Here is a 57,671-nt window from a genome sequence, read left to right as displayed (position 1 = left end):
GCAGGAGGACATGAATAACTTGATTCCTTTTATCAATCAATCCAAGGACATACAGTTTATTGTTGCTCCTCATGATATAGATATAGAAATCATTGAGAATTGGCAAAAGGCCATTACCTTGCCTTCGGTAAAGTACTCAGAGTTCAAAAACCAGAAGCAGCCACAAGCTTGGAAGGTTCTGGTCATAGACAATATCGGGATGTTGTCTTCCTTGTATCAATTTGCCCACTGGGCATATATAGGTGGGGCAATGGGTAAGGGGCTACACAATATTCTAGAACCTTTGGCTTTTGGAATTCCCGTATTGCACGGGCCATTGAAAAAAGTTTCCAAATTTCCGGAAGCCGGTATAAGCCGGCAATACGGCTGTGGCTTTCCTGTGAAAGATGAGTCAGAAATCATATCCGTAATAGCCAAACTTAGTCAAGAGGCAGATTATGAAAAAGCTTGCATGGCTGCCAAAGAACTGGTAGGCGATAACTTAGGAAGTGCTGATAATACAATGGCAATCATTAAGAAGGAAAGATGAAAGGAAGGGTGATCAAAACGACAGGGTCCTGGTATGAGGTTAAGGTGGGTGAAAAACTGATCAAAGCCCGGCTTAGGGGGAAGTTCAAGCAGGATAACCTCAAATTGACCAACCCCATAGCGGTGGGGGATTATGTGATGCTGGAGAATGAAAAAAACCAGTCAACGGCTGTGATTTCCGATATTCTTCCCAGGGACAATTATATCATTCGGAAATCTACCAGGAAGCAGCATTTTTCCCATATTTTGGCGTCCAATATTGACCAGGCTTATCTAATGGTAACGGTGAGGTCACCTCGTACTTCACTTGGTTTTATTGATCGGTTTTTGGTCAGTGCGGAGAGTTTTAGGATCCCAAGCACCATTCTTATCAATAAGGTAGAAACCTTGACCAAACAAAAAGACCTGGATTTCAAACAGGAATTGCACGATATTTATGCGCCATTAGGTTACCCTGTTGTGGAATTGTCTGCCTTGCATGATGAGGACTTGATGCAGAAATTTAAACCCGGTCTAGAGGGGAAAACTACTTTATTGGCTGGCCATTCCGGTGTTGGAAAGTCTACCTTGCTCAATAGGCTTATCCCCAACGCAACACAGGCCACTCAGGAGGTGTCTAAGTTTTCTTCCAAGGGAGTGCATACCACCACCTTTGCAGAAATGTTTCCTTTTGGTGAAGATGGTTATTTTATCGATACCCCCGGTATCAAAGAATTTGGTATTTTGGACATTGAAGATCATGAGTTGTCCCATTACTTTGTGGAGCTAAGAAAATACTTGGGACAATGCAAATACAACAATTGCAAGCATATTAATGAACCGGGATGTAAAGTTCTGGAAGTGTTAGAACAAGGCTATATTCACCCTTATCGCTATGAGAACTATCTCAAAATAATGAGTGAGGAGGATAGTCATAGATAAAGGTAAATCAACAGTATTTATCAGGATTTTGGCAAAGCAAAGTTCACTCATTGCTTTGAAAGCAGAGGCAATTCGGTTACTTTCATTTAAATTTTGACAAAAGAAATGACGCAAAAAGCAAAAATATTGGTGTTGAACCACCACCAAATTCAACAAAAGATCACACGCATAGCTTTTGAGATATATGAAAGGAATGCGGGGGAAAAACAATTGACCATAGCAGGACTTACCGGGATGGGTTATGTTTTCGCAGAATTAATGGTGAAGAAATTAAAGGAAATCGCACCATTTGATCTTCAGTTGATTAAAATAGAACTTGACAAGGCCAACCCTATACTAGAAGAGGTTATTCTTTCAGCACATGAACCTCTGAATGGGAAGTCCATTATCCTAGTAGACGATGTATTGAATACAGGTAAAACCCTGGCCTTTGCCATGGTTCCTTTTCTTGAACAAGAAGTAAAAAAAATGGAAGTTTTGGTTTTGGTCAATAGAAGCCACAAGCTTTTCCCGGTTGCTCCGGATTATACCGGCTATGAATTGGCCACCACCTTGAGTGAGCACATTACTGTCAACTTAGACCCAGAAGATTCCACCGTTCATTTACACTAATATGTCTGTACATCAATCAACCCATTTGAAACGAATTACTACGCATATACTTCAGGAAATGAAGAAGCGTAAAGAAAAAATTTCCATGCTTACTGCTTATGATTTCTCCATGGCGGGCATAGTAGATGCGGCAGGAATTGACATGATATTGGTGGGCGACTCTGCCTCCAATGTAATGGCAGGACACGAAACCACCTTGCCGATCACTCTAGACCAGATGATCTATCATGCCACCTCTGTGGTAAGAGCTGTGGAACGGGCACTGGTTGTAGTAGATATTCCTTTTGGCTCTTATCAGGGCAATAGTTCAGAGGCACTGAGGTCTGCCATCCGGATCATGAAAGAATCAGGTGCCCATGCCGTAAAGGTAGAGGGGGGAGAAGAAATCAAAGAGTCTGTCATCCGTATATTGAGTGCCGGCGTACCTGTGATGGGCCACTTGGGCTTAACGCCGCAGTCCATTTATAAGTTTGGAACCTACACCGTCAGGGCCAAAGCAAAAGATGAAGCCAAAAAACTTTTAGCCGATGCGAAGGTCCTGGAGGAATGCGGTTGTTTCGCCCTTGTATTGGAGAAGATACCTGCTTCCCTAGCCAAAGAAGTGGCTTCAGCGGTAAGTATTCCTGTAATCGGCATAGGTGCAGGTCCGGATGTGGATGGGCAAGTATTGGTGCTTCATGACATGTTGGGGATAACCCAAGAGTTTCAACCTAGGTTTTTGAGGCAATATGCAGACATCAGAAATACCATGCTAAAAGCAGTAGGGGATTATATTAAGGACGTTAAATCCGAGGACTTTCCCAATCAGGGAGAAAGTTATTAAGCCAATATTTGTGATGAAAGAAGGAGGATTGAAGGCCTTTGGTTTTTAAGCTGCTAAGTTTACCATTGGTACCTGATTTTCTCACCTTATGTATGCTATCCTCCTTAGGGTTATTATTTTCCCTTATCTCGATCTGTGGTCTTAGGATAAAGATATTTTTCGTAATTTAGCCCACAATTTTAAATGTAATTCATTTTTAATAATACAATTAGAAAACAGATATAAACATGAGTGACAAAACCCCCAAAATTCTTTATACCCTTACCGATGAGGCACCGGCGTTAGCCACCTATTCCTTATTGCCAATCATCAAGGCATTTACCGATTCGGCCGGGGTGTCTGTGGAAACAAGAGACATTTCTCTTTCAGGTAGGATTCTTGCTAATTTTCCTGAGTTTTTAAAAGAAGAACAAAGAGTGAAGGATGCGCTTTCCGAATTGGGAGAGATCGCCAAAACCCCGGAAGCTAACATTGTAAAACTACCTAATATTAGTGCATCTATTCCGCAGTTGAAAACTGCAATCAAAGAGTTGCAGGAACAGGGTTTTGCCTTGCCGGATTATCCTGATGATCCTAAAAATGAACAAGAAATAAACATCAAAGCCAAATACGATAAAATTAAAGGTTCTGCTGTAAACCCGGTCTTAAGGGAAGGTAACTCTGATAGAAGAGCACCACAGGCTGTCAAGCAGTTTGCCAGAAAGAATCCTCACAGCATGGGAAAATGGAGCAAAGACTCCAAGTCTCATGTTTCAAGCATGCCTGAAGGAGATTTTTATGGTAGCGAAAAGTCCTTAACCATACCTTCAGAAACCAGTATCAACATCGTATTGCATGGAGAAGATGGTACAGAGACTTCCTTAAAAGAAGGTTTGGCTTTACAAAAAGGTGAGATCATTGATGCCGCTGTTTTAAGCGTTTCTGCTTTAAGAAAATTCCTTAAAGAGCAAATTGCCGAAGCAAAAGAGCAAGGCGTACTGTTTTCATTGCATATGAAGGCTACCATGATGAAGGTTTCTGACCCAATCATTTTTGGGCATGCCGTGACTGTTTTCTTTGCTCCGGTATTTGAAAAACATGCAGCAGTCCTTAAAGAAGCAGGAGTAGATCCAAAAAATGGTTTTGGAGATCTTATAGCTGCTTTGGATAAATTGCCTGAAGCTACTCGCAAATCGATTGAAGCTGATATTGATGCTTGTTATACAGAGAGTCCTGACTTGGCCATGGTAAATTCTGACAAAGGAATCACCAACCTACACGTTCCAAGTGATGTAATTATTGATGCTTCCATGCCTGCCATGATCAGAAGCAGTGGACAAATGTGGAATAAAAACAATGAATTACAAGATACCAAAGCTGTAATTCCGGACAGGTCTTATGCGGGAGTTTATCAAGAAACCATTGATTTTTGTAAGAAAAACGGTGCTTTTGATCCAACCACCATGGGCTCTGTTCCCAATGTAGGGCTGATGGCTCAAAAAGCCGAAGAGTACGGTTCTCATGATAAAACATTCGAAATTCCATCTGCAGGTACGGTAAAAGTAACGGATGCTTCCGGTAATGTAATTTTGGAAAATACAGTAGAAAAAGGAGATATCTGGAGAATGTGTCAGGTAAAAGATGCACCTATTCAGGATTGGGTTAAGCTGGCTGTTAACAGGGCTAAAGCCACAGGTGTTCCTGCCGTTTTCTGGCTAGATAAAAACAGGTCTCATGATGCTGCCCTTATTGCTAAGGTTGAAACCTACCTAAAAGACCACGACACCAGTGGCTTGGAAATCTATATCAAATCTCCTAAAGAAGCGACCCGTTATTCTTTGGAACGTATTAAAGACGGCAAAGATACCATTTCTGTTACCGGTAATGTATTGAGGGATTACTTGACAGATTTATTTCCAATTTTGGAATTGGGAACTAGTGCTAAAATGCTTTCAGTGGTACCTTTGATGAATGGTGGAGGTTTATTTGAAACCGGTGCCGGTGGATCTGCTCCTAAGCATGTTCAGCAATTCGTAGAAGAAGGTCACCTTAGGTGGGATTCTCTGGGAGAATTTTTAGCCTTAGCTGTTTCCCTTGATCATTTGGGTGAAACTTTTAATAATGAGAGGGCTAAGGTATTAGGAAAAACCTTAGATGAAGCAACAGCGAAGTTTTTGGAAAACGGAAAGTCTCCTTCCAGAAAAGTGAATGAGCTTGACAACAGAGGAAGTCATTTTTACCTGGCGACTTATTGGGCTGAGGCCTTGGCAAATCAAGATGAGGATGAAGCATTGAAAACTATCTTCACTCCGGTGGCCAAAACCATGAGTGAAAATGAGCAGAAAGTGGTGGATGAACTAAATGGTGCGCAAGGAAGTCCTGTGGATATTGGAGGTTATTATAAGCCTGACGAGGACAAAACGTCTACTGCCATGCGTCCAAGCAAAACCTTAAATGATATATTGAAAACTATTGTGGCCTAGTTGGACCTAAGTTTTCAACCCGAATTAGGCAACAGAGCTTCTGTTAGCTATCTCGGGTTAAAATAAGCTTAATATAAAAAAGCCGGAAGAAATTATCTTCCGGCTTTTTGTATTTTCAGACCGGCATAAAAGCCGGGAGTTTAGAATGGCAGAACCATTTCAACTCTAATTATAGTCTTTTGATTTTGATATTTCTGAACCAAACATCATCTCCATGATCTTGGAGGACAATTTTACCTTCTTTATACTTGGCAAAGCCTTCCCATTGAGAGAATTTGCTTTCTGCAACCATGGCTTTCCATTGGTCGTCCCAAAGTGTAGTCTCCACTGTTTTTACTCCATTGAGAAAAAACTGCAAGGTATTGTCATTGATTATGATCTCCGTCTTATTCCATTCACCTACCGGTTTGGCAGCTTCTTCGGAGGACTCAATCATGTCATAAAGATCTCCGGCTCTGTGGGTGATGATTTGGCCATCTTTATGTCCATCATTGTCAAGTACCTGGTACTCCGGTCCGGTATGGTAAGGTCTGTCATATTCACCATTGTCCTGGACATGAAACATGATGCCACTATTTCCATTTTCTGAGATCTTCCACTCGATTTGCAAGTGAAAATTACCGAAGGTTTCCTTGGTAACAAGATCTCCTGCAGAAGCACCTTCGTCTTTTTTATCAGAATTAAAGTAAAGTACACCATCGGCAGCCTCCCAAGCTTCGCCCGGTTGATCTTTCCCATAGGCAGTCCAACCTGTTAGACTATTTCCATCAAATAAACTTATCCACTCTTCTTCAGTCACGATGATTTCTTCAATGTTTTCTTCTGTAGTCTCTTTTTCACTTTTAGCAGGGCCACAGGCCACTACGGCAAGGGAAAGAGCTGCTATAGACAAAGTTGTTTTTATCATTTCAAATTATTTCTTTAACAATAATACGAATTTTGCAAGATCCTTAGCATCTTCTTCTGAAAGGGTAGGGTGCGCCGGCATAGGAATTTCCCCCCAAGTGCCTACACTACCCGCGATAACTCTTCCTGCCAAAAGCTCTACGTTTTCGTCAGTAGATTCATATTTGGCAGCAACATCAGCGTAAGATGGACCTACAATTTTTCTTTCAAGCATATGGCAAGAAGGACAGTCATTTTGCCCCATCAATTCAGAACCTTTGATGAAAATTGGATCATCTTTGTACTTCTCTTCAAGACTGATTTCCTCTACAGGAGGCGGAGGAGGTGCGGTAGTGCCTTCGCTGGATGCAGACTCTGAACCTCCGGAGCCTCCACATGCAGAAACGGCTACCATTGCACTGGCAATGAATGCCATACTTAAATTTAAATTAAACTTCATGGTTTGTAATAGTTAGATTAATTAATTCCCAATAATTTTTTGTTTAAACCTTCATCCATTCCGGTAGATGCGAAATCGTCAAAGGTTTTTTCGGTTACTCTTATTATTTTTTCACTTATAAATTTAGCTCCTTCAATTGCTCCATTTTCCGGATGCTTAATGGCACATTCCCATTCTAGGACTGCCCACCCATCAAAGTCATATTGAGAGAGTTTGCTAAATATCGCGTTAAAATCAACTTGCCCATCACCAAGTGAACGGAACCTTCCTGCCCTTTCTATCCAGCTGGAATAGCCTCCATATACTCCTTGTCTTCCTGTAGGATTAAATTCTGCATCCTTGACGTGAAACATTTTGATTCTATCCTTATAAATGTCGATAAAATCTACATAATTCAGGCATTGCAATACAAAATGACTTGGGTCATAAAGAATATTGGCCCTCTTGTGATGATTTACTTTTTCTAGGAATAAATCAAAAGTGACCCCATCATGCAAGTCTTCCCCTGGGTGTAGTTCATAACAAACATCCACGCCATATTTGTCAAACTCATCCAAAATAGGTAGCCATCGTTTTGCCAATTCTTCAAAACCGGTATCTACCAAACCGGCAGGACGCTGAGGCCAGGGGTAAACAGTATGCCACATCAAAGCTCCGCTAAAAGTACCGTGAGTAGTCAAGCCGAAATTTTTACTTGCTTTGGCAGCCATCATCAATTGGTTGGTTGCCCATTCCTGTTTGCCCTTCAGGTCACCGGCCAGTTCAGCAGGAGCAAAAGCATCAAAAAGTTCATTGTATGCCGGGCTTACTGCCACCAATTGGCCCTGCAAATGGGTGGAAAAGTCAGAAATTTCTACACCGGCCTCTTTTACAGTATTTTTTATTTGTGCTACATAGTCCAAGTCCTCAGCTGCTTTTTGAAGGTCAATGAGCCTGGCATCCCATGTAGGAATTTGTACGGCTTTGTATCCTATACTTGCAGCCCAGGCACAAATGTCTTTTAAATTATTGAATGGGGCTTTATCATCTACAAACTGAGCCAAAAATAAGGCTGGTCCTTTAATGGTTTTCATATAGTTTTTGGTTATTTAAAGTTCAAATTTAGTCCATTTTTCATTAGAATTACTACTTTTCACGACATGCTCAACAAATGCCATTCCGCGCAATCCATCTTCAGCCCCCGGATAGTCTTCCCATTCCTTTTTAGGCGTCTCACCATTTTTTCTGGCGTAAAGACACCTGGCAAAGTTTCTGTATAAATTGGCAAAAGCCTCAAGGTATCCTTCAGGATGGCCTCCCGGAGTTCTTACGTTTTCCAAAGCCGAAGAAGAAAGGTAAGGAATATTGCCTCCTGCTCGGTAAATTTGGTCAGGTGCTTCAGGCTGTCTTACAATTAAGGAATTGGCAGTGTCCTGCTCCCATTCCAGCCCGGCTTTTTCACCATAAACCCGGATCTTGATGTTGTTTTCAGCCCCCGGAGCGATTTGAGTAGCCATCAAAACGCCTGAGGCCCCACCCTCAAACTTCAATAAAACGGCTCCATCATCATCAAGAGTCCTGCCTTCAACTACACAATTGAGGTCAGCACACAGTTTGGTCAGTTTTAATCCACTGACGTATTCTGCCAGGTTAAATGCATGGGTGCCTATATCTCCCATACAATTGGCAATACCACTCTTGCTAGGGTCTGTTCTCCAAATGGCTTGCTTATAATCTGTATTTTCAAGTTTATTCCAAAGCCAGCCTTGAGGATATTCTACGTATACCTTTCTCACTTTACCAATAACACCTGTAGCAATCAAATGTTTTGCTTCCTTGACCATTGGGTAGCCCGTGTAGGTATGGGTTAGGCAAAACAATAAGCCTGTTTGTTCGATTATTTTGTTGAGTTCTTTCGCTTCTTCATAGCTAAAGGTCATGGGTTTATCCAAAACCACATGAAAACCATTTTCCAGGGCTTTTTTGGTAGGATCAAAATGTACATGGTTGGGCGTAACTATCGCTACAAAATCAATTCTTTCAGATTCAGGGAGTAGCAATTCTTTTTCAAACATCTCATCATATGAGCCATATACCCTTTCAGAAGGGAGAAAAAGTTCTTTGCCGGTTTCTGCAGATTTTTCCGGATTACTACTAAATGCGCCAGCGGCCAATTCAATGATTCCGTCCATTGCTGCTGAAATCCTGTGGACAGCACCTATAAAGGATCCAGGTCCACCGCCAATCATCCCCATTTTAAGTTTTCTGTTACTCATTCTTGTGGTCTTTGGTTTTTTTATTGATTAATATCCCCTTTTACCCTTTAATTTTTTAATGCATTAAAATGAATCTACAAATATTGTAAATTGATTAAAATATTTTTTAGGAAAATGAGAAATAGTATGCTTGCTTTCTGAAGTGATAAATTTACGTTAAATTGGCTTAAATTTTAAATAATTCTATAGAATGTTTGATAACCGTCCCTGACTAAATCCCATCAAACTTACCACTAACAGACCAATAAATATGACATTAAATAACAGGTTTAAGCTTTCCCTCATGATGTTTCTAGAGTTTTTCGTTTGGGGATCCTGGTACGTAACTTTAGGAACATTTTTAGGCAATAACCTTCAGGCCAATGGTGGCCAGTTGGCTGCAGCATTTTCTACCCAATCAATTGGAGCGATTGTTGCGCCATTTATTATAGGATTAATAGCAGATAGGTTTTTTAATGCGGAAAAGATATTAGGGATTTCCCACCTAATCGGAGCAGTTTTGATGTACATGATGTATGTTTCAGAAAGTTTTGTCGCCTTTTATCCCTATGTGCTAATTTACATGATCATATACATGCCCACATTGGCTTTGGTCAATTCGGTTTCCTTCAATCAGATGAAGGATCCTGCCAAAGAGTTTAGCACGATTCGCGTTTGGGGTACAGTAGGCTGGATTGCTTCCGGTTTAATGATAAGTTTTTTCTTTACCTGGGATAGTTCAGCTTCTATAGGTGAAGGAATGCTCAGCAATACCTTTTTAATGTCTTCTATCTCTTCCGTTGTCTTAGGGCTATTTGCCTTTAGCCTTCCCAAAACTCCTCCGGTCGCTGCCAATAAGGATGAAAAACAATCAATATCAGAAATACTTGGTTTAGATGCGCTTAAATTATTGAAAGACAAGGATTTTTCTATTTTCTTTCTTTCCTCCATTCTTATTTGTATCCCTCTGGCTTTTTACTATCAGAATGCCAATCCATTCTTATCCGAAGTGGGTTTAACTAACCCTACCGGTAAAATGACCATAGGGCAAGTTTCGGAAGTGCTTTTTCTTTTGTTGATGCCATTCTTTTTTAAGAAATTTGGTTTAAAGACCACCTTGATTGTGGGTATGCTTGCTTGGGTAGTCAGGTATGTAATGTTTGCTTTTGGTGATGCCGGTGAGGGCACCTATTTGTTACTAATTGGCATAGCATTACATGGGATTTGTTACGATTTCTTCTTCGTTTCCGGACAGATTTATACCGATTCAAAAGCCGGACCGAAATATAAAAGTTCTGCCCAAGGCTTGATTACATTGGCCACCTACGGCATAGGTATGTTGATAGGTTTTTGGATTGCAGGAATAGTTTCAGATTTCTATTTGCTAGAGAATGGGGATCATGTTTGGAAAAATATTTGGTTGATTCCTTCAGGTATAGCCCTGGTGGTTACCATAATCTTTCTTGTCTTTTTTACGGATAACGATTTCATTAAAGCCTCTGCTGAAAGGAATAGCTTGAAGAATGGCGATGAGGTAGAAAAATAAGTAGGCTCATGAAGGAAAAAATAGGAACTAATTTAGAGCATTTATAAATAGTAACTGTTGTATATAGGTAAATGGGAAAATCATACCATTTCTTTATAAATATCAATAGTATTGCAATACCTAAAATAAACAATTGAAGCATATGGCTAATCAAAGTTATGACGCTATTGTCGTTGGATCAGGGATCAGCGGCGGATGGGCGGCAAAGGAACTAACAGAGAAGGGATTAAAAGTACTTCTACTGGAAAGAGGTCCGAACGTAGTGCACGTAAAAGATTATAAAAACGCTACCAAGGCACCTTGGGAGGTGCCTCACAGAGGTAGGCGGACAATTGAGATGTTGGAGAACCACCCTAACCTTAGAAGGGACTATGTCCTGAATGAGTTAAACCTTGACTGGTGGGCGCATGAGGATGATTCTCCATATGTAGAAAAGAAGCCATTTACATGGTTTAGAGGTTATCAAGTAGGAGGTCGCTCCTTGTTATGGGGGAGACAAAGTTACCGATGGGCAGACACGGATTTTGAGGCTAATGCCAAGCAAGGAATTGCTGTAGATTGGCCCATCAGGTATAAGGACCTGGCCCCTTGGTACAGTTATGTAGAGAAATTTGCCGGTATCTCCGGAAATAAAGATGGACTGGATATTCTTCCTGATGGTGAATTTATGCCTGCCATGCCATTGAACTGTGTAGAACAGACCGTGGCAGACCGGATCAAAGATCATTTTAAGGGAGCAAGGGTAATGACCAATGCAAGAACAGCCAATATTAGTCAGCCGCTTCCGGGCAGACCGGGCTGTCAATACAGAAACAAATGTTCTCTAGGTTGCCCTTATGGTGGTTATTTTAGTACCCAGTCTTCTACACTTCCTGCTGCGGTGGCTACAGGAAACCTTACCTTGAGACCTTGGTCTATCGTTACCAAAGTGCTGTATGACAAAGACAACAAGCGCGCCACAGGTGTAGAAGTTCTTGATGGAGAAACCAATAAAACCTACGAATTCAATTCAAAAATTGTATTTCTTTGTGCTTCAGCTTTCAATTCCTCAGCTATCTTAATGCGTTCTGCTACTGATATATGGCCGGAAGGATTGGGAAGTAGCTCGGGAGAGCTTGGACACAATGTAATGGATCACCATTTCAGATTAGGAGCAAGAGGTGTGGTCGAAGGCTTTGATGACAAGTATTATTTTGGAAGAAGGCCTGGAGGGTTTTATGTCCCAAGATACAGAAACTTAGGAAACGAAAGCAGGGATTATGTGAGGGGCTTTGGATACCAAGGAGGAGCAAGTAGACAAGGATGGAGCAGAACAGTTGCTGAATTGGATTTTGGCGCCCCTTTAAAAGCGGAGCTTACCGAGCCGGGAGATTGGACCATAGGCATGACAGCATTTGGTGAGATCCTTCCTTATCACAGCAACACCATTAAGCTTAGCAAGACGGTTACCGATAAGTGGGGAATACCTGTATTGGAGATGGATGCTGAAATCCATGAAAATGAGAAAAAAATGAGGGTTGACATGAAAAACGATGCTGCAGAAATGCTAGAAGCAGCAGGGGTAAAAAATGTTACTACCTATGATACCGGATATACTTTTGGACAAGGTATACACGAGATGGGTACAGCAAGGATGGGAAGAGATCCTAAAACTTCTGTTTTAAATGGCAATAACCAGGTGTGGGATGCCAAAAATGTTTTTGTAACGGACGGTGCAGCCATGGTTTCTGCAGCAGCGCAAAACCCTTCATTGACATACATGGCCATGACCGCAAGAGCAGCTAGTTTTGCTGTGGAAGAATTGAAAAAAGGTAACCTGTAAACCCAAATTGAAGCGTTATGAATTTTATGAATAGAAGAGAAGCACTAAAAAGCGTGGTACTAATGATGGGAGGTACCATGGTTGGAGCCAATGTGATATTGACAGGCTGTGCTCCCGATAAACAAATTGAAGGACTGGACTTTTCCGAAGAGGAATTGGCTTATATGGATGAAATTGGAGAAGCCATTATTCCTACTACCGATACTCCGGGTGCCAAGGCTGCAGGGATAGGTTCATTTATGGCCATGATGGTGAAATCTACCTATACTGAAGAACAACAGAAATCCTTTATCAATGGTCTTAATAAACTAAAGCATGATTTTAAAACCAGCACGGAGAAGGATTTTATGGATGCCTCGGTAGAAGAAAGAACTGACTTTCTTAATCAGGTGAATAAAAGAGCCATGAACCCCGATGCTGAGGATAATAAGGAGGACAAGTATATCCTTATGATCAAAGACCTGACACTATTGGGTTATTTTACTTCAGAGATTGGAGCAACTCAAGCCCTAAGGTTTGTGGAGACACCCGGTAGGTATGAACCTTGTATTGACTATAAAAAAGGAGACAGAGCTTGGGCTATTTGATAGCCATTAAGTGATAAAATTGTAAATCCCGCCTACCTAGGCGGGATTTTTTTATGCATAAAATTTTGGAATGCTATATGATATTGTGTATTATACAAGGATAAACCAGGTGTAAAACATGATATATTTAATATTGAATATTATAATTTCTTTAAACCTCATGTCCATCTACAATTCTAGTGATAGGTATGACAAAAAAGAGATGCTTACTGTAACTGAAGTTTCACAGGATTCAAACGGAGAATTTGAAAAATTTGCGACTAATAAGATCATTCCCAGTGAAATACGGGAACTGACTTTAGAAGCCTTGTCTTATTTTCCGGACCTAATCAATACCAAAATTGATTTTCAGTTCAAGAAAAAAATCAGTGGATCGGTAATGCAGGCCCAGCCGAAAGTCGGTTCCTTGTTTAAGCATTCCAAAGGTAACCGCTCCTATAAAATAAAAATATCCAGGTATCTTTTTTTGGAAGACAACCCTATACCAATCGAAGATCTGCCAAAAGATGTATTTTTAGGTTGGATTGGACATGAGTTGGGTCATATTCAAGATTATTTGAATAGGAGTTCATTGAACCTTCTAGGCTTTGGCATGAAATATTACCTTTCTAATGCCTTTATTACCAAAGCAGAAATAGCCGCTGATAGTTATGCGGTAGCACATGGTCTTGGTGAGAAAATTATTGCCACCAAAAACTTTGTATTAAACCATGACCAAATTCCTTTGGCTTATAAACAAAAAATTGAAGCACTTTACCTATCTCCTGGAGAAATTCTAAGTATGGTAGATCCTGATATGGATGAAGAAATAGAAGAAAAGGATCAATCTCTTGATTCCTTATAGCCAACTCTTTCAAAAAAAAGCCAAATTAAGGAGTACTACGCTTTCAGTTGCATTTAACAAGTTATCATAGTAGACGCCTTGGGCAAAGTGAAGCTTTCAATTTAACTATTTAGTGCATAGCTGAGATAGGCGTTCTATTAGGTGCTAAATATCCCAACAGCCTGATTATGTTAAAAACTTAGCTCCGTTCAAGCCTTTTTTTAAATTGTCATTAGATTTTTGAAATGTCCGCTTTGCGAACATAGGCCGTATTGTTTCCCCACTCAATTTCATACCACATGTCTTTACTGGATGAAATGGTGACGCGATGTCCTGCTTCCACTCTTCTGATCAAGTTTCCCGCCGAAGAAGGGCTGTCCATGATAAGCACCGGTCCACCTGTAATAATGCCTGTATCAGGTTTGTGCAAAAAATTGTTGGAGGCAAAGGTGATGATCAAAAACAGCATTGCAGGGTAATAGAAAACCGTTCGTTTGGAAGGAAAAACAAATACTAGGATTAAAAATACCAACATTAATAAAGCAGCAGTTCCGGTAATGATGGTCTTATAATCCAATAATAGCCGAAGAAATCTGTCTTGATCAGAAATTTGATAACCCTCCAGAGATGCTTGTCCGGTCAAAGATTTGATTTTATCAATGACTTCAGGGTTTGGGTTATAATCATAATACTTGGAAAGGTAAAGAGATGCTTTCCCATAATCCCCCAAACCTTCAGAAATAAAGCCCATCTTTATTAGCATGGCCGGAGAGTAGGCATTTTCTTGATAAAGAATGTTTTCATAGACTATTAAAGCCTCTTTGTATTTTTTTTCTGAAAATAAGCTATCGGCAGTCGAAAGACTTGTTTTTCCCTCGACCTGACTATCAGCCTGATGCGGGTAAACCAGTGATAAAGCTGATAAAAAAACAAGAAAGATCCATCTAAGATTTGGCATTTTCAATATAGTCCTTTAAATTTGCAGTCCAATTACGGGAAACTAAGGCGAAAAACCAAGGAATCTTTTGATATTAAACCTTGAAAAAGGGAGTCAAATAATTGGAATAATGATTCTGTAGCTCAGCTGGTAGAGCATAACACTTTTAATGTTAGGGTCCTGGGTTCGAACCCCAGCGGGATCACATCAAAACAAAAAAACCTGTTCAATCGAACAGGTTTTTTTTGTTTTGTACCACTTTTCTATCCGCACATAACATGCTTTTTTATTATTGGTATAATTGAAATAGTTAAGAATTTCCTTATCTAAACTCTTCCGTGAAAATATTCTTTTGTATTTCTGTATCAAGAATTGCAGGATATATTCCAAAAATATGGGAATTGGATTAAATTTCGTTTAAATTTATTTTTACACTTAATAATTGACCCAAGGAATACAATGTCGATTAGATGGATACATTTATTACTGGTAATGATGGCATGCTCCTGTAAGCCCAATTTGCCGGAACCTATAGCTCAGGAAATGGATAAACTTCCGGAGCAAGTGGATTTTAATATCCATGTGAAACCAATCCTTTCTGACAATTGCTTTTCATGCCATGGTCCCGATGAGGCTGCCAGAGAAGCGGGAATGAGGCTTGACCTTCCTGAGGCTGCTTATGCGGCCACAAAGGAAAGTGGTAAAATTCCCATTAGCCCCGGGAAGTTGAAGCAAAGTGAAGTTTTTCATCGGATCATTTCAGAAGACCCCAATTTCCAAATGCCTACCCCTGAGTCTCACCTGACGCTAACCAACAGGCAAAAAGCAATTCTAATAAAATGGATCCAATCCGGTGCAGAATACCGCCCCCATTGGGCATTCATAACGCCGGAATTACCGGAAATTCCATTACCTAAAATCCAAAATTGGTCCAACCAACCCATTGACCTTTTCATAGGCAGGCAACTTTTTGAACATGGTTTTGAACCCAGTCCCCCTGCCACCAAAGAATTAATCTTGAGAAGATTAAGCTTGGATGTAACCGGGCTGCCCCCAAGTTTGGAAGAATTGGATGCCTTTTTGGCTGACAGTTCGGAAAATGCCTATGAAAAGCAAGTTGATCGATTGCTAAGCTCAGCCCATTATGGAGAGCAAATGGCCTTGTATTGGATGGATCTTGCCAGGTTTGCCGATACCCATGGGTATACCGTAGATAGGTTTAGAGACATGTCGCCGTGGCGCGATTGGGTGATAGCTGCTTACAATCAGAACATGCCCTATGATCAGTTTATCACTGAGCAATTGGCCGGTGATCAACTGCCAAATGCCACAAAAAATCAAAAGTTGGCCACTGCCTTTAATCGCATCCATCCTCAAAACATGGAAGGAGGGATTGTTCAGGAAGAGTTTAGGGTAGAATATGTTGCAGACAGGACCAATACGCTGGGCAAAGCTTTTATGGCTCTAAGTCTTGAATGTGCGAGGTGTCATGACCATAAGTTTGACCCCATTAGCCAGAAAGAATACTTCCAACTTAGCAGTTTCTTCAATCAAGTAGATGAAGCAGGACAGATTTCCTGGGACAATGCAATGCCTGTACCCACCATGCTTTGGACAGATGAAGAAAAAGACAACCTGCTAAAGATGTTGAAGGCCGATATAAACCAAGCAGAAAAGACCTTGTCCGCCATAAAAATTGAAGAGCAGGCCAATTTTGAAGCTTGGATCAATAATGAATCCTACAAAAATACCCGCTTTTTCAATCCATCTCAATCCTTAATTTCACATTTTGATTTTGACAAAACTCCCTTGCAGGACAAAATTAATCCCAGGGTTCAGGGAATTATGGAAAGCACCGGAGAAAAAAGTAAACAGCCCGAATTGGTTGAAGGTTACCAAGGCAAGGCTGCTTACTTAAATGGCGATTCTTGGTTGAAGATGGGAGGGGTAGGTAGTTTTTCTAAGGATCAGCCTTTCAGTGTAGGCATATGGGTGAACATTCCGTCGGGCTTGGAAAATGGAGTTATTTTCCATACCGGAAATGGAGCTGTATTGTTCAATAGGCGTGGTTATCACTTGTATTTGAAGGACAATAAATTGGAAATGATTCTTGCCCATACTGCCCCATACAATGTCATTAGTAACCTGACAATTGGGGACGTTCCTAGAGACCAATGGATTCATTTGTTGATGGGCTATGATGGCTCTTCCAAAGCGGAGGGAATAAAAACCTACGCCAATGGAAAATTGATGCCTGCTAAAATGACCAGAGACAACTTGTACAAAGACATACTTTTCGCAGGTAATAATCAACCCGGGATTCAGGTAGGGGCTGTATGGAGAGGAAGAGGGCTAAAAGGTGCGGCTGTGGATGAGCTCCAAATATTCAACAAAGAATTGACAGCTTTGGAAATTCTTGAATGGTTACAACCGGAAGAATTTGCTCAGCTGATCAACAAAAAAGCCAGCGAATTAAGTACAGCAGACAAGAAAGCCCTGGAGGATTTCTATTGGCACAATGTATCAAAAAGGTACCAAAAACAATTGAAGGAACTAGAAAAAGCCCGAAGCGAACATACTGCTGAGGTGGAGCCTATACAAGAAGTAATGGTAATGGATGACATGAATCCCCCGAGACCCACTTATATTTTGGAGCGGGGAGAATATGCGGCCCATGGTGAGGAAGTGGAAGCCGGCACACCGGAGTCCATTCTGCCCATGCCGGAAGATTATCCAAAAAACCGGCTAGGCTTGGCCAAGTGGTTGGTAGATCCAAAACATCCGCTGACTGCAAGGGTTGCAGTAAACCGCCTTTGGCAGCAATTTTTTGGTAAAGGTCTGGTCGCTACTTCTTCAGATTTTGGGAACCAAGGAGAAATGCCCAGTCATCCGGAGTTATTGGATTGGCTGACAGTAACCTTCAGAAGCTCCGGTTGGGATGTGAAAAAACTTCAGAAAATGATATTGATGTCTGCCACTTATAGACAGTCTTCTTTGGCCGGAAAAGATTTACAGGAAAAGGACCCTGACAACACATGGCTGGCGCGGGGCCCTTCCGGAAGGATGGCAGGTGAAATGATCAGAGACAATGCGCTTTTTGCCAGCAGTATGCTAGGAAAAAAGATTGGAGGCCCAAGTGTCAAACCTTATCAACCTGAAGGACTATGGTCTGTAAATGGTGGTCAATATGTAGAAGACACCGGCGAAAACCTGTTCAGGAGAAGTTTATATACCTTATGGAAACGTTCCGTGCCTAATCCCACCATGCATATATTTGATGCACCGGAAAGATCAGAAACGACCATTAAAAGACAGGAAACCAATACGCCCCTTCAAGCCTTGGTGCTAATGAATGATCCCATTTATGTGGAAATAGCAAAAGTGATGGGCATGCAGATAGCTTCAGAACAGGATACCGGCAAGGCCATTCAAAATGCTTTTCGAAAGCTCACGGGTAGGTTTCCTAAAGATGCAGAACTGGCAGTTTTATTAAATTTAAAGGAAGCAGAACTAGAAAAGTTTAAAAAATCTCCTGAGAAAATGGACGGATGGCTCAATACCGGAGCTTATCCTGTGCAAAAAAGCCCGGACCAATATGAGTGGGCGGCCAATACCGTGGTAGCAAGTGCCATACTCAACGCTGACGCTACCATTACTAAAAGATAATTCATTATGTGCAACCACCATAATAAACATCAATTTCAGGCTTATCCGGAGCTTCATGAGCTGGAGAAAAAGATAGACCGCAGGCATTTTCTTACCAAAACAGCCATGGGAATGGGAGGATTGGCTTTGGCTTCCCTATTTTCCAGTGATGGACTTATGGCCAAAGGAACGGATACCATGCTCGGCTCAGGCTTGCCCGGCCTTCCGCATCATGCGCCCAAAGCAAAACGAATTATTTATCTTTTTCAAAGTGGAGGACCCTCACAGTTGGATCTTTTTGATTATAAGCCGGGCCTAAGTGATAGGCATGGGCAAGACCTTCCGGAATCCATCCGTGGAGGCCAGCGCCTCACCGGTATGAGTGCCAATCAAAGTATTTTTCCGGTAGCCCAATCCAGCTTTAAGTTTAAGCAGTATGGAAAGAGTCGGACCTGGGTGAGTGAACTGATGCCCCATATGGCCGAAGTGGTCGATGAGCTTTGTTTCATTAAATCCATGATCACCGAACAGATTAACCATGACCCTGCCATTACATTTATGCAAACCGGCCATCAGTTGCCCGGAAGGCCCTCCATGGGCGCTTGGTTATCCTATGGTCTTGGTTCTGAAAATCAAAACTTACCGGGTTTTGTAGTCCTTGTATCCAAAGACGCAGTGAGGGATCAGCCCTTGTATGCAAGGCTTTGGGGCAATGGGTTTTTGCCTTCTCAACATCAAGGGGTTCAATTCAGATCGGGAAAAGATCCGGTACTTTTCTTGGGCAATCCGGAAAATTATGATGGGAATGACCGTAAAGAAATGCTGGATTACTTAAAAACCTTAAATGGACTCCAGTACGATACCTATGGAGACCCAGAGATCAATGCCAGAATTGCTCAGTATGAAATGGCTTTCCGTATGCAGTCCTCAGTTCCTGAGGTATCAGATATGTCTGATGAACCTGATTGGGTATTTGATTTGTACGGTGAGTCAAGTAGAGACCCCGGCACCTATGCGGCCAATTGTCTTTTGGCTAGGAAGCTAATAGAAAAGGATGTAAAATTTGTACAGCTTTACCATCAGGGATGGGACCAGCATGGCAACTTACCCAATGGAATAAAAAATCAATGTGCAAAAACGGATCAGGCAAGTGCAGCACTTATCAAAGATCTTAAACAAAGAGGGCTTCTGGAAGATACCTTGGTCGTTTGGGGTGGAGAGTTTGGTAGAACCGTATACAGTCAAGGGACATTGACGGCCGATAATTATGGGAGAGACCACCACCCTCGCTGTTTTACCATGTGGATGGCCGGTGCAGGGGTTAAACCAGGCTTTACTTATGGTGAAACGGATGATTTTGGATACAATGTCACCAAAGACCCTGTACATGTGCATGATTTTCATGCCAGCTTGATGCACCTTTTTGGTGTCGATCATGAAAAATTGATTTTTAAGCATCAAGGAAGAAGGTACCGGCTTACGGATGTTGCCGGGAATGTGGTTAATGGACTTTTCTCTTGATTTTTTTAACGAATAAAGGTTGAAATTAAATTATCTGTTTACCTCATCTTCAACTTTAGTTATTTAAGAACTATTGATGGATGGCATCAAATCTTTTCTGTAAATCCTGAAGGTCTGATTCCTCTTCAATGGAAATTTTGGCCAAATTCAGGATCATTTTTGCGTGTTTATTTATTATTTGTTTCTGTTTTTTGTCTGGCGTAAAATCAGAAAGGGTGGCCATGGCTGCCATCAAATGGATAATTACAGGTGGATTTCCTTTGGCATATTGTCGGATGGCGTTGAAGGCAGCACCCATCATTCCTTCAAAGGTCAGTGCATTGGCATAAATCCTCAACCTATTGTTCTTTCCAAGTCGATAAGGGGAGGGAAATTTTACTGTGGTAAGGTAAGCAATGGTATTGCTTAAATTATCTATACAAGCAATGGCGGTATAAGGATCATTTACGCCCGGAGAGAGGGCTCTGGCAGCTATTTCCACCATTTGATGAATGGCATGTTCTGCATCCTGTTCAGAAGTTCGGGTTCTTCCGGTTAGGAAGTTGTTTTGGATTGGTTTTATCTCCTCATCCGATAGCTTACTATAGGAATAAAGCTTTCCTATTTCCTTTCCGGGAAAAACGTAATCCCCTGGCCGAAAGTGAAGTTCTAAGTAGAGGTCCTTTTCCATGACCTCTTCCATCAGGCGCTCCCCATCCACATACTGCAAATAGCCTTCTTTATTGCTTTTTAAGGGAAGGTTATAGGAGTAGTTGGATCTAATTTTTTCCAGATCAAAATTGGAGTCGGCAGCTTGTCCTATTTCTTCCGGAAATAGCGTTTTTAAGTTTTGAGAAAGGTTTTTGGAGATTTTACCAATGATATTATCTGCCTGTATGCTATTGGCCACATGGTGGATAAAAACAATCAATAAAACAATATTTGCCAGGGTCATCACCAAGGCAAAAAAGACCGAAATAATCGGTATAAACTCCAATTCTTCCGTATCCTTAACCGTATTTAATACAATCAAACAGTAAATAAATAAAGAAACGTATGTCCCTAAAACTGTTTGGTTGATTCGGTCATACATGAAATTTTTGATCAACCTGGGACCAAATTGATTACTTGCCAGTGTAAGGGCCACCAAGGTTATTGAAAATACAGTGCCTGCTACCCCAATCATGGCGCCGGCAATGGTGCTAAGAATATTTTTGGCCGCATCCGGGCTGCCGGGAAATAAATACTTCCATGAGCCCTTTGGCTCAATTGCCTGTATGCTGTCCAAATAAACAAGCCAAAAGGGAAGAGCTATGCCTAAAATTATAATCCATACAGGCACAAACCAAAATGTTGACTTGAGCTTAGACCACCAGAAAAGCAATTTCTTCATAATTAACCATGTAAGTGACTAAACCCAAGTTACCAAATAAGCCTCAATATCCTACAAAAATAGATTGTATGGGGGCCACAGAACAATTAATTTCCCGGTAATGTAGATTTAGCTCATCCTTACAAGGCTTGAAATTAGACTCCTGTGCTAAATATCCGCTTTAATTCTTAAAAATAAAGTGGACAAGACCTCCTCGTTTTTTATTTCTTAACGGTAAAAGCAGCCACCATTCCTGAGGTAATGATCCCCATAATTGGTGCACCCAATATACTTTGAATCATATAACTTCTAAAATTAAAGTAATCATTGGCCTCTTGTGGGGTCATTTTACCTGAATCTACTGCATAGGCAATGACATTTTCGAAATAGTCAGGCGTGATGATAGAGAGGGTAATCCATTGGGTAAGTGGGGTGAGGATAGTGACTACCAGTGTTATCAACAAACCTGTTTTGACTCCCTGCCAATAGGTCATTCTGCCTGCATAGTAAACCTTTCTTTTTTCCAATAAGCCTAATACATAGATGATAATTGCCGGGATGGCAATAAAATTGGTATATGTCGCATGGTGGGCAATGTAGGTATCATGCAAGCCTACAGAGCGTTCGATAAACATCCAAATCAAGCCCATAAAGGCAAAGATTAAACCCCACTTGATTTCAATGAGATACTTTTTCATTGTTTATTTTTTACATTGAATACAACCCAAAGGTATTTCCTTCGGTATCCATAGCTATTGCACAATAGCCATGTTCACCAATTTGAAATTTAGGCTGAATTACTTGACCACCTGCGGCTTCTATCCTGCCTTGCTCCACTGCACAGTCTTCACACGAAAAATAGATCAGTGTACCTCCGGTTCCGGGCCTCATCTCACTTGATTTTACCAATGCACCGGATGCATTGATTCCTCCATCTACATAGGGGAAGCCCACCATTCTTAAGTCTCCGGCTCCTTCTGGTACAGTCATGTCTTCCAAGGTTTGGTCTAATACTTGACTATAAAATTTCTTTGCCCGATCCATATCCTCGACATAGATTTCAAACCAGTTTACGGGATTTACTTTTGAGTTCATAGTTTGTTTATTTGTTTAAAGATTGTTATCTAAATTACTTTCTTTGGTTCGAAGACATTGACTTTTTTTCATGAATTCTAAATTTTAGAGACTATAAAAGCGGCCATTAGCTTCCACTGAGCATGTTAAATAAATGATAAGCGCTTTTAAGCTACCGGTGGTCGGAGAGCTCTTACCAATGCACATATATTTTACCCATACTTTTACCTGATTCCAGAGAAGCATGGGCCTCAGCTAAATTTTCTATAGCATATTTTCCACCTACTATTGGTGCTATTTTTTTATTTTCATACAGCTCGATAAGTTCTTTTAAGCATGTGCCGATTACTTCCACCTTATGGTCTGCAAAACGCAACATATTAACCCCGATAACTGCTTGTGCCTTCATCATCATGAAAAGAGGGCTTATAAAACCGGTTTTTAATAAAAAAGAAAGGTCATTGATCAGGTAATCCTTTTGGCCACTTCTGGCGGCACCACCAAAACAAAAGAGTTTGCCTCCATAAGTCAGTAGTTTTAAATCTTTTTTAAAACTTTTTCCGGCTACGGCATTGAATACATGATCTACGGCTCTATCGCCAAAATTTTTGATAATCCAATCCATATAATCTGTCTCCTTATAATTGATGGGATAATCTACCTTTAAAGTTCTCAGGTACTCCATTTTTTCCTTAGAACTGCATAAACCAATTACTTTTACCCCCTTTAATTGACACAGCTGGGTAAGCGCGGTACCTACTCCTCCCGCACAAGCATGAACCAAGGCAATTTCCCCTTTTCGCACTTGTTGGAAGTAATGGCTCATATAGTATGCCGTGCAATACTGTGTGGCCAGTGCACAGGCTTCTCCACCTGAAATTTCATCCGAAATCACCCCTAAAGCTTTGTAGTCTGCCAGGGCCTCGGATGCATATCCACCAAAGCGAGTAAATGCCACCACTCGCTTTCCTTGCAATGGTACAGGTACTAGGGCACCAACTCTTTTCACCTTACCTACAACTTCATACCCGGGTACAAAAGGTAGGTTAGGTGCTTCTTTGTACAAACCGTTTCTCGCCATCACATCAGCATAGTTCAAACCAAAGCCTTCGACCTCAATTTGTACCTCATGTTCCTGAGGTATAGGAGAAGGGGCTTCTTGAATTTGGAATGCCTTGTTTGCAGGTCCGTATTCAATAATTGTTGCCTGTCTCATTTCACTTAGAAAACTTGTTAACATCAATATACAATGTTTTCTTGAATTGAAGGAAATTGTAGGAAGTAGAAATAGTCCTTCACTATTAAGAAAGGATTATGATGGGTTGCAAATTTTTCTATTGGACAATAGAGAAAAAACTGTTGATAAATAAACTTTATTGAATATTTTTAACCTTTACAAAAACCACTAACAAATGAAAAATAATTTTAACCGTAGAAAATTTTTACAATATACAGGCATGGCAGGATCTGCCGCCTTATTGTCGGGGAAAGCATTTTCCAACCCATATAGACCCGGAAAAGAAGATGAAATTGGCCTTTCTAAATGGGAGCTGGAAACCCCATCCTTGTGCCTGGATTTGGACATTATGGAAGAAAACCTCAAAAAGGTGCATAAGCATCTCGAGGGTACAGGTATTGGCGTAAGGCCACATACCAAAACACACAAATGTCCTGCCCTTGCAAAACTTCAAATGGAAGCCGGAGCGGTGGGTGTTTGTACAGCCAAATTGGCAGAATCGCAGGTAATGCTGAAAAATGGTATTTCACAGGTACTGATGACAGGGGTGAACATCAGTACTGGCAAAATCAGGAAGGCCATGGAATTGCGTAAAGCGCATAAAGGATTTATTCAGGCTGTAGACAATAAGCAAAATGCCCGGGATTTACAGGATGCTGCGAAGGAGGCTGGAGTTATCGCTGATGTGGTGGTTGACCTGGATGTAATTCGGAGATCAGGGGTACCCACCGGTTTGCCGGCGCTTGAGTTGGCCCAATTGGTTGACCAATTACCTAATTTAACTTTTAAGGGGATTTTGGCTTATGATGGTGGGGCACAGCATGTAAAGGGGTTCAAAAAGAGGAAAGAAAGAACCATTCAAACTTTTGGTCCTGTATCAGAAACCTATGCCATGATGAAAAAATCCGGTTTGAATATGGAAATTTTTAGCGGTGCAGGAACAGGCACATACAATATGATGGGGGAGGTCTCTGGTTTTACCGATGTTCAGGTAGGCAGTTATTTGTTTATGGATACACAATACATGGCCATTGGGAGTGAGCGCAATGAAAGTTTGTACGATGATTTTGACCCGGCACTTACAGTCCTGGCCACTGTGATCAATACCAATCATCCCAACAGGCTAATAACTGATTCCGGGGCCAAAGCTTTAACCATTAATAAGCCCAGCGGCATAGTGGTTGGTGAAACGGGTTTTAATTATAATGCCGGTTCGGATGAATACGGAACGGTAACCTTCGAAAGCTCCAATAAAACGTATAAAACCGGAGATATTTTGGATGTTATTGTCCCTCACTGTGATCCTGTTGTGAATTTATACGATCGTATTTATGGTATACGCAAAGGGAAGGTAGCAAGCATTTTACCTATTTTAGGAAGGGGTCAATCTCGGTAATTTGTTAGAAGGACTTTTGCCTTATAGTATAGAGTCGTTTAATTAAGGGCTGGCTTGTATTTAACCCAATAGGCAAAAGTACAAGTCACGCCACAATAACGATTGAAAATTTTCTATGGGTCAAAGCCTACCATTTAGCCATTGCTCAGCTTTTGGCTTTGAGGTTCTACCTCTTTTGGCTTACTTACATCTTCCACTTTGCCTTTTGGTTTTGAGGTTAACATGCCCAACATCATGGCAAGCGAGGTAAATATGATTACCTGTATGATCAGTGAGTCATTGATTATAGGAATGGACATGGTTAGCGGTACACTCAAATACAATAGAATAGTTACCAAACCTCTTGGAGAAATAAACATCAAAGGCAAAAGGTTAATTTTAAATATTTTTAAAATTAATGCCCTCAACAAGAAAATACCTGCAGTGATAGAGACAGACCATATTAAGGTTTCGGTATTGATTAGTTCATTGGTTTCAATCAAGAATCCAAACACAAGAAAGAATAAAGTACGAATCAAGAAGGTAAGCTCCATGGTGAGCTCTTTAAACTTTTTAATTTCTTTTTTGAAACTTTTTGTGTGCAGTTTTTTCACGAAAACGCTTTGCTTGAGCTGGTTGAGGTTGCCTATAAACAAGCCAAAAAGAAGTATAAATATTAATGCGGGTAAATGGTAAAGCTCCGAGACCGCAAAGATCAATACAATCATTAAAATAATTGGAGCAAATTTTACCGGATGTTTGATACGGCTTAGCAAAAAAGCCAGCATAATTGTAGCAAAAAAAGTAACGATTAAAATCATGACTATCTCCCCAAAAAATAGACCTAGGGTTTTGGCATTCATGATTTTTTTTTCGAGTAAAAAATTAAAAAGGAGTACCCCAAAAATATCAGAAACACTGCTTTCATACGTTACAAATTCGCGGTTTACCGCTCTTAAGTTTTGTACGGAAGGTATGGCAATGGCGCTACTTATAATAGCAAATGGAATAGCGTTAAGTAATGCAGTTTTAAACGCTACATCAGAGAAATACTGTATGGCATAAGCCAAGCCAAGACTGATAACGATAACAGGAATAATAGCAACTAAAACTGTTTTTCCTACAAAAGACAGCTTTGATGTATCAAAATCCAGCTCTAAGGCCCCTTCCAATACGATTAGCACCAAACCGATGGTGCCAAGAAAAGGCAGTACGGTTGTTAGATCCGGAATATCCAAATCTAAGAAGCCAGCGGCTTGGTTGGCTGCCCAGCCCATAGCAAATAACAAAATCACTGGCGGGATTTTTGTTCTTGCTGAGGTGATATCAAAAAAATATGCAAAGAGCATTAAAGCACAAAGCACAATAATTATGGGTAGGGTCATAGATAGGTGGTTTAGGTTTAGGGGGTTTTTACCTGTTAAATTTATTCAAACCCCTCTATTCCTCATTCATTTAATGCATGTTAAGCATAAATTTACGATAAAGTCTGTCAAGTTAAAAGTTTAGCTTTTATTAAAGCTTAATTTTTTATTAATTACAAGTGGTTCTTTAAAAACAATAAATTACCTTCCTAACCGACTTATGAAACTTATATTCGCAGTATTCTTTTCTGTTTGCGTACTATTTCAATATCCGGTTTTTGCCCAAAATTCCTTGCCCATAGGCACTCATCCACCAGCTTTGACATTTGACCATTTTCCCAACAGGAGCTTTGCCTTCGTGTGGAGAAATTGGAACCTGGTGAGCCCCGAGAAAATGGCAGAAACCATACGCTGTAAGCCGGCGGACATTCTTAAGCTTGCGGAGCTTATGGGCTTAGGAAACCAAAAGTTGCTACCCGAGAAATTCCAAGATCAAATTTATATAAGCCTTTTGCGAAGAAATTGGCATTTATTGCCTTATGACCAATTGCTTACCTTGATGGACATGGATCAGGAAAGACTTGAATTTGCACTGAAAGAAGATGACTTTCTATTCCATAAATTTGGGAACCTCAAACCGGCATGTCCGGAGCTTAGATTTACAAATCCTACAGCTGAGGAGGTAAAAAAAGCAATGGCCATTAAAGAACTTATCCAACCGATCATTGAAAAAAATAATACAATAGAATCAGAAGAGCTTTTTGAATTTATTGAGGCACTCAAAACCTTTGATGAGGAAGAAGTTTTTATTGACACGGACTCTTTGCAAAAGGATCAGTTACGTTTTATTTATTCCTATTTTGGAATTTTTGGTGACCCTTTGATGGACGAAGAAAATGATCCCTTTCCCAATGGTCTATTGCAAAAACTAGCCCAAAAGGGTGTTAATGGAGTGTGGATGCATGTAGTACTCAGCCAACTTGCGCCTCAGGGGGAGATGTTCCCGGAATTTGGAGAAGACAGTGAAATTCGCTTAAAGAATTTGCAAAAAATAGCTCGGAGGGCCAAAAAATTCGGTATAGATATTTATCTCTATATGAACGAACCTCGGGCACAGCCCCTGGCATTTTTTGATCACCGTCCCGAAATGGCCGGAATAAAAAAAGATGGTTTTGCTACCATGTGTACAAGTGACGAGCAAGTAAGAAATTGGATGGAAAAATCGCTTACCCATGTTTTTACCCAAGTTCCGGAATTGGGAGGTGTTTTTACTATCACTGCTTCAGAAAACCTTACCAACTGTGCTTCGCATGGAGGGAAGGACCAGTGTCCTCGATGCAGTAAGCGACCTTATGAAGACATTATAGCAGAAGTTAACCGTACCATTGCCAATGGGGTACATGCTGCCAATCCTGAAGCAAAAGTTATTGCTTGGGACTGGGGATGGAATGGACATGGCATGGCAAGAGAAGTGATCGATAAATTGCCCGAAGATGTATGGTTGATGTCTGTAAGTGAATGGGCCAAGCCTATTGAAAGAGGAGGGATAACCAATACCGTAGGAGAATATTCCATATCTGCTGTAGGGCCGGGACCTAGGGCCAAATCACATTGGAGTGGGGCAAAAAAGAATTTGCTAAAAACAGTTGCCAAAGTACAATTTAACAATACCTGGGAGTTGTCTGCCATCCCATGGATACCTGTCATGGATTTGGTGGCTGAACATGCAGCAAATTTGGCACAAATGGATATAGATGGTGTCATGTTAAGCTGGACTTTAGGATCCTATCCATCGCCCAACCTAGAAGTAGCGAAAAAATTCTCCGATAATCCGGATGCAACAGAGGAAGAAGTGCTAAACGCACTGGCTCTTGAAAGATACGGAAGAACCGCTGTACCCTATGTCCGAAATGCCTGGACTACCTTCAGTACAGCTTTTAAAGAATATCCCTATGATATTCGAGTGGTTTATTCTGCTCCTCAACAATATGGACCATCCAATTTACTGTTCCTGAAACCCACAGGTTACCGGGCAACAATGGTTGGTTTTCCTTATGATGATTTGAAAGGCTGGTCCGGGCCCTATCCCCCTGAAATCCTGATCTCCCAATTTGAAAAAATGGCCCATCAATGGAAAAGAGGGCTTCAATTTCTGGAAGGAGCCATTGAAGTTACAGAAGAGGAGGCATCAAAAAAACTATTGGAAGAAGACCTTAACCTGGCCAAAGCTGCCTATCTTCATTTTCAATCGGTTGGCCAACAAGGTCGCTTTATTATGGCGAGAGACATTTGGCTTGAAAGCCAAAAAACCGACACAGTACTAAGAGATCAGGTGGTAGAAATTTTGGAGCAAGAAAAACAAACGGCGATAGCCTTGCTTGAAGTGGCAAGTAAAGATTCCAGAATAGGATTTGAGGCCTCCAACCAGTATTATTATGTACCCCAAGATTTATTGGAGAAAGTAATTAACTGTCAATTTTTGATCGACGAACTTGATAAATAAGCTATTTGAAAAACCCATTTAGCATTAACGGTATTTATCAACAATGGCAGTGAAGTTACCAACTACTATTTCAGATTTGACCACCTTGATTTTTTACTTTGCTTTCAACGTAGACTTGCCCTGAGGAGCCCTGAGTGATTTGCAATTCACTCAGGGTCTGTTCTGGATATCGAAGTGGATCAGGCGAAAAAATGAACGGAGAAAATAAGTTCTATAATCCACCTAAACCCGAAGGTTCTATTAAAAAGTTGAATGTATCAAGTTGAAATTATTCAATGACAAGATCCTTATTTCTGGGATACTTGACCTCATATTTCAAATCCAGCGTCTTGGAAGCTGAGGGAGCCAATTCGAAATCCCATTTGATTTCACCGGTTTTAGTATCATGTTTCCCCCCGGAAAGACTTTGTACCGTTACTTCTATTTCTTCCAAGGTAGCAACTGGCACCTGATCTAAAACAACCATTGAAATAGGCAGGCTCTTATTGTTTTTGATGGTGGTTTTCCACATCCTACTTGCTGTTTTTTTGTTTCCTAAGAAAGATTTTTCTGTAAAATCCATTTCTTTTTCTCTCTTTACAGTCACCATTTTGTCTCTTCCAAGAGAGATTTCCAGGGTATCGGAAGCGTAGCGTATATCAAGCAGGCTTTTACCTACAAAGGTTTGTTCAAAAAAGACATTGGCTTCTCCTTCCAATAGTTGGTATTGTTCCCAGTTGCTTATACCGGCAATCAGGTAAGCCGTATGATTGACTTTGGGAACAGCAAAGTATTGATAAGAAGCGGGCAATTCATAAGTGACCATGTCTACAGTATAATTTTTACTGTCAGATTTTATGGAATAGGGGGTGTTAATTTCAAAGGAAACGGCCGTTTGGTTTTCAACTTGTGCCATTGGAATGGGTTGACTTTGCAAGGCTTGAGCTTCATCAGTGTCAAATTTTACCTCTTGCCTTTCAGCCATACCTTTCATCCGTTTACTAATTCCATAAGCAGTAACGGCTACCTCATTCAGTGCAACCTGATCCTCTCTCATTACTACATTCATTACATCTGCGGTAATTGGCAGGGTTTGCGGAACATACCCAATAAAGGAATAAGTTAACTGGCTGGCCCGGTTAGGCAAGGTGATGCTGTAATTACCCCCAAAATCTGAAGTGGTACCAATGGTGGTTCCGGTGACCACAATGGTCACACCGGGAAGCCCCATACCTTCAGCGTCCACCACCTTTCCAGTCACAGATCCTGTTGCTTGCGAATAACGTGGTGGGACTGTGTTGTAATTGAGTAGATAAGGACGTAATTCCGGAGCTACGCCTGAAACACTTGGTTCTGCAGAAGAAAAGGTAAGTTTCACATTCTCCCAATCTACTTTGGTGTCCTGTCTGAGATTGGCCTTATAATGTAAGCTTACCGGACTATTAATATCTTTCGCTCGGATGTCATAAGAAGGAAACCATCCTGCATTTTCCACGAGGTAGGACAAATCGAAAGAAAAGCTACCGGGCACTTTAGCATCTACCCTCACCAAAACTTCTCCTGTAGGAAATTCTTTCTCCCCGGACAAGGAATTGATTTGATTCTGAAGGTTGTTTTTCTCTTCAAGTAATTTCTTAATCGTACTGTTCCTTTCTATGGTTTGCAGTTTAAGGGCAGTGAGTTGATTGCCATAATATTCAGCAGCTTGTTTAAGCGTGGCTACATTAAGGGTTTCATTTTTACCTCCTATGAGTCGATTGGTCTGGAGAAAGGTGATTTCCTCTTGGGCGATGGACATATAGGTGTTTTCCAGTTCAATTTTTTCATTGACCTGTTCAAGGGCTTTTTCCAGTTTAAGGAGGGAGGCAGATTTTTCTGATTGATTCAGAAAGTTTTGTTGGTGATTTATGCCCAATACAGTCAACTCACCACCGGCTTTTAGCTGTATGCTTTTGGGAGCTATAAAAGGGGAGAGGTTGGTGAATTTGACAATGGATTCCCCTTTTGGCAAGTTAATTTTTTCCTTGCGAAGTACCTGTGCCCCTTTTAAAAAGACGGTGGCTTCCGCGACCTTTGTTTGGACTTCTTTCTCAGGGATTTCTTGAGCGAATGAATGATTATAAATAAGGAAGAACAAAAGAATTGGCAAAGCTTTCATAAATAATGGGTTGATTCGTTTTATACTTTCAGCGTAAATGAACTTCTTGAAAAATTACTTTTTTACGCCCACCTACTTTTCCTATACGAGGCGATAGAAGTAAAAGTCACAAATCAAGCCAAAAACCTAAAGCTTGGACTTTATGTACTTAACGCTGCTCTGGTCTAGATTTGGTCACCTTACCAAAAATTCAACAAGACTTTTCCAATTCGAATCCTTAAATAATCCGACCTTAGGGGGAATCAGTGGATGGAAGCTTCAATGATTTAGGTCTAGACACGGATTTTCTTAAATGGTCAATATAAATAATGATTAATGGAATCATTGGCTAATAGGAGGATAGTAACTTATTAATATTCAGTTTGATCGAGCATAAGGTGTATGTTTTGTCTTGGAAAGCAATTATATGTTCAGTCAAATTCCTTTTGTAATTGAACATAGGTAGATTTTATTTTATGGTAATAATGTGTTGTTATATATAATATAATTATTATATTCCGGTTGCGTACCCGAAATTTTCCAATAGAGATAATTGTTAAATATTTCGGTTAAACTGTAAAAAAACCACTTCCCAAAAATTTTGTGGTTTTATATAAATTATCTCGACCAAATTGGATTAACCTTATTCAATATTGAGCATAATTACAATGCCAGCATTTCCTATAGGGATGAAGAGGTGCCAGGTATTTATTAATCATAGCATTGATCTTTTATTTAAATCTTATCCAATTTCTAATGAAAAACCATTTACTATTAATGGATGCTTTATCGGTGTCTAGAGAAACAAAGGGTTCCAGTTGGATGGCTTGGGCCTCCATCTTTTCCATAGGAAAGCGCTTTCTATTTATTTGTCTGCTGCTGAGTTTATCTACAGCCGTGTCGGTTAAGGCATTTCAAGCCAATCAAAACCTGACAGTTTCAGGTACTGTTCTGGATGCCAACAATGGCGAAACATTACCAGGGGCAAGTATAATTATTAAAGGGTCTACTACAGGTACAGTTTCTGATATAGATGGCAAATTCAGCTTAAATGTTCCTAATTCTGAAACAGTTTTAGTTGTCTCCTTTATAGGCTACATCAGTAAGGAAGTTACCGTTGGAAATCAAAATGAAATTCTGGTCAATTTGGCGTCAAATGCAGCGGAACTGGATGAAGTTGTGGTGGTCGGTTATGGTACGGTTAAGAAGCGTGACCTTACCGGTTCGGTGGAAAGAATCAATGCAGATGCTTTTCAAAATCAAACAATGACGCAGTTGACAGATATGTTGACAGGAACCGTTGCCGGGTTTAATGCCAACCAATCAACTTCAGCATCAGGAGGAAGCTCGCTGGAAGTAAGAGGGCCCACTTCACTGAATGCCGGAACGGAGCCATTAATCGTGTTGGATGGTGTGATCTATAAGGGCAGCATCCAGGACATCAATCCCCATGACATAGAATCCATGGATATTTTGAAAGATGCAAGTTCGGCTGCGGTTTTTGGCTCTAAAGCAGCTTCAGGGGTAATTTTGATCACTACAAAAAGGGGGGAATCAGGAAAACCCACGATAAATTATTCAACAAGGATAGGGGTATCAGAGCCTGCAACGGCCAGAAAGCCATTGGGGCCTGATGAATACATTCAGTTTAGGACCGACTTTTTCCGAACTGTTTTCCCCAATACTCCCTATCATTTTTATACCAACCCCGATGAGCTACCTGCCGATGTCAGTGTGGAGGATTGGAGAAATTTCGGTGACAATCCATTGACTGACAATACCCAAGAATACATGTCAAGATTGCGTCTATTTCCGATAGAACAAGAAAATTATTTGTCCGGAAATACAACGGATTGGTATGATGTGGTCATGCGCAAGGGCGTTAGGCAGACGCATGATTTAAGTATTGGAGGAGGAGCAGATGGGTTCAATTATTATTGGTCTATAGGATATACCGATAATGAAGGGGTAAGAGTAGGTGATGAATTTTCATCAATTCGATCCAAATTAAACTTAGATTTTGACGTGACAGACTGGTTAAATGTGGGATTGAATACGCAATTTTCTGACCGTGATGAAAGTGGGGTACTTGGGAGTATGGGTTTTTATTCCAACAGCCCTTTTGGTCGGGAGTTTGATGAAAATGGTAATTTGGAAAGATTGCCTCATGGACACACATTCCATCCTCTAATTGACAATTACAGGACCAGTAAGCTTAGAAAGGTCAATAGCCTTTTTTCAATTTTATATGCAAAAGTAGCTTTACCTTTTGGTATTACTTACTCTGTTTCCTTCCAGCCGAGATACGAAACAATGAAAGATTTGAGATTTGTTTCTACAGATATACGCTTTGGCGGAAGTCCTTCTGAGGATTTAAGTCAAGGTACCAGGAGGGAATATTCTCATTATGAATGGATGGTGGACAACCTTTTGAAATGGAACAAACAAATAGGTATTCATTCTATAGATGCTACCCTATTGTACAATTCAGAGGAAACTAAAAGATGGTCTTCAGACAATAGTAATATCAATTTTTTCCCAACTGAAGAATTGGGGTATAACGCTTTACAGTTTGGAAATAATCCGGCCCTCTCTAACTATGATTATAGAAGTACTGGAGATGCTATGATGGCAAGAGTCAATTATACGCTGAATGAAAAGTACCTATTGACGGCTTCTGTGAGAAGGGATGGTTATTCTGCATTTGGTCTTCAAAACCCAAGGGCTACTTTTCCTGCTTTAGCCTTCTCATGGCAATTAGGAGATGAAGAATTTTTCGATTCTGAACTCATCAACAGGATGAAACTGAGATTATCGTGGGGAGTTAACGGAAACCGTGATATTGGGATGTATGCTTCCCTTGCCAGATTAGGTTCCAATTTATGGTATGATGGAACCAAACAAAGGGTGGGAGTTTATAATTCCTCACTTTCCAATGCTGGTTTGAGATGGGAAAAGACGGAATCCATCAACTTAGGCTTGGATGTGGGTGTTTTAGAAGATAGAATAGACATGTCTTTTGACTATTATGACATGACTACTACGGATCTTTTAATGAACCGAATCTTACCTAGTATCACTGGTTTTAATGATGTTACCTCCAATTTGGGGGAGCTTGAGAATAGGGGATTTGAAACCACCATCAATTCGGTTAATTACAGTGACAGAAATCTTACATGGAGGTCCAGTTTGGTATTCTCACTAAACCGAAACAAAATCAAAAACCTGTTTGGCGATATTGGAGAGTATACCTTATTGGGCCAGACGCAAACGGGAGAGGTCCCTGATTACTCCAACCAATGGTTTCCTGGACGAGCCATAGATGTGGTATGGGATTATGAACTGTTGGGCGTTTGGCAAGAAAATGAAGCGGATGAAGCTGGAGTTTATGGAATGAGGGTTGGAGATTTTAAAGCAGTGGATGTTGATAACAATGGGGTTTACAATGAGCTTGTGGACAAGCAGTTTATTGGCTATGAAAGGCCAAGGTATCGTTTTGGTTTTAAAAATGATTTTACCTTTTTGAAAAACTTCACAGCCTCCGTTTTTATCAGGGCAGATTTGGGTCACATAGGAGCATATTCGCCAGCTCTAAATGCTGGATTTGAATCGAATGACAGGAGAAGTAGGAACGTAGGACCAGTTCCTTATTGGACACCTGAAAATCCAATAAATGATTATGCGAGATTGGACGTGAGCACCAGTGGTTATGGTGGAGGATTAATGATATATAAGTCCAGGTCTTTTGTTAGAATTCAAGATTTATCTCTGGCTTATTCCTTTCCACCTCATTTGACACAACGGATCAAACTTAACAATTTAAGAGTATTTGGATCTGTCCGTAACCTGGCCACTTTTACAAAATGGCCACATTGGGATCCAGAATCCGGCTCTTCACCTATGCCTAGAATTTTCACCACAGGTATAAGTTTATCCCTTTAATGCCCTATTCTAAATGACTAAATGAACTAATCATGAAAAATATATTAATCAAACCCTTTCTATCAGGGTTAATGCTTTTGATGTTCTTCTCCTGTTCAGAGGAGTGGTTGGAGCCTGATCCGCTGTCATTCTTAGCACCAGAAAATGTGTATGTTAATGAAGCTGGATTTGAAGCCATCCTAGTGACACTTCGGAAGAATTTACAATATGAATCTACCGGAAACCGCCATCCTTTGTCCATGGAACATGCTACTTCTGAATTAGCTATTCCATTGGTTCAGGCAGATTTTACGAGAAATACTCCTAGTAATAGTGCCTTTTTTCCTTTTCTTAGCTATTTTGAAAACGTTTATGAATTCATTAAAAATGCCAATGTATTGATCACCAGAATTGATGAAGTGAAGTGGGAAGACCCGCAGGTAAGGAACAGATTGCTGGGAGAAGCATATTGGCACAGGGCTTACTGGTATTATCGCTTGGTCCATTCCTATGGGGATGTGCCGTGGATTGGAGTAGAATTATCTGGTGCCAAACTTGATTTCCAAACACATAGCAGGTGGGTGATCCTAGATAAAATTCAAGGAGATCTGGAGCAAGCCACAGAATGGCTTCCTGTAGAAGCTGCGAATCTAGGTGATGTTACAAAAGGTGCTGCCAACCATTTATTGGCCAAAGTAAGTCTCGCTAACCTGGATTTTGACCAAGCCATTGCCGCTTCAACTGAGGTGATTAGTGGACCTTATGAATTAATGAATGAGCGTTTCGGAATTGATGCCGGCAATGACAGCAAAAATGTATTATGGGATCTGCACCGTTTCCAAAATGTTAATAATTCCCAGAACACAGAAACCATTTATTCCACCGTTGATCGGCCAGATGCTCCTCCAGGTACATGGTCTCCAGGTACCTATACTATGCGGTGGTATTCCCCTTCTTGGTGGAAGATTTTGGATGGCACCGGAAATAGAGCCTGTAACTGGAGCACTCCCGTAGGAGACACATTGGGAATTGGCAATGGAGATGTGCGTACCAATGATTATTGGCATTATAAGATATGGGAAGACGCCGATCATGCATGGGATGAAACACCAGACTTGAGAAGATCAGCCAATAACTGGATAGAAATGGGTGATGAAATTGCAGAAATCCTCAATTGCAGGGACGGTTCTCCCCAACTCGGACAACCCCTAACCAAAGCCTTATACGGAAGTTTGGTGGACACTACTGATACCTGGTTCCCTTGGCCGCATTACAAGACTTATGTACCAACCCCTAACAATAGACTTCCTGTGGGTGGTCAGGGTGATTTCTATGTTTTCAGATTGGCTGAGACTTATTTGCTTCGTGCTGAAGCACATTTCTGGAAAGGCAATTTGGGAGCAGCAGCCGATGATATCAATAGGGTAAGAGGAAGGGCAAAAGCACCCTTGATATCAGCAGAAGAGGTAAGCATCGATTACATCTTTGATGAAAGGGCACGCGAATTATATACTGAAGAACCAAGACATACCGAAATGGTGAGAGCTTCCTATATCATGGCCAAATCAAATAAAAATGGATATACCTTGGATGGGTTCAGTGGTAAGAATTGGTATCATGACAGAGTTATTCGCCTCAATTTCCACTATCAGGAACCCAAATTTCAGTGGTTTGGAAATACCGCTGCCATCGACCCTTATCATGTGCTTTGGCCCATTCCTCAAAGTGTGATTACGGCCAATACCCTTGGGACGATCAATCAAAACATTGGATATGATGGAGCTGAAAACAATATTCCACCGCTAGAAACAATTGATGATACCATAGAATAAGTAAACAATGGAAAAAGAAAAATATTCAATCGGCTTTATTTTCATAATGCTATGCCTATGCCAGTTTATAGCAAATGCGCAAGAAGACAAAGCGATCCGTGAGGAATACCTGAAGGAGTTGATTCTTTTACAGGAGAAACCTTCTAGTCATGATAGCTTTGTTAGTTTTCATGACCTTACCTGGGAAGATTGGATAGAAAGAACCGGAGAATTACCCCCTAATTACGGGGTAATACCCTCCATTCCTTTTCTGCCTGATCCACTGATCATTGGAGAGGGCAAAGAAAACGAGAAAATTACCACCATGGCCCAATGGGAATCCCAGCGGGAGTATTTTAAAGAGCAGGTGAAACACATACTTTCAGGGACTTTCCCTAATCCTCCTACCAATTTGGAAGCTGAGATCTTGTCTGAAAGGACAGAAAATGGAGTCAGAATTCAGATGATTGAACTTCGGTTTGGGGAAGGCCATAAGGCCAAATTGACATTGGAGTTGTTTACTCCGCCGGGCGATGGGCCATTTCCTGTATTTATGACGCAATGGAACCACCGAGGATGGGCACAGATAGCCGTAAGGAGAGGTTATATGGGCTTGATTTATGCTGGGGCAGATGCGAAAGACGATACCAGAGAATACTTGGAACTCTATCCTGAATACGATTGGTCTACTTTAATGGCAAGAGCCTGGGGTGCCCATAGGGCGGTGGATTATTTGTATACATTAGGTAAGGTTGACAAATCCAAAATAGCCATAACCGGTCACTCCAGAAATGGAAAACAATCTCTGTTTGCAGCTGCGTTTGATGAGCGTATTACGGCTACCATTACCAGCAGTGGAGGAACAGGCGGTGAATTTCCTTACCGCTATACCGATGAAAGGCACTCCAATGAATCCATAGATTACCTGGTTTCCCGAAGGACACATTGGCTGCATCCCCGCCTTAGGTTTTATTCCGGAAGAGAGCATACAATGCCCATCGATCAAAATTCCTTAATGGCTTTGATTGCTCCCAATGCCTTAATGTTAAGCTCCTCCATTCGAGAAGGTGGAGGAGGTGATCCTTGGGCCATTGAGCAGATTTATACTTCACTGACCAAGGTTTATGACTTTCTAGGTGTACCTGAAAAGTTAGGCATACGCCTGAGAGATGGGCAACACGCAGTAGCAGAAAGAGATATAGAGGCTTATATGGATTGGTTGGACATACAATTCGGAAGGAAGAACCTACCTTGGGAGAATCAGCTTTTTTACAATTATAGCTTTGAAAAGTGGAAGAGAGAAAGTGGGGAATCCATTGAGCTTATCAAGTTTCCTAAACAACCAGGTCAAAATATTCCGGCCAATGTATCCGGTTTGGAAAAGACTCAGGAAAAAATAAAAGTAGACCTCATTTGGCTGTTGGGTGATGAACCTGCAGGCTTACCTGCCAATGACATTGAGAACTTAAGTCGAAAAGAGGATTATGTCAGCAGTTTTATGCCTCGACCTAGCGTGAAAAATGGGAAAAAGCTCAACATTGCTCCTTATAATGCCATGGGAGATTATTTGTATGGATCGCTTTATTTCCCTACGAATGGAGCCGGAGAAAGGAAAACGGGCCCCAATGGGAAAATGCCCGTGCTTATATTTTTACACAAATACACCAATACAGGCTATGATGCTGAATTAAACGGCTTAATTGATGGGTTGTTGGCCAAAGGGATAGCCGTTTTGACTTACGATATGATCGGTTACGGAGCCAGGATAGAAGAAGGTACTTTGTTTTACCAAAGATATCCCCATTGGTCAAAAATGGGCAAAATGGTCACCGATGCCAGAGCAGCCGTAGATGCATTGGAAAGTATGGACTTTATCGATAGCGAAAAGATTTTTATGGGAGGCTATGCTTTGGGAGGAACAGTAGGCTTGATCACCGCTGCTCTGGAGACAAAGATAGCAGGAGTTGTTTTGTCCAGTGCTTTTACCCCCTTAAGAAATGCTTCCGGAGATGTGGAGGGATTAAAAGCCTATTCTCATTTGTATGGGCTAATTCCTCGTTTGGGATTCTTTGATGGAGAAGAAAGCAGGATTCCAGTAGATTTTCCAGAAATGCTAGCCAATATTGCCCCACGACCATTAATGGTCATTACCCCGGAATTGGACAGGCATGCAGACCATGAAAATGTAAGTCATACCATGGAAGGGCTTCAGCAGTTGTACCAAAAAATGGGAGTAAAGGATAAGCTGGAATGGCAAAGTCCCCATGCTTTTAACCATTTTACTAATGCCCAAAAACAGGCAATGATTAAATGGCTGGAGCAACAAGTGGCAAATTAAATGAAGAGCGCTTAAGTTTGAGAAAAAAATACAATTTGATCATGACAATTTCAAAGAGGTTCATTAATGGGAGAAAGGCAAACCTTTCTGTTGTAGAAGCCAATTGGAAAAAAGGGCTCAGACCACCTTATCCAATTGTTTTTTTGATGCTATTTTTAGGCTTTGCATTAGAAAGTATGGGACAATTTCAGAGCAAAAGCTCTGACATAAACTATATAGAACCGAATGTGGATACCGGTACTTCAATGGCTACGGTAGCGGAAGATGTCCCATTGGCCTTTACGGATCAAGTTTTTCCATTGGATGACAATGGAAATCTATCAGCGCCCAATGACCTCAAAGTACAGGTAACTCAGGTTATGAACAATTTAGAACGTGCTTTGCAAGCTGCGGATACCGATTTAAGTAAGTTGTTAAGGTTAAATGTTTACCTTCAGAAAGAAGAACATTCCAAACCTGTTCGTGAGTTTATTAAAGAATTATTACCTGAAGGAGCGTTTCCGGCCATCACCCTGATAGTTGCTAATCAAGCTCGGGAGCAGGTTTTAGTGAGTATGGATGGGATTGCTGTTGCGCCAATTACTTCAGTAACATCCAGGGGCGTGAATCTTCCTTTTAGCAAAGGGCTTTACGAAAAAACCAACCGTGCGGCTGTTGCTGTCTTACCGGCAGGCAGAAAAGTATTTATTGCAGGTCAGGCTGAACCAGGCAAAGACCTTTTAGAGGCCAGTGACAAAACCATGCAAAATCTTTTTGCTACCCTGGCTTATCTTGGCGCCAGTGCCAGTGACGTGGTTCAGGTTAAAGCATTTATCAATCCCATTGAAGATGCAGCAGCAGTAAAAGAAGTGATTGCTGCTTTTTTCAGGGGGCAGCAAGTACCACCCATTGTCATGGTGGAATGGTTGGTAGAAGAAAACAAGGCAGAAATAGAATTGGTCGCTTCGGCTCCTGAGCACTACAATGACAAAGAAGCTGTCAGTTATTACGCTCCGCCATGGATGATTCAGGCTACCACCTACAGTAGGATAGTAGACATTAAAGCAGGAGGGCTATTGTTTACTTCCGGCTTGTATGCGACAGAAGGAAAAGATGAGGAAGAAAAAACGAGAAACCTTTTTGAAACCTTGTCGCGAATTCTTGAAAAAGCCGGATCAAGCTACGACCACCTGGTAAAAGCAAGTTACTATCCTTCCCATGAAAAAGGTCGCGAAGGTTTGATGAAAGTAAGGACAGTATTTTACAATCCTGAAAGACCTCCGGTTGCCTCCTTGATACGGATTCAGGGGACAGGTCGAGAAGGCATTTACTTAAATATGGACATGGTAGCAGTGGTGCCGGACTGATTTGGCAAAGCTTTTCAAGCCCCGGGTCTGGTCTAAGTTTAGCAGCGCGTAACTTAGACCACAATGCTGAAAGTTTTCAACTTTCTTAATCTTCGCCTGAGTGTAGATTGCATCTACACTCAAATATCCAATAGAAATGCAATTGGGTATTGAGAATAGGAAATTGAATTTTAAGCTTTTTTTTATTGGCTAAATATATCAGTTGTTTTACTCAAGTTGAAAACTTCCGGAGTGATATTTCCAAGTTGGCTCTATCGTTTAGGCTTTAATCAGAAGAAACATAGAAGGAAAAATATATGAAAAAATAGTATATTTGATAAAAGGCAGTTTTATGGATATTCAGTCAGAGAAATTACAGTTGATAGAATGGCTCGCGGGACTTAATGATGCCAAAGTACTCAATGAGTTTATTGCTTTGAAGAAAAAAAAGGAAGTGGATTGGTGGGATCGGATTAGTGCTGAAGAGCGGGAAGAGATTCAAATAGGTCTTGCTCAAGCAGATAAAGGTGAGGTTATCCCCCACCAGGAAGTAATGGCGAAGTATAAGAAATGGCTTTAGAAATCGTATGGACGACGCGTGCCCAAACAGGTTTTGCAAGAATTATTGAGTACTTGGAAACCCATTTCTCAGAAAAGGAAGTCCGGCAATTTGTCAGGCAGTCAAATGATTTTTTTGAATTGCTCAGGTCTGGTCTAAGTTTAGCAGCGCGTAACTTAGACCACAATGCAGAAAGTTTTCAACTTTCCTAACTGCAACCATGTGTAATTTGTAAACGCTCACCTTGTCCAAATTAATAGTTTTACTAGGCCGAAAGCGGTTGCTTTACTAAAAACCCACAGTTAACCGCACAAACCCCATTTCATCTTGCCTATTTATATACATCCAAATTTTACCGTTTTTGGCAAAATGGTAGGCAGGTGGTGTATTTAGCGCTTCAACAAGAGACGCTGCAACCACATTAAAATCAGGGTCAAAAACAGTTAGGTACACGGCTGATTCCATATCCTCATAGTTTTCTAAATCCTTTCCTATTTTGATGATTTTATGGGAAAACCGGTAAAACAGCTGCTTCTCTTCATCCCAAAGGGGAGCCATAAAATTAATCTCCCTACGCATGTCTAAGGATGTTTGCTTAAACGCCTCTTCATTTTCAAAATCTTGGTTGTATTTCCCTGTTTTTTTATCAGCAGTCAATTTACTCTGGTAATCGACCTGGAACAGGCTGTCTTTTTCATAAAGCAAAATACTGTTTGAAATATCATTGCTGATAATATAACTTTTTTGGTGCTTACTGATCGTTACAGTTGGAAAGGACATTTGGACGCTGGAAGGACTACTTAACCTAAATCGAAAATTTTCTAATGTTTCAAGAGGTAAAGGTACCTTAGTGAGGGATTGATTGTCTGTATTCAAAATGCCCAAGGCATAGGTTTTCTCACTATTATCTCGTAGCAAGCCTATCATGGTGTGAAAATCTACCATCCGGTTACTTAAAAATTGAAAACTTTCACTTTCTGCCATCTTATCTCCGGAAAATGCTCTATCATTAAAGGCAAATTCACTTATTTTATCTCCTTCCAAATTGAATAACCTAACTTTGATATAGCCCGTAAAAGCAATGGAGTTGGAGGAAATGAGATTCATTCCAAAAACCATCTCGCCTACTCCATCGGGTCCTTCCTTTTCAAAAGGAAGTTTTTCGGCCAAAATCCCTTTGTCCAGGTCAATTTTTTCGAGGGTATAATCATTTGGGTTAAAATTATACAAGTATTCCTTTCTTTCATCAAGTGCTGCCACCCGAAGTCCGGCATTTAAGTAAAGAAATTCATTTCCTGGATCGATTAAAAGGGTATCAAGTTTGAAATTCAAATCCGAAACTATCGCATTTTCACTTGAAGAATTGCCTGATCCACATGCCCACAAAAAGAAAAAAATTAAAGCGTAAAAGAATTGTTTCATAGGGGTTATTGGATTGAGGGAAAAAATTAAAGAAAAAATAAGCGGGTTAAAAGCTTATTCTGCTTAAAAACCCCAGTTTAGTCTAAGTTAATTGAGCATAATTTACGCCTAAAATACTGAAAGCTTTCAACTTTCCCAACTCGAGCTAATCCAGAAAAACTAGCAAGCTTCCATTTCCCTCCCATAGTCTATGACAGTATTTAATTGTTTGAGGTAGATATTTAACTGTTTGGAAATTGTGCTTTCAAGTTAAATTCTAATTGAATTTGCAATTAGGTTTTGAGAATAGAAAAAAGATCTCGAATTTTAAACCAAAGGCAACTTGATAAGGATATTTTCTTAAGTTGAAAACTTTCGTCTTTGTAGGTTTAAAGTTATTGCTAACCCTTAAGCTTCGACCAGAAGGGAGCATTCAATAAGCTCGAATCAATTGTATTTCTGTTCTAAAGATTATATATGAGTAATTCAAAGTTTTTTTTGAGTGTAATTTACCTTTTGCTACCAAGCATTCATTCCAATCTATTGGCTCAGGAGCGGCCTCCCAATATTGTATATATCCTGATAGATGATCTGGGTTGGAAAGACCTGGGCTGCTATGGCAGTGAATTCTACGAAACGCCAAATATTGACCAGTTAAGGGCCCAAGGGATGAAGTTTACAGCTGCTTATTCTGCAAGTCCGGTTTGTTCTCCTTCTCGAGCCAGTATATTGACCGGTAAAAACCCTGCGAACATTGGTTTTACCGGACATATCACTGCCATTGGTAAACATAGGTATCCGGAGGAAGGAAGGATTATCCCCCCAGATGATTATATGCACGTTTCGCTTGAAGAAAAAATGATTCCTGAAATTTTGCTTCAGTTAGGCTATACCTCGGCTAGCATAGGTAAGTGGCATGTTGGGGAAGAAGAAAAGTACTTCCCTAAAAATCAGGGATTTGCTATTAACATTGCTGGATATGAACATGGCAGTCCTCCTACCCATTGGGGGCCATTTGAATCGGAGAAAAGCTGGAACCCTGTCATAAAGAACCTGGACAATAGAGAAGAAGGGCAATATTTAACCAACAGGCTTACCGATGAAGCCATTAATTTTATAGATAAGAATAAAGAGGGGCCCTTCTTTTTATACCTTTCCCATTATGCCGTGCATACCCCTTTAGAGGCGCCTGATTCCCTGGTGAATAAATATGAATTGAAGTTAGAAGGGCAAAAGGAGCAAAAGAATGCGATTTATGCAGCCATGATAGAGAATATGGACTGGAATTTCGGAAGGTTATTGAAGTCCTTGGACTCACTTGGCCTGGACAAAAATACCATCGTTATCTTGGGAAGTGACAATGGAGGTGAAGGTAGGGTGACCAACAATGCCCCACTCAGAGAAGGCAAAGGTTATATTTATGAAGGGGGTATCAGGGTGCCATTGGTAATCAAATGGCCGGGTAATGTTAAACCAAACAGTACAAGTAATGTACCTGTGATTACGGATGATATGCTTCCGACCATTGTTGAAATGGCAGGTTTAAGCATTGACAACGCGGACATAGATGGTTTTTCTTTGCTTCCATTATTGACAGGGAAAGGTAAATTGAATCGTGACAAACTCTGTTGGTATTATCCACATTACAGTCCCCAAGCCAAAATGCCCGGGTATGCCATACGCGTAGGAGATTATAAATTGGTAGAATACTATGATCCTCCATCCGTGGAGTTGTTTGATCTTTCTAAAGACATAGGCGAAACCAATGATTTGAGTGGAGTGGATGTTCAGAAAGTGAAGGAGATGAAAGGATCCTTTAAAGAATGGTTGATGGACTTTAATCCGATACTACATACCGAAAACCCCAATTACAATCCTGATTATAGGTCCAATTAAAATAGCAATTTTCAAGTAGGCTGCGGTACCCCGTCTGGTCTAAGTTTAGAGAAGCCACAGAAAGGATTTTCAAAACCTTAGCGTCTTAGCGCCTTTGCGAGGATCACCCACAAAGTAAACGTTGAAAGCTGCACGCAGAGTCGCGGAGTCGCAAAGAAGTATTATAAAAATCTTAGCTCCCAATCTGGTCTAAGTTTAACGAAGTGTAACATTAGACCTAAAATGACAAAAGTTTTCAACTTTCATTCTTTCCCAAGATTAAAATAAACGTTAAGAGTTTCGCACAGAATTGCGGAGCCATAGAAAGGGTTTTCAAAACCTTAGCGTCTTAGCGCCTTTGCGAGGATCACGCACAAAGTAAACGTTGAAAGCTGCACGCAGAGTCGCGGAGTCGCAAAGAAGTATTATAAAAATCTTAGCTCCCAATCTGGTCTAAGTTTAACGAAGTGTAACATTAGACCTAAAATGACGATTCATTGTTAGGAACACGAAAATTTAACTCAACAAAATTTTTATTAACTTAGTGGAATAAATAAACAGGAACAAAATGGATATTCAATCAATAAAAGTGGACCTAATCCATTGGATCACAAAGCTAGATGATCGAAAAGTACTTGAACAAATGCAGGCTTATAAAGATAGACAAGAAGAAGGTTTAAGTAAGGCTCATAAAGCATTGTTGGATGAGCGAATAGCTTCCTATGAAAAAGATCCCAGCAAGGTATTGGATTGGAATGATGTGATGAAGGATATTGAAAATGGCCAATGAGCTATAAGGTAAAGCTACTCAGTGAGGCTAGTTTGGACATCAAAGAAATCATTAAATGGTACAATGAAAAAAGGCAAGGCCTAGGTAGTCGTTTTTATAAATCTTTAAAAACAAGACTGAATTACATCAGTAATTATCCGTTTCAATGTCAGGTTGGATATAGAGATGTTAGAAATATATTGGTCGATAAGTTTCCATACCAAATTCATTATTGTTATAGCAGTTACCCATACTAGTAGAGATCCTAGGGTCTGGAAAAGCAAAAGATGATTTCAGCAAAGTTCCCAATCTGGTCTAAGTTTAGGGAAGCGTAACATTAGACCTAAAATGACGAAAGTTTTCAAGTTTCATACTTTCCGAAAATTAAAATAAATGTTAATAGTTTCGCACAGAATTGCGGAGCCATAGAAAGGGTTTTCAAAACCTTAGCGTCTTAGCGCCTTTGCGAGGATCATGAATAAAGTAAACGTTGAAAGCTGCACGCAGAGTCGCGGAGTCGCAAAGAAGTATTTTCAAAATCTTAGCGCCTTCTCGAGAGCCTACTCTAGGCTGGTCACCCAAAATTACGAAAATTCTCAACTTTCATAAAAGTGGACACTAGGAGTAGATTGCATCTACTCCTTTATATCAGAAATTTTCAGCAATTCGCTTTAAGACTGAATTATAAATAACCAAAGGGCTGGTTTAATGTGCTTTCAATTCTACTCAGGCCTTACCGGCTGGGTCCATGCCAGTTGGTTTTTCATATTTTCAACCGGGTTGTGTTGGGGTTCAGAAGAAGTGATCTTGCACCTAACGAAAAGTAGATCTGCACTTAGTTCAAAGGATCCGGTATTGCCTTCAACGGTCTTCAATACCTGAGTGTCTTTTTCACCTTCTTTACAGCCAATAAACTCCAAGGTATAATTTACCCCCTCTTTAGGAAGGGCCGCAACCTCCAACACATTGTTAGCATAGCTTAGTTTTTCCAATTTCACGCCTGTGGAGGCATAAAAGTCGCCTCTTTCCATAGCTTCTACTAAAGTGCCGGCTTCCAATGAATCTGCCTCAACAACTACCCATCCTCTACCGGCATTACTGAATTTTGCGCCTTGTTTGTGATAACTGTGGCTGTCATCTGTTGCCAAGCCAAAAATCAATGGTTGGCCTTTTTCCAAGTAGGCGATATTGATAAAATCCCACATGGCTTCATAACCCATCCTGGTGGAATCCCCTAAATTATTAACTGCAGGATGACCATTGTAAATTTCAAAAAATCGTTCGCCTTTTAATCGAACCATATCTTCAAGAGTAATGGCCCAATGGAAGTTTGGATGATTGATATGCACCATCATTGGTTTGCCGGAGGCTTTTCTTTGCTCCAATACCGCATTGATATTGTTCTGAAGCACTTCAACTACACTGCCGCCCTCTCTTGGAGCGATTAATCTTTCCAAATTGGTAAGGTTGAGGTGTAAGGGTTTTCCTTCAAAACCGGCAGTGATTTCCTGAGCAGGGATCATGATGAATTTTTCTTTTTCCTCATAGCGAGGGCCATATTCTTCGAAGGTCTTCAATTTTACTTTCAGCTCTTCTTCCTCCTGAACATATTCTACCCATTCCTCACCGTACTCTGTAAGGTAGTTCTGGAAAGCATTTCTATATAGACTGTCGGATTTAATGGATTTCCATTTTTCACCTTCTTGGAAGATATTGTGATCAGACAGTGCAACGAATTGATACCCCTGATCTTTGTACCACTTCATGATTACCTCCGGAAACTCATCCCCATCACTCCAATAAGAATGGGTATGCAGATTGCCTTTGTACCACTTTTTGCCAGATGCTTCTTGGCTTGTTTTTTGTGTACAGGAAAAAATAAAAAAGAAACTAAAGCAGATAAGTGTTACCGGTATTGAAAAGGCTTTCATTTGGTTTGGTGGCTAGAGGTTTTTGATATTAAGCTTGAGCAATATATTCATTGCAAGCCTAAAATCAAATAGGAGCCAAAGCTAATCTACCGTCTGATAGGAGGGATAAAAGCATTTTGATATATTTAACCTTTCAAACGTGCATTTTAAAATTTATATGGCCAATCAAACTAAGTTAATTAAATACCTGAATCTGCTTCTTAAAAATACTTACGATGGTATAAAAAGTTACAAGGATGCTGCCAGAAATGTGGAAGAAGGCTCAATAAAGGATTTTTTTATTGAGCGCGCCAAGGAAAAGCTGGTTTTGAGAGATGCGATCAAAGAGGAGATTTACCTTTTGGAAGGAATTCCAGTAGAGGAAGGGAGTTTAATGAGTTTATTTTCAAGGTCTTGGAACAATTTCAAAACTTCCTTGGATCACGACAATACCAAGGAAATAGCCAAATATTGTCTTGAAGAAGAGAAAAAACGGGTGGATGAATTCGGAGTATTGTTAAGAAACCCTGAACTTGTATCTGAAACTTTTTATGCAGCTTTGGAGGCTCACAACGAAAAAAACCTTACTGCCATAAAAGCGTTAGTAGAGCAGGTAAAATCCTAAGTGTTTAAATAAAAGTTAAATTTTATTTAAATGAGTGTTTGCTAAATTATCTTTTGGATTATTTGCATCTTTTAAGATAAAAAGCATGAATAGTTCCGAGTCGATACAAATAAACGCATAGAATTGATAGTGGTTACAGCAATTTTACTTTAAAAATAAACCTATGAAAAAGCATTTAATTTGGTTGGTCTGTATGTTTCTGGTACAAACAACAGCTTATAGCCAGACAAAGATTGATTTTAGGGAATTCACCTTAGACAATGGGCTTAAGGTAATCATGCACAAAGACAATAAAACGCCCATAGTCGTGACTTCTGTGATGTATCACGTAGGCTCCAAAAATGAGGATCCTGAGCGTACAGGTTTTGCCCATTTCTTTGAGCACCTACTTTTTGAGGGATCAGAGAATATCGATAGGGGGGAATATACAGACTTGGTTGAAGGCAACGGAGGTGCACTGAATGCTTTTACCAGCAATGACATCACCTACTACTATGAACTAATGCCTTCCAATTATCTTGAGCTCTCACTTTACCTGGAAAGCGAGCGCATGTTGCATGCGAAAATTGATGAAGTAGGCCTTGAAACCCAAAGAGAGGTAGTCAAAGAGGAAAAACGCCAGCGCTATGACAATCAGCCTTATGGGACCATTTTACCGGAAACTTTGGTACGGGCTTATAGTGAACACCCCTATCAATGGGCACCCATTGGGTCTTTGGATCACTTGAATGCAGCAAGCCTCGACGAGTTTATGCAGTTTTATAAAGATTTTTATGTGCCAAACAATGCAATCCTTACCATTGCGGGGGATATTGACTATAAGCAAACTGAGGAATGGGTTAGAAAATACTTCTCTGAAATCCCTAAAGGAAAGAAAGCCATTTATAGGCCCGACATAGAAGAGCCAAAAAAGGACGAAGAGATCAGGGATATTATTTATGACAATATCCAAATACCGGCAATCATTCAGGCCTACAACTTACCACCAAAAAATCATCCGGATGCTTATGCCATGGAAATGCTCTCGACTTATCTAACAGGAGGGAAATCCTCGCTGATGACTAAGGAGCTTGTGGACAAACAGCAAAAGGCTTTGGTAGTGGCAGCTATACCGCTTGATCTCGAAGACGGAGGTATTTTTATAATGTATGGCATTGCCAATATGGGGGTAGAACCTGAGGACCTTGAGAACGAAATTGATGTATTGATCAAGCAAGTGCAGGAGGAAGGGATTTCTGAAAAGGATTTTCAGAAATTGCAGAATATTATTGAAAATGACCTTGTCAGCAAGAATTCCTCCATCGAAGGAATTGCCCAAAACCTTGCAGAGGCAAACTTATTTTATGGCGATACTGAATACATCAATAGAGAATTGGAAGTATACCGCAAAGTAAGCAGGGAAGACATACAACGTGTGGCCAATAAGTACTTGACCCTGGATGGAAGAGTGGTATTGTATTACCTTCCTAAACCACAGGAAACGGCTCAAAACGAATAATAACCCTAAAGCTAGAAAAATGAAGACTTTATATATATTTCTTTTTGCTGCATTCATTACCTTCGGAACACAGGCACAAGTTGATAGAAGTGTCTTACCTCCTCCCGGTCCGGCCCCAAAAATTGAATTTACAGATCCTGCCACTTTTACCTTAGACAATGGCCTAAAGGTATTTGTTGTGCCAAATAATAAGTTACCGAGGGTAGCATTTTATCTAATATTGAATAGGGATCCCTTATTTGAAGGAGACAATGCCGGACTAACCGGTTTTGTGGGGGACATGATGATGGCAGGGACCAGCTCCAGAACCAAAGAGGAACTCGATGAGGAAATTGATTTTATTGGTGCCTCTCTAGGCGCAGGGTCCACCTCCCTGTCGGCTTCATCTTTGAAAAAGCATCAGGGAAAGGTACTTGAATTGATGACAGATGTTTTATACAACCCTATTTTTCCTCAAGAAGAGCTTGATAAGCTAAAAAAACAAACCCTAACATCTTTGGCTTCTTCTAAGGATGATCCGGATTATTTGGCAGGAGTGATCTCTAATGCCCTGGTATATGGTAAAGAGCATCCTTATGGTGAAACAATGACTGAAGAAACGGTTGAAAATGTAAACTTAGAAGATGTAAAGGGATATTACCGGACTTACTTTAAACCTAATATTGCGTACTTGGCGATTGTGGGAGATATTGATGAAAAAGAAGCCAAATCTTTGGTGAACGAATACTTTGCTTCTTGGGAGAAAGAAGAAGTGCCTAATTTTGATTATCAAAAACCTGAGCTTCCGACAGAAAATAAAGTGGCCCTTCTGGATCGATCCTCTGCTGTTCAATCAGTAATTAATATTGCCTTTCCGGTTGAAATGCACCTTACTAATCCCGACTATATGGCTACCAGGGTTATGAATTTTATTTTGGGAGAGGGCTTTAATTCCAGGTTGAATGGGAATCTACGGGAAACCAAGGGTTATACTTATGGGGCCAGATCAAGCTTTGGCTCTGATAAGTTAATTGCCAAGTTTTCTGCAGGTACCTCTGTAAGGAATGAGGTTACCGACTCTTCTGTTTATGAAATGATTTATGAAATTAGAAACCTTAAGGAAAATGGCATTACAGCCGAAGAACTAGCCATGGCTAAAGCCAACCTTAGTGGTAGGTTTGGAAGATCGCTTGAAAATCCCAATACCATTGCCACCTTTGCTATCAATATCGATCGGTATGATTTGCCGGATGATTTCTACAGTAGCTACTTGCAACGATTGGATGCACTCACCGTTGAAGACATCAACCAAGTCGCAGCCAAATATCTAAAGCCTGAAAATATGTACATTACCGTGGTAGGGAATGGGGCAGCTATAAAAGAAGGATTGGCTCAATTTGGAGAAATCTCCATGTACAATTATAAGGGGGATGAAGTTCAAGAAATTCAATTGTCTGATGACAGCAAAACTGCCTCCGATGTTATTGCAGGCTATTTAGAAGCAGTGGGCGGTGAAGCGGCGGTTGAAGCGATCAAAACGGCAAAGCTTGAAATGACTGCTGAGGTTCAAGGGACAAAATTGGAAATGATGGCCATCCATGATATGGAAAACCAACGCTTGGCGCAACAGGTTATAGTAATGGGGAATGTTGCTTCCAAAACATTGGTAAAAGATGGCAAAGCTACTGTCACCTCAATGGGTAATTCTCAAACATTAACCGATGAGCAATATGAGGATGTCAAAATGGCTTCTTTGTGGTTTATTCCTGAATTGTATTACGAGAACATGGGTTATACCCTAAGCTTGGATGGTGCTGTGGACATGGATGGAGAGTCTGCCTATAAGGTGATAGTTTCAAATCCTACCGGAGGGCAGGTAATCAATTATTATAGCATAGATTCCGGTTTGAAGTTGAAAAGTGAAAATCAACTTTCAGGAGACATGACTTACCTTGAATACCAAGAATTTGATGGTGTATTGGTTCCTGTTAAAATATCCATTAATAGCCCTATGATACCTGTTCCCCTAGAAACTCAAGTAGATAAAGTTGAATTGAATGTGACCGTTACTGAAGAAGATTTTAATTAATTATATACATGCCATCAATGAGAAAGTCTATTTTTATTTTGTTATTTGTTCTTTTGACTGTGTCGCAAAGTATCTATGCACACACTACTTTTAGAACAGAGCCAGTGCCGGAGAAAACCCCTCAAGAAATCATTAATGATTATATTGATGCCATTGGAGGGGCTAAGAAAATTTCTGCTGTTAAGACCATAATATTGGTGATGGAGGCAGAAATACAAGGAATGAAAATTGAAATTGACACCAATAGAGACATGGAAGGCTTGCGCCTAATGCAGCAGATGGTAGTAGATGGGAATGTAATGCAAAAAACTGTTGTGAAGGATGATGAGGGCTATATGAGCATGATGGGGCAAGTCAAAACCCTATCAGAGGATGAATTGGCAACCCTTAAAACAAATATCTATGCTTTTCCGGAATTGCACTATGAGGACATGGGATTTTCTGTAACCAGAGGCGAAAATGCTACCATCAATGGGGAAGAGGCTTACACTTTAATGGTGACCAATTCTGCAGGGCTTGAAAGCAAGGAATACTTCAGTATTTCCAGCGGGCTAAAATTAAAGATGGTCGCTGAAGTAGCAGGAGATATAATTTTTGATGACTATAAAGAGGTGGAAGGGATAATGTTTCCTATGAAAGTAACCATCTCTAATCCTATGCTTCCTGTACCTATGGAAACACATGTAGTTTCTATTCAGGTAAATGAGACGCTTGACAATTCTTTGTTTGAGTAAAGAGAAGGGCTAAATCCCCTTCCCTTTACTTTAATTTGTGAATTAGCTTCTTGATTTTTCCCTCTTTTTATTGGTTGATAAACTGGCTGAAGGCCGATGAATTTCCTATGCTATTCACTTTATAGCTTCCATAGAATATTTCGCCATCGGCAGGTAAATTGATATTGAGGTTTTTCCCCCATCTTTTCACCTTTAGCTTCAGTCCTTCCTCAGTTGGTTCATAGGACAATATTTTATCTTTGATCATTAGCTTTTTGAAGGCCGGTGATTTGGGATGGATTTTTAGCAGTTGACCATTTGGGTCGGTTACTATCCCAAAGTCACTTTGCAAAGGTGCTTTGGAAGCTCCTTTTTGTACACTTAAACCTATGCGGGGTAGCAGGTTTTGCAGCAAATCAAACAAATTGCCTGTATCCCGAACATACTGTTCGAAAAATCTTTTCATATCTTCTCGATCACCTGCGAAATCAAGCACTGCCTGTTCGAAATCCTTTAATTCATAACCAATGCCTGTTTTGCCATAGTACTCCCACATCTTGCGCATGACTTGGTGCATTCGCTTACCATTTTGCATAAGCATGATATCCATTGCCAATACAAGGAGAGCCCCATGGGTATAAATGCTGACTTTTTTGTCTGGAATGCCGGCTTTGTAGCCATCCAGCCAAAGATCCCAGCTCGAGTCTACGATGGATTGATTCTGCCAGCCGAAGCTTTCAAAGCTTCTTTCCATCAATTTCTCTAAGACTTCAAAATACCTTTCCTCTGTATAATAACCTGATTTTAACAAATAAAAATCCCCCATAAAGGTTGTTACTCCTTCAGCGATAAGCCCCTCCTTCAGGTAGGCTTCCCTTGAGAAATCATAAGGCAGTATTGATTTTGGTCGAATTCTGCACACGTTCCAAAAATGATAAAGTTCATGGGAAGAAATCCCCATCAATCTGTCCAAGCCTTGTTTTTTGGCAAATAACCTGTCAGGGCCAAGGGTGATCACTGTGGAAAATTGGTGTTCCACTCCATGATAATGGGGAAAAGGGAGCATGTGAATGATAAAATGATAATCCTTTGCAGGAAAATCGCCCATGTCTTCGATTTGTTTTTCGGTAAAATGGCTGAATTCCTCTAAAACCGGGTCCCAATCAAAATAAATTTCCCCATGCACCCAAACATGGAAATTGCTTGATTTCACTTGATAGATTTTGTGGTGCAAGGTTTCTGCAGCCAAAAAGGGGCTATCTACCAGTTCCTGATAATTGCTAGCCAATAAGGTGTTATCATCTTCCAAAGGCAAGGCGCAGGCAACTTTATAACTTTGCGGAAGCTCAAGTTTCACTTTTATTTTTTCATCTGCTCTACCGGAAATGGAAAAACAAAGGTTGATAAAATTGATATAAACTTGCTCAGGATCAAGCCAAGAGCCGCCAGCATCCAGTTGTGCGGCATGAAAAGAATAAGAAATTTTATAGTTTCCATTTTCTGCGGCAAAAAATGCCCAAGCATCTTTTGTTTCTTTTTCAGCCACTATTTTTCCATCGGGCCCAGACACTTCCAATTTTCTGATAAACTGGGCGTAATTGGCTATTTCGTATCTTCCGGGGCGCCATGCAGGCAATTGGAGCTGGATTTTTTCTTCTTTTTGGCAAATAAATTCCAGCTTAATTTCCAGAATTTGTGAAGCGGGTATGGGGGTACTTATGGTATATTTCATGAATAGTATTGAAAAGGTCTTAAACAAAAGTAAGCCACTGGTTTGTAAATAAAAAAAACCTCTCTATCTTTGCAATCCTTTAAAAAACGAGAATTAAGCGATTAAAATATAGCAATAATGAAAAGAACATTTCAACCTTCCCGCAGGAAAAGAAGAAACAAGCACGGTTTCAGAGAGAGAATGTCCACTTCCAATGGCAGGAGAGTACTTAAAGCCAGAAGAGCTAAAGGTAGACATAAGTTATCAGTATCTTCTGAGAAGACACTTAAGAAATAATGCCCGATTGCATTTGTATGGAATAATTTATTCAGCATTATTTTATGGATTGTAAATTTTCAAAAGCAGAAAGATTACATTCCAAAAAGTTAATAAAGGAACTTTTTGATAAAGGTTCCTCTTTTTTTTTATATCCCTTCAAGGTATTGTATCTTGATGATTCGCGGGTAACTGACAATCAATTATTGGTATCTGTTTCCAAAAGAAAGCTGAAAAATGCTACAGACAGAAACTATATTAAAAGAAGAGTTAAAGAAGCTTACCGTCTCAACAAGCATCTTCTACCTGCCACACAGGAGTCAAAAAAACTTATCGCCTTAATTTACGTTTCAAAGGATTTGATGGGTTTTCATGACATACAACCAAAGGTCATTAAGACCCTAAAAAAATTACCTGTAGCAAAACCATCTCAAGAATGAAAAATTATTTTTCCCGTAAAAGGCTTTTCACTAGCCTTGCTGTTGTAGGAATAGCTGGTTTGATGCTTTCTTTTTATCCCAAAAATGATAAGCTTTTTGAACTGGCCAAGAACCTGGATATTTTTGCTTCATTGGTAAGGGAGCTTGATACTTATTATGTGGATGAAATCGACCCAACTGAATTGGTGACCATTGGGATCAACGCCATGCTGGCCGAACTTGATCCCTACACTGAGTATATTCCAGAGGAGGAGTCGGATGATTTTAGGGTTTTAACCACCGGTGAATATGGAGGAGTTGGTGCGCTGATAGGAAATCGCCTAGGCAAGAATATGATCATGATGCCTTATAAGGGTTTTCCTGCACAGGTTTCAGGCTTGAAAGTTGCCGATGAACTACTGCAAGTAGATACCGTCAATGTGATCAATAAGAACACCAGTGAGATTTCTAAATTGCTTAAGGGCCCAGCCAACACGGAAGTGAACGTAGTAGTCAAAAGAGGGGTGGATACCTTGTCTGTAAAGCTCACCAGAAAGAAGATCGTCATAAGTAATGTACCATATTATGGCATGGTGGAGGGAGAGACCGGCTATATTAAGTTAAGTGATTTCACTACCAATGCTGCCCAAGATGTGGCTTTGGCCCTGCAAGATTTGAAAGCCCAGGGGGCAAAAAAATTAATCCTAGATGTAAGGGACAACCCCGGAGGGATATTAATGGAAGCGGTAAATGTGGTTAATATATTTATTCCTAAAAATAAAGAGGTAGTTAAAACCATCGGAAAATTGGATAAAGTATTGTCCGAATATAAAACCAAGTCTTCACCTATAGATAAGGAGATTCCGCTTGTAGTGATGATCAATGAGCGTAGTGCTTCTGCCTCGGAAATTGTAGCAGGTGCTTTACAAGACTATGACCGGGCTGTATTGGTGGGAAGGACTTCTTTCGGCAAAGGATTGGTTCAAAGTACGATTCCCTTGGCTTACAACTCTCAAGTTAAATTGACCACAGCCAAATACTATATACCGAGTGGCAGGTGCATTCAGGCCATAGATTACAGTATAAAAGATGAAGACGGAAATGGAAGTTATGTTCCTGATTCATTACGGCAAGAATTTCAAACCAAAAACGGACGGATTGTATTTGACGGGGCAGGGATAGAGCCAGACGTAGCTTTAGACTCCAGAAGTTTTGCTCCAATTACCTATAGCCTAGTTACCCGAAGTTTGGTTTTTAGTTTTGTGAGTGAGTTTGCTTTGGAAAATGATTCCATAGCAACTCCCAGATCATTTGAAGTCAGTGATGAATTGTATGCTTCCTTTGTAGATTGGTTACAGGATAAAGAATATGATTACATTACTAGGGTTGAAAAAACCATAGAGGACCTGGAGAAATACGCTGAAAAGGAAAAGTATTTTGATGACATCAAAGAAGAACTTGAAAAGCTTAAAAAGAGTGTAAGCCATAGCAAAGAGCAGGATTTGATAACCTTTAAAGATGAGATCAAAGAAGCCCTAAAAGATGAAATTGTTTCCAGGTATTATTATCAAAAGGGGGTTATAGAAGCCTCTTTGGACCAAGATCCGGAAATTGAAAGTGCTTTAGAGGTTTTTACCGATGCTAAACAATATGAAGCATACCTGAGCCCTTCAAAGTAAAGCCAGCCGAGAATAGCTTTAGCCCTATCATTGAGTTAAGCGTTAATGCCTTGTTGAAGGAATCCATACAATAGTTAGTGAATTTGAAATGGTGGGCGCTTAAGCTTACTTTGCCAAATATCGGCTGCATTTTCGAGATGTAGCCTTTTGTTTTTCCATAGCGTCAATGGGAGCATGCTGAGGGTTTCCACTTTGGTGATAATGATGTAGTTTTTATACGACATATATATATGAGTAAAATCCTTTCTATAGAGACCTCCATTGCTGTTTGTTCTGTTGCAGTTCATGAAGATGGTGAGCTTCTTGCCCTCTCAGAATTGCATCAAGACAATGTGCATGGGAGCAAGTTGGTACCACTGATTAAAAGTTTGTTGGCAGAAGCTGATTACAGCCCTGCGAGTTTGGATGCCATAGCAGTGGCACAGGGTCCCGGTTCTTATACCGGACTGCGTATAGGCGTTTCGACGGCAAAGGGCTTGGCCTTTGCCCATGATTTACCTTTAATTGGCGTGGATAGTTTGGATGGTCTTGCGGCTCGGTTGGTTGGTCAAGTTGAAAGGGGTTCCTTTATTGTGCCCATGATTGATGCGCGGCGAATGGAAGTGTATGCCAAGGTGCTAGATGAAAAAGGGGGAACCTTGGTTCCTTTGAAACCTGTAATTTTAGAGGAGGGGGTTTTTGATGAATTCTTGGATTCCGGATTGGTCTATTTTCTGGGCAATGCCAATAAAAAGACCGAAGCCTTCCTGAATCACGCCAATGGTAGGTACGTTGATATGGTTAACTCTGCTTCAGGCTTGGGGAAATTGGCTTACCGAAAATTTATGAACAAGGATTTTGTGGATATTGCCTACTTTGAGCCGAACTACTTGAAGGAGTTTATGGTTTTAAAATCAAAGAAGAACCCATTATTGTCATGAGTGAAATAATTAACAGAGTTGCCAATAGCCCTATTGTCACAATAGATTTGGAAACCTATCATTTAGCTGGAGATCGAATAGTTTTTGATTTGGAGCCATTTTTATTCCAAGGTTTGGTAGTTAAAGAGAAAGAGTTTCGCCAAAGCTTTAAAAATCTTGATTGGTCTTTATATAAAGACAAATTGGTGGCGATTACATGTTCTACTGATGCCATCATTCCTAAATGGGCGTATATGTTGGCCATGGTAAATTTGCAGGCTGTGGCGAAGGAGGTGATAATAGGTAGCATTGAAGACTTAGAAAAGCATCTTTTATACAATGTCATCGACAAGCTTGATGTGAAGGATTTTGAAGACAGGCCTGTAGTTATTAAAGGCTGTGGGAAGTTGTCAATTCCTGACTATGCCTATGGGGAGATTGTCAAGAAGGTAATGCATGTGGCAAAAAGTGTAATGTTTGGGGAGCCTTGCAGTACTGTCCCGGTTTACAAAAGGCCAAGGGCAAAATAAATTGAAGAAATATCTGGCTGTTTTTGAGTAGGTTAAAAGATATTCATCAATAATTTTAGATAAGTGTTTGGCATATTCATAAAAGAGCCCTATGTTTGCATTCCCAAATGAGAGACGCTCGCGGGAAAAGGCAAAAAAGCGAACAAACTTTTGTTGAAAATTGAAAAAAGAGAATAAAATTTTATTTAAAATTTTCTCTCAAATGTTTTAAAACATCAAAATTTTGTTTTACATTTGCAAACCTGTTTCGAAAACAAGCTTTCAAAAAGCGAGAATGAGACACAGCAAATGGGCAAAAAAGTTGTCCAAGAAAAGTTCTTTGAAGTAGTGTAAGATAGTTAAAATTAAAAACCTGACGGTTCGATTTAATTCGGATATAGAATAATATAGATTTTTCAATCTTTCGGGATTGTGAATCACAACAAACTTTACAATGGAGAGTTTGATCCTGGCTCAGGATGAACGCTAGCGGCAGGCCTAATACATGCAAGTCGTACGGGATTTCATCTTTCGGGATG

44 protein-coding genes, 1 tRNA gene and 1 rRNA gene (1 of these 46 running past the window's edge) are annotated in these 57,671 nt (G+C 40.4%); 32 read left to right on the top strand and 14 right to left on the bottom strand.

Annotation, left to right across the window (positions count from 1 at the left end; genetic code table 11):
* From ACYVHJ_RS08815 to ACYVHJ_RS08795, 5 genes are all read left to right on the top strand, one after another.
* On the top strand, nucleotides 1–529 hold the 3' end of the coding sequence (locus ACYVHJ_RS08815; protein WP_460514165.1) for a 3-deoxy-D-manno-octulosonic acid transferase. It extends 716 nt beyond the left edge of the window; 529 of the gene's 1,245 nt are visible here — the last part of the coding sequence; the start codon falls outside the window, past its left edge; its stop codon occupies nucleotides 527–529.
* The gene (gene rsgA / locus ACYVHJ_RS08810) at nucleotides 526–1,449 is read left to right on the top strand and encodes a ribosome small subunit-dependent GTPase A (RefSeq protein WP_339904680.1); all 924 of its coding nucleotides are present in this window, start codon (nucleotides 526–528) and stop codon (nucleotides 1,447–1,449) included. Before ACYVHJ_RS08815 ends, rsgA begins: the two co-directional genes overlap by 4 nt.
* Before the next feature lie 105 nt (nucleotides 1,450–1,554).
* Nucleotides 1,555–2,061, top strand: a complete 507-nt coding sequence (locus ACYVHJ_RS08805; protein ID WP_339904682.1) for a phosphoribosyltransferase family protein — start codon at nucleotides 1,555–1,557, stop codon at nucleotides 2,059–2,061.
* A 1-nt stretch (nucleotide 2,062) separates the two neighbouring features.
* Entirely contained in the window at nucleotides 2,063–2,884 is an 822-nt protein-coding gene (panB, locus tag ACYVHJ_RS08800; RefSeq protein ID WP_460514164.1) for a 3-methyl-2-oxobutanoate hydroxymethyltransferase, read from the top strand.
* Between the two features lie 227 nt (nucleotides 2,885–3,111).
* Nucleotides 3,112–5,346, top strand: a complete 2,235-nt coding sequence (locus ACYVHJ_RS08795; RefSeq protein WP_460514163.1) for an NADP-dependent isocitrate dehydrogenase — start codon at nucleotides 3,112–3,114, stop codon at nucleotides 5,344–5,346.
* Between the two features lie 169 nt (nucleotides 5,347–5,515).
* Here ACYVHJ_RS08795 and ACYVHJ_RS08790 read toward each other — a convergent pair whose 3' ends face one another.
* The 4 genes from ACYVHJ_RS08790 to ACYVHJ_RS08775 are packed head-to-tail and all read right to left on the bottom strand — an operon-like array spanning nucleotide 5,516 to nucleotide 8,946.
* Entirely contained in the window at nucleotides 5,516–6,253 is a 738-nt protein-coding gene (locus ACYVHJ_RS08790; RefSeq protein ID WP_460514162.1) for a 3-keto-disaccharide hydrolase, read from the bottom strand.
* Nucleotides 6,254–6,259: 6 nt separating this feature from the next.
* A complete protein-coding gene (locus ACYVHJ_RS08785) occupies nucleotides 6,260–6,691 on the bottom strand; it encodes a c-type cytochrome (RefSeq protein WP_460514161.1) in 432 nt (143 codons plus the stop codon).
* A gap of 17 nt (nucleotides 6,692–6,708) precedes the next feature.
* On the bottom strand, nucleotides 6,709–7,764 hold the full coding sequence (locus ACYVHJ_RS08780) for a sugar phosphate isomerase/epimerase family protein (protein ID WP_339902220.1): 1,056 nt from the start codon (nucleotides 7,762–7,764) through the stop codon (nucleotides 6,709–6,711).
* A 15-nt stretch (nucleotides 7,765–7,779) separates the two neighbouring features.
* Nucleotides 7,780–8,946, bottom strand: coding sequence for a Gfo/Idh/MocA family protein (locus tag ACYVHJ_RS08775; RefSeq protein WP_339902221.1), 1,167 nt, complete (start codon nucleotides 8,944–8,946; stop codon nucleotides 7,780–7,782).
* 250 nt (nucleotides 8,947–9,196) lie between these two features.
* Between ACYVHJ_RS08775 and ACYVHJ_RS08770 the strand changes: the two genes are divergently transcribed.
* The 4 genes from ACYVHJ_RS08770 to ACYVHJ_RS08755 all read left to right on the top strand — a co-directional run bounded on the left by ACYVHJ_RS08770 (nucleotide 9,197) and on the right by ACYVHJ_RS08755 (nucleotide 13,724).
* Nucleotides 9,197–10,471, top strand: a complete 1,275-nt coding sequence (locus tag ACYVHJ_RS08770; protein WP_339902222.1) for a nucleoside permease — start codon at nucleotides 9,197–9,199, stop codon at nucleotides 10,469–10,471.
* A gap of 142 nt (nucleotides 10,472–10,613) precedes the next feature.
* Entirely contained in the window at nucleotides 10,614–12,293 is a 1,680-nt protein-coding gene (locus tag ACYVHJ_RS08765; protein WP_339902223.1) for a GMC family oxidoreductase, read from the top strand.
* 26 nt (nucleotides 12,294–12,319) lie between these two features.
* Nucleotides 12,320–12,880 carry a gluconate 2-dehydrogenase subunit 3 family protein gene (locus ACYVHJ_RS08760; protein ID WP_460514626.1) on the top strand — a complete coding sequence of 187 codons (561 nt, stop codon included), beginning with the start codon at nucleotides 12,320–12,322 and terminating at the stop codon, nucleotides 12,878–12,880.
* Nucleotides 12,881–13,040: 160 nt separating this feature from the next.
* Complete coding sequence (locus ACYVHJ_RS08755) at nucleotides 13,041–13,724, top strand: hypothetical protein (protein WP_460514157.1); 684 nt, start codon at nucleotides 13,041–13,043, stop codon at nucleotides 13,722–13,724.
* 211 nt (nucleotides 13,725–13,935) lie between these two features.
* Here ACYVHJ_RS08755 and ACYVHJ_RS08750 read toward each other — a convergent pair whose 3' ends face one another.
* Nucleotides 13,936–14,661, bottom strand: coding sequence for an SH3 domain-containing protein (locus tag ACYVHJ_RS08750; RefSeq protein ID WP_339902225.1), 726 nt, complete (start codon nucleotides 14,659–14,661; stop codon nucleotides 13,936–13,938).
* A gap of 111 nt (nucleotides 14,662–14,772) precedes the next feature.
* Here ACYVHJ_RS08750 and ACYVHJ_RS08745 point away from each other — a divergent pair.
* The 3 genes from ACYVHJ_RS08745 (at nucleotide 14,773) to ACYVHJ_RS08735 (ending at nucleotide 19,806) form a co-directional block, all read left to right on the top strand.
* Nucleotides 14,773–14,845: transfer RNA gene (locus tag ACYVHJ_RS08745), tRNA-Lys, on the top strand.
* Nucleotides 14,846–15,099: 254 nt separating this feature from the next.
* On the top strand, nucleotides 15,100–18,306 hold the full coding sequence (locus tag ACYVHJ_RS08740; RefSeq protein ID WP_460514156.1) for a DUF1553 domain-containing protein: 3,207 nt from the start codon (nucleotides 15,100–15,102) through the stop codon (nucleotides 18,304–18,306).
* Nucleotides 18,307–18,312: 6 nt separating this feature from the next.
* Complete coding sequence (locus ACYVHJ_RS08735; RefSeq protein WP_460514154.1) at nucleotides 18,313–19,806, top strand: DUF1501 domain-containing protein; 1,494 nt, start codon at nucleotides 18,313–18,315, stop codon at nucleotides 19,804–19,806.
* Nucleotides 19,807–19,876: 70 nt separating this feature from the next.
* On the opposite strand, the gene ACYVHJ_RS08730 is transcribed toward ACYVHJ_RS08735, so the two are convergent.
* The 4 genes from ACYVHJ_RS08730 to ACYVHJ_RS08715 all read right to left on the bottom strand — a co-directional run bounded on the left by ACYVHJ_RS08730 (nucleotide 19,877) and on the right by ACYVHJ_RS08715 (nucleotide 23,471).
* Nucleotides 19,877–21,178, bottom strand: coding sequence for a DUF2254 domain-containing protein (locus ACYVHJ_RS08730; RefSeq protein WP_460514152.1), 1,302 nt, complete (start codon nucleotides 21,176–21,178; stop codon nucleotides 19,877–19,879).
* A 200-nt stretch (nucleotides 21,179–21,378) separates the two neighbouring features.
* On the bottom strand, nucleotides 21,379–21,855 hold the full coding sequence (locus tag ACYVHJ_RS08725) for a DUF4199 domain-containing protein (RefSeq protein ID WP_460514150.1): 477 nt from the start codon (nucleotides 21,853–21,855) through the stop codon (nucleotides 21,379–21,381).
* A 10-nt stretch (nucleotides 21,856–21,865) separates the two neighbouring features.
* Nucleotides 21,866–22,252 (bottom strand): VOC family protein, encoded by a 387-nt coding sequence (locus tag ACYVHJ_RS08720; RefSeq protein WP_460514148.1) that lies wholly within the window; start codon nucleotides 22,250–22,252, stop codon nucleotides 21,866–21,868.
* A gap of 172 nt (nucleotides 22,253–22,424) precedes the next feature.
* Complete coding sequence (locus ACYVHJ_RS08715; RefSeq protein WP_339902603.1) at nucleotides 22,425–23,471, bottom strand: quinone oxidoreductase family protein; 1,047 nt, start codon at nucleotides 23,469–23,471, stop codon at nucleotides 22,425–22,427.
* A gap of 172 nt (nucleotides 23,472–23,643) precedes the next feature.
* Between ACYVHJ_RS08715 and ACYVHJ_RS08710 the strand changes: the two genes are divergently transcribed.
* Nucleotides 23,644–24,864 carry a DSD1 family PLP-dependent enzyme gene (locus ACYVHJ_RS08710; protein ID WP_460514146.1) on the top strand — a complete coding sequence of 407 codons (1,221 nt, stop codon included), beginning with the start codon at nucleotides 23,644–23,646 and terminating at the stop codon, nucleotides 24,862–24,864.
* 134 nt (nucleotides 24,865–24,998) lie between these two features.
* Here ACYVHJ_RS08710 and ACYVHJ_RS08705 read toward each other — a convergent pair whose 3' ends face one another.
* On the bottom strand, nucleotides 24,999–26,228 hold the full coding sequence (locus ACYVHJ_RS08705) for a cation:proton antiporter domain-containing protein (RefSeq protein ID WP_460514144.1): 1,230 nt from the start codon (nucleotides 26,226–26,228) through the stop codon (nucleotides 24,999–25,001).
* Between the two features lie 199 nt (nucleotides 26,229–26,427).
* Here ACYVHJ_RS08705 and ACYVHJ_RS08700 point away from each other — a divergent pair, with 199 nt between their 5' ends.
* The gene (locus tag ACYVHJ_RS08700) at nucleotides 26,428–28,710 is read left to right on the top strand and encodes a hypothetical protein (protein ID WP_460514142.1); all 2,283 of its coding nucleotides are present in this window, start codon (nucleotides 26,428–26,430) and stop codon (nucleotides 28,708–28,710) included.
* A gap of 268 nt (nucleotides 28,711–28,978) precedes the next feature.
* Here the strand turns inward: ACYVHJ_RS08700 and ACYVHJ_RS08695 are convergent, their stop codons facing one another.
* Nucleotides 28,979–30,847, bottom strand: a complete 1,869-nt coding sequence (locus ACYVHJ_RS08695; RefSeq protein ID WP_460514140.1) for a DUF4139 domain-containing protein — start codon at nucleotides 30,845–30,847, stop codon at nucleotides 28,979–28,981.
* 735 nt (nucleotides 30,848–31,582) lie between these two features.
* Here ACYVHJ_RS08695 and ACYVHJ_RS08690 point away from each other — a divergent pair.
* The 6 genes from ACYVHJ_RS08690 (at nucleotide 31,583) to ACYVHJ_RS08665 (ending at nucleotide 40,992) form a co-directional block, all read left to right on the top strand.
* Nucleotides 31,583–34,768, top strand: coding sequence for a SusC/RagA family TonB-linked outer membrane protein (locus tag ACYVHJ_RS08690; protein ID WP_460514139.1), 3,186 nt, complete (start codon nucleotides 31,583–31,585; stop codon nucleotides 34,766–34,768).
* Between the two features lie 32 nt (nucleotides 34,769–34,800).
* Nucleotides 34,801–36,579 carry a RagB/SusD family nutrient uptake outer membrane protein gene (locus ACYVHJ_RS08685; protein ID WP_460514137.1) on the top strand — a complete coding sequence of 593 codons (1,779 nt, stop codon included), beginning with the start codon at nucleotides 34,801–34,803 and terminating at the stop codon, nucleotides 36,577–36,579.
* A 7-nt stretch (nucleotides 36,580–36,586) separates the two neighbouring features.
* Entirely contained in the window at nucleotides 36,587–38,896 is a 2,310-nt protein-coding gene (locus ACYVHJ_RS08680) for an alpha/beta fold hydrolase (RefSeq protein WP_460514135.1), read from the top strand.
* On the top strand, nucleotides 38,869–40,242 hold the full coding sequence (locus ACYVHJ_RS08675) for a RidA family protein (RefSeq protein WP_460514133.1): 1,374 nt from the start codon (nucleotides 38,869–38,871) through the stop codon (nucleotides 40,240–40,242). Before ACYVHJ_RS08680 ends, ACYVHJ_RS08675 begins: the two co-directional genes overlap by 28 nt.
* 331 nt (nucleotides 40,243–40,573) lie before the next feature.
* Nucleotides 40,574–40,801: a hypothetical protein gene (locus ACYVHJ_RS08670; protein WP_460514131.1), complete on the top strand. Its 228-nt coding sequence runs from the start codon at nucleotides 40,574–40,576 to the stop codon at nucleotides 40,799–40,801.
* Nucleotides 40,792–40,992, top strand: a complete 201-nt coding sequence (locus tag ACYVHJ_RS08665) for a hypothetical protein (protein WP_460514130.1) — start codon at nucleotides 40,792–40,794, stop codon at nucleotides 40,990–40,992. The genes ACYVHJ_RS08670 and ACYVHJ_RS08665 overlap by 10 nt, the downstream gene beginning before the upstream one ends.
* 76 nt (nucleotides 40,993–41,068) lie before the next feature.
* On the opposite strand, the gene ACYVHJ_RS08660 is transcribed toward ACYVHJ_RS08665, so the two are convergent.
* On the bottom strand, nucleotides 41,069–42,202 hold the full coding sequence (locus tag ACYVHJ_RS08660; protein ID WP_460514128.1) for a DUF4221 family protein: 1,134 nt from the start codon (nucleotides 42,200–42,202) through the stop codon (nucleotides 41,069–41,071).
* 456 nt (nucleotides 42,203–42,658) lie between these two features.
* Between ACYVHJ_RS08660 and ACYVHJ_RS08655 the strand changes: the two genes are divergently transcribed.
* The gene (locus ACYVHJ_RS08655) at nucleotides 42,659–44,077 is read left to right on the top strand and encodes a sulfatase (RefSeq protein WP_460514126.1); all 1,419 of its coding nucleotides are present in this window, start codon (nucleotides 42,659–42,661) and stop codon (nucleotides 44,075–44,077) included.
* 547 nt (nucleotides 44,078–44,624) lie between these two features.
* Nucleotides 44,625–44,846 carry an addiction module protein gene (locus tag ACYVHJ_RS08650; RefSeq protein ID WP_460514124.1) on the top strand — a complete coding sequence of 74 codons (222 nt, stop codon included), beginning with the start codon at nucleotides 44,625–44,627 and terminating at the stop codon, nucleotides 44,844–44,846.
* A gap of 701 nt (nucleotides 44,847–45,547) precedes the next feature.
* Here ACYVHJ_RS08650 and ACYVHJ_RS08645 read toward each other — a convergent pair.
* Nucleotides 45,548–46,756 (bottom strand): CehA/McbA family metallohydrolase domain-containing protein, encoded by a 1,209-nt coding sequence (locus ACYVHJ_RS08645; protein ID WP_460514122.1) that lies wholly within the window; start codon nucleotides 46,754–46,756, stop codon nucleotides 45,548–45,550.
* A 157-nt stretch (nucleotides 46,757–46,913) separates the two neighbouring features.
* Here ACYVHJ_RS08645 and ACYVHJ_RS08640 point away from each other — a divergent pair, with 157 nt between their 5' ends.
* From ACYVHJ_RS08640 to ACYVHJ_RS08625, 4 genes are all read left to right on the top strand, one after another.
* Nucleotides 46,914–47,360 (top strand): ferritin family protein, encoded by a 447-nt coding sequence (locus ACYVHJ_RS08640; protein ID WP_460514120.1) that lies wholly within the window; start codon nucleotides 46,914–46,916, stop codon nucleotides 47,358–47,360.
* 163 nt (nucleotides 47,361–47,523) lie between these two features.
* Entirely contained in the window at nucleotides 47,524–48,858 is a 1,335-nt protein-coding gene (locus tag ACYVHJ_RS08635; protein WP_460514118.1) for a M16 family metallopeptidase, read from the top strand.
* Nucleotides 48,859–48,877: 19 nt separating this feature from the next.
* Nucleotides 48,878–50,926: a M16 family metallopeptidase gene (locus tag ACYVHJ_RS08630; RefSeq protein ID WP_460514116.1), complete on the top strand. Its 2,049-nt coding sequence runs from the start codon at nucleotides 48,878–48,880 to the stop codon at nucleotides 50,924–50,926.
* A gap of 17 nt (nucleotides 50,927–50,943) precedes the next feature.
* Nucleotides 50,944–51,660 (top strand): peptidase, M16 family protein, encoded by a 717-nt coding sequence (locus ACYVHJ_RS08625; protein WP_460514114.1) that lies wholly within the window; start codon nucleotides 50,944–50,946, stop codon nucleotides 51,658–51,660.
* Between the two features lie 67 nt (nucleotides 51,661–51,727).
* Here ACYVHJ_RS08625 and ACYVHJ_RS08620 read toward each other — a convergent pair whose 3' ends face one another.
* Entirely contained in the window at nucleotides 51,728–53,371 is a 1,644-nt protein-coding gene (locus ACYVHJ_RS08620) for a M61 metallopeptidase family protein (RefSeq protein ID WP_460514112.1), read from the bottom strand.
* A 117-nt stretch (nucleotides 53,372–53,488) separates the two neighbouring features.
* Here ACYVHJ_RS08620 and rpmH point away from each other — a divergent pair, with 117 nt between their 5' ends.
* The 6 genes from rpmH to ACYVHJ_RS08590 all read left to right on the top strand — a co-directional run.
* Nucleotides 53,489–53,647: a 50S ribosomal protein L34 gene (rpmH, locus tag ACYVHJ_RS08615; RefSeq protein ID WP_014019965.1), complete on the top strand. Its 159-nt coding sequence runs from the start codon at nucleotides 53,489–53,491 to the stop codon at nucleotides 53,645–53,647.
* Nucleotides 53,648–53,691: 44 nt separating this feature from the next.
* Nucleotides 53,692–54,066, top strand: coding sequence for a ribonuclease P protein component (rnpA, locus tag ACYVHJ_RS08610; RefSeq protein WP_460514110.1), 375 nt, complete (start codon nucleotides 53,692–53,694; stop codon nucleotides 54,064–54,066).
* Complete coding sequence (locus tag ACYVHJ_RS08605) at nucleotides 54,063–55,724, top strand: S41 family peptidase (RefSeq protein WP_339903826.1); 1,662 nt, start codon at nucleotides 54,063–54,065, stop codon at nucleotides 55,722–55,724. The genes rnpA and ACYVHJ_RS08605 overlap by 4 nt, the downstream gene beginning before the upstream one ends.
* A 230-nt stretch (nucleotides 55,725–55,954) precedes the next feature.
* Nucleotides 55,955–56,644 (top strand): tRNA threonylcarbamoyladenosine biosynthesis protein TsaB, encoded by a 690-nt coding sequence (gene tsaB / locus ACYVHJ_RS08600; RefSeq protein ID WP_460514107.1) that lies wholly within the window; start codon nucleotides 55,955–55,957, stop codon nucleotides 56,642–56,644.
* Nucleotides 56,641–57,153, top strand: coding sequence for a DUF2480 family protein (locus ACYVHJ_RS08595; protein ID WP_460514105.1), 513 nt, complete (start codon nucleotides 56,641–56,643; stop codon nucleotides 57,151–57,153). Before tsaB ends, ACYVHJ_RS08595 begins: the two co-directional genes overlap by 4 nt.
* Nucleotides 57,154–57,583: 430 nt before the next feature.
* Nucleotides 57,584–57,671: ribosomal RNA gene (locus tag ACYVHJ_RS08590) — 16S ribosomal RNA — on the top strand; the annotation flags it as partial.

The organism is Cyclobacterium sediminis (assembly GCF_054781075.1).
Note: the sequence above shows the minus strand (reverse complement) of the source record. Positions and strands in the feature narration are given on the sequence as shown.

Bases quoted from the DNA above. Each gene is read 5' to 3' on its own strand.
- rsgA (WP_339904680.1), top strand. From the start codon at position 526: ATGAAAGGAAGGGTGATCAAAACGACAGGGTCCTGGTATGAGGTTAAG.
- ACYVHJ_RS08805 (WP_339904682.1), top strand. From the start codon at position 1,555: ATGACGCAAAAAGCAAAAATATTGGTGTTGAACCACCACCAAATTCAA.
- panB (WP_460514164.1), top strand. From the start codon at position 2,063: ATGTCTGTACATCAATCAACCCATTTGAAACGAATTACTACGCATATA.
- ACYVHJ_RS08795 (WP_460514163.1), top strand. From the start codon at position 3,112: ATGAGTGACAAAACCCCCAAAATTCTTTATACCCTTACCGATGAGGCA.
- ACYVHJ_RS08790 (WP_460514162.1), bottom strand. From the start codon at position 6,253: ATGATAAAAACAACTTTGTCTATAGCAGCTCTTTCCCTTGCCGTAGTG.
- ACYVHJ_RS08785 (WP_460514161.1), bottom strand. From the start codon at position 6,691: ATGAAGTTTAATTTAAATTTAAGTATGGCATTCATTGCCAGTGCAATG.
- ACYVHJ_RS08780 (WP_339902220.1), bottom strand. From the start codon at position 7,764: ATGAAAACCATTAAAGGACCAGCCTTATTTTTGGCTCAGTTTGTAGAT.
- ACYVHJ_RS08775 (WP_339902221.1), bottom strand. From the start codon at position 8,946: ATGAGTAACAGAAAACTTAAAATGGGGATGATTGGCGGTGGACCTGGA.
- ACYVHJ_RS08770 (WP_339902222.1), top strand. From the start codon at position 9,197: ATGACATTAAATAACAGGTTTAAGCTTTCCCTCATGATGTTTCTAGAG.
- ACYVHJ_RS08765 (WP_339902223.1), top strand. From the start codon at position 10,614: ATGGCTAATCAAAGTTATGACGCTATTGTCGTTGGATCAGGGATCAGC.
- ACYVHJ_RS08760 (WP_460514626.1), top strand. From the start codon at position 12,320: ATGAATAGAAGAGAAGCACTAAAAAGCGTGGTACTAATGATGGGAGGT.
- ACYVHJ_RS08755 (WP_460514157.1), top strand. From the start codon at position 13,041: ATGTCCATCTACAATTCTAGTGATAGGTATGACAAAAAAGAGATGCTT.
- ACYVHJ_RS08750 (WP_339902225.1), bottom strand. From the start codon at position 14,661: ATGCCAAATCTTAGATGGATCTTTCTTGTTTTTTTATCAGCTTTATCA.
- ACYVHJ_RS08740 (WP_460514156.1), top strand. From the start codon at position 15,100: ATGTCGATTAGATGGATACATTTATTACTGGTAATGATGGCATGCTCC.
- ACYVHJ_RS08735 (WP_460514154.1), top strand. From the start codon at position 18,313: ATGTGCAACCACCATAATAAACATCAATTTCAGGCTTATCCGGAGCTT.
- ACYVHJ_RS08730 (WP_460514152.1), bottom strand. From the start codon at position 21,178: ATGAAGAAATTGCTTTTCTGGTGGTCTAAGCTCAAGTCAACATTTTGG.
- ACYVHJ_RS08725 (WP_460514150.1), bottom strand. From the start codon at position 21,855: ATGAAAAAGTATCTCATTGAAATCAAGTGGGGTTTAATCTTTGCCTTT.
- ACYVHJ_RS08720 (WP_460514148.1), bottom strand. From the start codon at position 22,252: ATGAACTCAAAAGTAAATCCCGTAAACTGGTTTGAAATCTATGTCGAG.
- ACYVHJ_RS08715 (WP_339902603.1), bottom strand. From the start codon at position 23,471: ATGTTAACAAGTTTTCTAAGTGAAATGAGACAGGCAACAATTATTGAA.
- ACYVHJ_RS08710 (WP_460514146.1), top strand. From the start codon at position 23,644: ATGAAAAATAATTTTAACCGTAGAAAATTTTTACAATATACAGGCATG.
- ACYVHJ_RS08705 (WP_460514144.1), bottom strand. From the start codon at position 26,228: ATGACCCTACCCATAATTATTGTGCTTTGTGCTTTAATGCTCTTTGCA.
- ACYVHJ_RS08700 (WP_460514142.1), top strand. From the start codon at position 26,428: ATGAAACTTATATTCGCAGTATTCTTTTCTGTTTGCGTACTATTTCAA.
- ACYVHJ_RS08695 (WP_460514140.1), bottom strand. From the start codon at position 30,847: ATGAAAGCTTTGCCAATTCTTTTGTTCTTCCTTATTTATAATCATTCA.
- ACYVHJ_RS08690 (WP_460514139.1), top strand. From the start codon at position 31,583: ATGAAAAACCATTTACTATTAATGGATGCTTTATCGGTGTCTAGAGAA.
- ACYVHJ_RS08685 (WP_460514137.1), top strand. From the start codon at position 34,801: ATGAAAAATATATTAATCAAACCCTTTCTATCAGGGTTAATGCTTTTG.
- ACYVHJ_RS08680 (WP_460514135.1), top strand. From the start codon at position 36,587: ATGGAAAAAGAAAAATATTCAATCGGCTTTATTTTCATAATGCTATGC.
- ACYVHJ_RS08675 (WP_460514133.1), top strand. From the start codon at position 38,869: ATGGCTGGAGCAACAAGTGGCAAATTAAATGAAGAGCGCTTAAGTTTG.
- ACYVHJ_RS08670 (WP_460514131.1), top strand. From the start codon at position 40,574: ATGGATATTCAGTCAGAGAAATTACAGTTGATAGAATGGCTCGCGGGA.
- ACYVHJ_RS08665 (WP_460514130.1), top strand. From the start codon at position 40,792: ATGGCTTTAGAAATCGTATGGACGACGCGTGCCCAAACAGGTTTTGCA.
- ACYVHJ_RS08660 (WP_460514128.1), bottom strand. From the start codon at position 42,202: ATGAAACAATTCTTTTACGCTTTAATTTTTTTCTTTTTGTGGGCATGT.
- ACYVHJ_RS08655 (WP_460514126.1), top strand. From the start codon at position 42,659: ATGAGTAATTCAAAGTTTTTTTTGAGTGTAATTTACCTTTTGCTACCA.
- ACYVHJ_RS08650 (WP_460514124.1), top strand. From the start codon at position 44,625: ATGGATATTCAATCAATAAAAGTGGACCTAATCCATTGGATCACAAAG.
- ACYVHJ_RS08645 (WP_460514122.1), bottom strand. From the start codon at position 46,756: ATGAAAGCCTTTTCAATACCGGTAACACTTATCTGCTTTAGTTTCTTT.
- ACYVHJ_RS08640 (WP_460514120.1), top strand. From the start codon at position 46,914: ATGGCCAATCAAACTAAGTTAATTAAATACCTGAATCTGCTTCTTAAA.
- ACYVHJ_RS08635 (WP_460514118.1), top strand. From the start codon at position 47,524: ATGAAAAAGCATTTAATTTGGTTGGTCTGTATGTTTCTGGTACAAACA.
- ACYVHJ_RS08630 (WP_460514116.1), top strand. From the start codon at position 48,878: ATGAAGACTTTATATATATTTCTTTTTGCTGCATTCATTACCTTCGGA.
- ACYVHJ_RS08625 (WP_460514114.1), top strand. From the start codon at position 50,944: ATGAGAAAGTCTATTTTTATTTTGTTATTTGTTCTTTTGACTGTGTCG.
- ACYVHJ_RS08620 (WP_460514112.1), bottom strand. From the start codon at position 53,371: ATGAAATATACCATAAGTACCCCCATACCCGCTTCACAAATTCTGGAA.
- rpmH (WP_014019965.1), top strand. From the start codon at position 53,489: ATGAAAAGAACATTTCAACCTTCCCGCAGGAAAAGAAGAAACAAGCAC.
- rnpA (WP_460514110.1), top strand. From the start codon at position 53,692: ATGGATTGTAAATTTTCAAAAGCAGAAAGATTACATTCCAAAAAGTTA.
- ACYVHJ_RS08605 (WP_339903826.1), top strand. From the start codon at position 54,063: ATGAAAAATTATTTTTCCCGTAAAAGGCTTTTCACTAGCCTTGCTGTT.
- tsaB (WP_460514107.1), top strand. From the start codon at position 55,955: ATGAGTAAAATCCTTTCTATAGAGACCTCCATTGCTGTTTGTTCTGTT.
- ACYVHJ_RS08595 (WP_460514105.1), top strand. From the start codon at position 56,641: ATGAGTGAAATAATTAACAGAGTTGCCAATAGCCCTATTGTCACAATA.